Origin of the sequence: Enterobacter sp. PI-10 (genome assembly GCF_027947695.1) — a bacterium.
In the GTDB taxonomy this organism is placed as follows: Bacteria; Pseudomonadota; Gammaproteobacteria; order Enterobacterales; family Enterobacteriaceae; genus Enterobacter; species Enterobacter vonholyi.
This window is the reverse complement of the sequence record NZ_JAJNOG010000006.1, coordinates 56,952-112,032: the sequence shown is the minus strand read 5'-3', so window position 1 is coordinate 112,032 and position 55,081 is coordinate 56,952. Positions and strand designations below refer to the sequence as shown.

General features: G+C 57.2%; 54 protein-coding genes and 5 tRNA genes (2 of these 59 only partly in view). 30 read left to right on the top strand and 29 right to left on the bottom strand.

The window, feature by feature from the left end; translation table 11 throughout:
• Positions 1-1,123: the 5' portion of a 6-phospho-beta-glucosidase gene (locus tag LRM19_RS14475; protein ID WP_023618131.1), read on the bottom strand. 302 nt of this gene lie to the left of the window's left edge; 1,123 of the gene's 1,425 nt are visible here — the first part of the coding sequence; the start codon lies at positions 1,121-1,123; the stop codon falls past the left edge of the window.
• A gap of 18 nt (positions 1,124-1,141) precedes the next feature.
• Positions 1,142-2,593, bottom strand: a complete 1,452-nt coding sequence (gene ascF / locus LRM19_RS14470; protein WP_271369210.1) for a PTS cellobiose/arbutin/salicin transporter subunit IIBC — start codon at positions 2,591-2,593, stop codon at positions 1,142-1,144.
• Between the two features lie 214 nt (positions 2,594-2,807).
• On the opposite strand from ascF, the gene LRM19_RS14465 reads away from it, so the two are divergent.
• From LRM19_RS14465 to LRM19_RS14450, 4 genes are all read left to right on the top strand, one after another.
• Positions 2,808-3,821 carry a LacI family DNA-binding transcriptional regulator gene (locus LRM19_RS14465; RefSeq protein ID WP_133295037.1) on the top strand — a complete coding sequence of 338 codons (1,014 nt, stop codon included), beginning with the start codon at positions 2,808-2,810 and terminating at the stop codon, positions 3,819-3,821.
• A gap of 134 nt (positions 3,822-3,955) precedes the next feature.
• Complete coding sequence (gene hydN, locus LRM19_RS14460; protein ID WP_023308960.1) at positions 3,956-4,501, top strand: electron transport protein HydN; 546 nt, start codon at positions 3,956-3,958, stop codon at positions 4,499-4,501.
• A 5-nt stretch (positions 4,502-4,506) separates the two neighbouring features.
• Positions 4,507-6,747 (top strand): carbamoyltransferase HypF, encoded by a 2,241-nt coding sequence (gene hypF, locus LRM19_RS14455; protein ID WP_271369209.1) that lies wholly within the window; start codon positions 4,507-4,509, stop codon positions 6,745-6,747.
• Entirely contained in the window at positions 6,725-7,747 is a 1,023-nt protein-coding gene (locus LRM19_RS14450) for a HoxN/HupN/NixA family nickel/cobalt transporter (RefSeq protein WP_271369208.1), read from the top strand. Before hypF ends, LRM19_RS14450 begins: the two co-directional genes overlap by 23 nt.
• Positions 7,748-8,196: 449 nt before the next feature.
• Here LRM19_RS14450 and norW read toward each other — a convergent pair whose 3' ends face one another.
• Together norW and norV are read right to left on the bottom strand one after the other, a co-directional pair.
• Positions 8,197-9,330 (bottom strand): NADH:flavorubredoxin reductase NorW, encoded by a 1,134-nt coding sequence (norW, locus tag LRM19_RS14445; RefSeq protein ID WP_271369206.1) that lies wholly within the window; start codon positions 9,328-9,330, stop codon positions 8,197-8,199.
• Positions 9,327-10,772 (bottom strand): anaerobic nitric oxide reductase flavorubredoxin, encoded by a 1,446-nt coding sequence (gene norV / locus LRM19_RS14440; RefSeq protein ID WP_271369205.1) that lies wholly within the window; start codon positions 10,770-10,772, stop codon positions 9,327-9,329. Before norV ends, norW begins: the two co-directional genes overlap by 4 nt.
• A gap of 186 nt (positions 10,773-10,958) precedes the next feature.
• On the opposite strand from norV, the gene norR reads away from it, so the two are divergent.
• The gene (gene norR / locus LRM19_RS14435) at positions 10,959-12,473 is read left to right on the top strand and encodes a nitric oxide reductase transcriptional regulator NorR (RefSeq protein WP_271369204.1); all 1,515 of its coding nucleotides are present in this window, start codon (positions 10,959-10,961) and stop codon (positions 12,471-12,473) included.
• Here the strand turns inward: norR and gutQ are convergent.
• From gutQ to srlA, 7 genes are all read right to left on the bottom strand, one after another.
• Positions 12,470-13,435, bottom strand: a complete 966-nt coding sequence (gene gutQ, locus LRM19_RS14430) for an arabinose-5-phosphate isomerase GutQ (RefSeq protein ID WP_271369203.1) — start codon at positions 13,433-13,435, stop codon at positions 12,470-12,472. The genes norR and gutQ overlap by 4 nt on opposite strands.
• The gene (gene srlR / locus LRM19_RS14425; RefSeq protein WP_115876141.1) at positions 13,428-14,201 is read right to left on the bottom strand and encodes a glucitol operon DNA-binding transcriptional repressor SrlR; all 774 of its coding nucleotides are present in this window, start codon (positions 14,199-14,201) and stop codon (positions 13,428-13,430) included. Before srlR ends, gutQ begins: the two co-directional genes overlap by 8 nt.
• Positions 14,202-14,264: 63 nt before the next feature.
• Positions 14,265-14,624, bottom strand: a complete 360-nt coding sequence (gene gutM / locus LRM19_RS14420) for a transcriptional regulator GutM (RefSeq protein WP_045908515.1) — start codon at positions 14,622-14,624, stop codon at positions 14,265-14,267.
• A gap of 66 nt (positions 14,625-14,690) precedes the next feature.
• Positions 14,691-15,470 (bottom strand): sorbitol-6-phosphate dehydrogenase, encoded by a 780-nt coding sequence (gene srlD, locus LRM19_RS14415; RefSeq protein WP_023294411.1) that lies wholly within the window; start codon positions 15,468-15,470, stop codon positions 14,691-14,693.
• 14 nt (positions 15,471-15,484) lie between these two features.
• Complete coding sequence (srlB, locus tag LRM19_RS14410; RefSeq protein ID WP_008499554.1) at positions 15,485-15,847, bottom strand: PTS glucitol/sorbitol transporter subunit IIA; 363 nt, start codon at positions 15,845-15,847, stop codon at positions 15,485-15,487.
• A 12-nt stretch (positions 15,848-15,859) separates the two neighbouring features.
• Positions 15,860-16,819: a PTS glucitol/sorbitol transporter subunit IIB gene (gene srlE / locus LRM19_RS14405; protein WP_271369202.1), complete on the bottom strand. Its 960-nt coding sequence runs from the start codon at positions 16,817-16,819 to the stop codon at positions 15,860-15,862.
• Positions 16,816-17,379 (bottom strand): PTS glucitol/sorbitol transporter subunit IIC, encoded by a 564-nt coding sequence (gene srlA, locus LRM19_RS14400; RefSeq protein WP_003862164.1) that lies wholly within the window; start codon positions 17,377-17,379, stop codon positions 16,816-16,818. Before srlA ends, srlE begins: the two co-directional genes overlap by 4 nt.
• Positions 17,380-17,631: 252 nt before the next feature.
• On the opposite strand from srlA, the gene mltB reads away from it, so the two are divergent.
• The 19 genes from mltB (at position 17,632) to LRM19_RS14305 (ending at position 32,160) form a co-directional block, all read left to right on the top strand.
• Complete coding sequence (mltB, locus tag LRM19_RS14395; protein ID WP_271369201.1) at positions 17,632-18,732, top strand: lytic murein transglycosylase B; 1,101 nt, start codon at positions 17,632-17,634, stop codon at positions 18,730-18,732.
• A 269-nt stretch (positions 18,733-19,001) separates the two neighbouring features.
• Positions 19,002-19,655 (top strand): metal ABC transporter ATP-binding protein, encoded by a 654-nt coding sequence (locus tag LRM19_RS14390; RefSeq protein WP_115876137.1) that lies wholly within the window; start codon positions 19,002-19,004, stop codon positions 19,653-19,655.
• Positions 19,652-20,512, top strand: a complete 861-nt coding sequence (locus tag LRM19_RS14385) for a metal ABC transporter permease (protein WP_271369200.1) — start codon at positions 19,652-19,654, stop codon at positions 20,510-20,512. The genes LRM19_RS14390 and LRM19_RS14385 overlap by 4 nt, the downstream gene beginning before the upstream one ends.
• A 14-nt stretch (positions 20,513-20,526) precedes the next feature.
• Positions 20,527-21,405 (top strand): metal ABC transporter substrate-binding protein, encoded by an 879-nt coding sequence (locus LRM19_RS14380; RefSeq protein ID WP_271369199.1) that lies wholly within the window; start codon positions 20,527-20,529, stop codon positions 21,403-21,405.
• A gap of 129 nt (positions 21,406-21,534) precedes the next feature.
• Complete coding sequence (pncC, locus tag LRM19_RS14375; RefSeq protein WP_032643004.1) at positions 21,535-22,032, top strand: nicotinamide-nucleotide amidase; 498 nt, start codon at positions 21,535-21,537, stop codon at positions 22,030-22,032.
• An 89-nt stretch (positions 22,033-22,121) separates the two neighbouring features.
• Positions 22,122-23,180, top strand: a complete 1,059-nt coding sequence (recA, locus tag LRM19_RS14370) for a recombinase RecA (protein WP_024907698.1) — start codon at positions 22,122-22,124, stop codon at positions 23,178-23,180.
• A 69-nt stretch (positions 23,181-23,249) separates the two neighbouring features.
• On the top strand, positions 23,250-23,750 hold the full coding sequence (gene recX / locus LRM19_RS14365; RefSeq protein WP_111965498.1) for a recombination regulator RecX: 501 nt from the start codon (positions 23,250-23,252) through the stop codon (positions 23,748-23,750).
• A 131-nt stretch (positions 23,751-23,881) separates the two neighbouring features.
• Positions 23,882-26,509, top strand: coding sequence for an alanine--tRNA ligase (gene alaS, locus LRM19_RS14360; RefSeq protein WP_271369198.1), 2,628 nt, complete (start codon positions 23,882-23,884; stop codon positions 26,507-26,509).
• A gap of 241 nt (positions 26,510-26,750) precedes the next feature.
• Positions 26,751-26,936 carry a carbon storage regulator CsrA gene (gene csrA / locus LRM19_RS14355; RefSeq protein ID WP_000906486.1) on the top strand — a complete coding sequence of 62 codons (186 nt, stop codon included), beginning with the start codon at positions 26,751-26,753 and terminating at the stop codon, positions 26,934-26,936.
• Positions 26,937-27,278: 342 nt separating this feature from the next.
• Positions 27,279-27,371, top strand: a tRNA-Ser gene (locus tag LRM19_RS14350).
• Between the two features lie 4 nt (positions 27,372-27,375).
• Positions 27,376-27,452: transfer RNA gene (locus LRM19_RS14345), tRNA-Arg, on the top strand.
• Between the two features lie 64 nt (positions 27,453-27,516).
• Positions 27,517-27,593: transfer RNA gene (locus tag LRM19_RS14340), tRNA-Arg, on the top strand.
• Positions 27,594-27,622: 29 nt separating this feature from the next.
• Positions 27,623-27,699, top strand: a tRNA-Arg gene (locus tag LRM19_RS14335).
• Positions 27,700-27,859: 160 nt separating this feature from the next.
• A tRNA-Arg gene (locus LRM19_RS14330) sits at positions 27,860-27,936 on the top strand.
• A 117-nt stretch (positions 27,937-28,053) separates the two neighbouring features.
• Positions 28,054-28,620 (top strand): fructose-1-phosphate/6-phosphogluconate phosphatase, encoded by a 567-nt coding sequence (gene yqaB / locus LRM19_RS14325; RefSeq protein ID WP_032648006.1) that lies wholly within the window; start codon positions 28,054-28,056, stop codon positions 28,618-28,620.
• A complete protein-coding gene (locus LRM19_RS14320) occupies positions 28,617-29,045 on the top strand; it encodes a YqaA family protein (RefSeq protein WP_008499541.1) in 429 nt (142 codons plus the stop codon). The genes yqaB and LRM19_RS14320 overlap by 4 nt, the downstream gene beginning before the upstream one ends.
• Positions 29,046-29,128: 83 nt before the next feature.
• Positions 29,129-30,673, top strand: a complete 1,545-nt coding sequence (gene gshA, locus LRM19_RS14315; protein WP_115876132.1) for a glutamate--cysteine ligase — start codon at positions 29,129-29,131, stop codon at positions 30,671-30,673.
• A gap of 153 nt (positions 30,674-30,826) precedes the next feature.
• Positions 30,827-31,342, top strand: coding sequence for an S-ribosylhomocysteine lyase (gene luxS / locus LRM19_RS14310; protein ID WP_008499539.1), 516 nt, complete (start codon positions 30,827-30,829; stop codon positions 31,340-31,342).
• A gap of 53 nt (positions 31,343-31,395) precedes the next feature.
• Positions 31,396-32,160, top strand: a complete 765-nt coding sequence (locus LRM19_RS14305) for an AraC family transcriptional regulator (RefSeq protein ID WP_271369197.1) — start codon at positions 31,396-31,398, stop codon at positions 32,158-32,160.
• On the opposite strand, the gene leuA is transcribed toward LRM19_RS14305, so the two are convergent.
• From leuA to LRM19_RS14240, 13 genes are all read right to left on the bottom strand, one after another.
• Positions 32,147-33,802, bottom strand: a complete 1,656-nt coding sequence (leuA, locus tag LRM19_RS14300) for a 2-isopropylmalate synthase (RefSeq protein ID WP_143345434.1) — start codon at positions 33,800-33,802, stop codon at positions 32,147-32,149. The two genes, LRM19_RS14305 and leuA, sit on opposite strands and share 14 nt — an antisense overlap.
• Before the next feature lie 129 nt (positions 33,803-33,931).
• Positions 33,932-35,479: a multidrug efflux MFS transporter permease subunit EmrB gene (emrB, locus tag LRM19_RS14295; RefSeq protein WP_115876129.1), complete on the bottom strand. Its 1,548-nt coding sequence runs from the start codon at positions 35,477-35,479 to the stop codon at positions 33,932-33,934.
• A gap of 16 nt (positions 35,480-35,495) precedes the next feature.
• Positions 35,496-36,668, bottom strand: coding sequence for a multidrug efflux MFS transporter periplasmic adaptor subunit EmrA (gene emrA / locus LRM19_RS14290; protein ID WP_045909303.1), 1,173 nt, complete (start codon positions 36,666-36,668; stop codon positions 35,496-35,498).
• Between the two features lie 126 nt (positions 36,669-36,794).
• On the bottom strand, positions 36,795-37,325 hold the full coding sequence (mprA, locus tag LRM19_RS14285; protein WP_023333174.1) for a transcriptional repressor MprA: 531 nt from the start codon (positions 37,323-37,325) through the stop codon (positions 36,795-36,797).
• A gap of 313 nt (positions 37,326-37,638) precedes the next feature.
• Complete coding sequence (locus LRM19_RS14280; protein WP_127732096.1) at positions 37,639-38,823, bottom strand: MFS transporter; 1,185 nt, start codon at positions 38,821-38,823, stop codon at positions 37,639-37,641.
• 184 nt (positions 38,824-39,007) lie between these two features.
• Entirely contained in the window at positions 39,008-40,003 is a 996-nt protein-coding gene (gene proX, locus LRM19_RS14275) for a glycine betaine/L-proline ABC transporter substrate-binding protein ProX (protein ID WP_133295019.1), read from the bottom strand.
• A gap of 9 nt (positions 40,004-40,012) precedes the next feature.
• A complete protein-coding gene (gene proW / locus LRM19_RS14270) occupies positions 40,013-41,077 on the bottom strand; it encodes a glycine betaine/L-proline ABC transporter permease ProW (RefSeq protein WP_271369196.1) in 1,065 nt (354 codons plus the stop codon).
• Positions 41,070-42,272, bottom strand: coding sequence for a glycine betaine/L-proline ABC transporter ATP-binding protein ProV (gene proV / locus LRM19_RS14265; protein ID WP_271369195.1), 1,203 nt, complete (start codon positions 42,270-42,272; stop codon positions 41,070-41,072). Before proV ends, proW begins: the two co-directional genes overlap by 8 nt.
• A gap of 331 nt (positions 42,273-42,603) precedes the next feature.
• Positions 42,604-43,563: a class 1b ribonucleoside-diphosphate reductase subunit beta gene (nrdF, locus tag LRM19_RS14260; RefSeq protein ID WP_133295018.1), complete on the bottom strand. Its 960-nt coding sequence runs from the start codon at positions 43,561-43,563 to the stop codon at positions 42,604-42,606.
• Positions 43,564-43,572: 9 nt separating this feature from the next.
• Positions 43,573-45,717 (bottom strand): class 1b ribonucleoside-diphosphate reductase subunit alpha, encoded by a 2,145-nt coding sequence (gene nrdE / locus LRM19_RS14255; RefSeq protein ID WP_271369194.1) that lies wholly within the window; start codon positions 45,715-45,717, stop codon positions 43,573-43,575.
• Entirely contained in the window at positions 45,690-46,100 is a 411-nt protein-coding gene (nrdI, locus tag LRM19_RS14250; protein ID WP_133295016.1) for a class Ib ribonucleoside-diphosphate reductase assembly flavoprotein NrdI, read from the bottom strand. Before nrdI ends, nrdE begins: the two co-directional genes overlap by 28 nt.
• The gene (nrdH, locus tag LRM19_RS14245; RefSeq protein WP_249576864.1) at positions 46,097-46,336 is read right to left on the bottom strand and encodes a glutaredoxin-like protein NrdH; all 240 of its coding nucleotides are present in this window, start codon (positions 46,334-46,336) and stop codon (positions 46,097-46,099) included. Before nrdH ends, nrdI begins: the two co-directional genes overlap by 4 nt.
• A gap of 252 nt (positions 46,337-46,588) precedes the next feature.
• Positions 46,589-46,915: a DUF883 domain-containing protein gene (locus LRM19_RS14240; RefSeq protein WP_008502569.1), complete on the bottom strand. Its 327-nt coding sequence runs from the start codon at positions 46,913-46,915 to the stop codon at positions 46,589-46,591.
• Positions 46,916-47,075: 160 nt separating this feature from the next.
• Here LRM19_RS14240 and LRM19_RS14235 point away from each other — a divergent pair, with 160 nt between their 5' ends.
• Positions 47,076-47,420, top strand: a complete 345-nt coding sequence (locus tag LRM19_RS14235) for a DUF2002 family protein (RefSeq protein WP_023308923.1) — start codon at positions 47,076-47,078, stop codon at positions 47,418-47,420.
• Between the two features lie 32 nt (positions 47,421-47,452).
• Here the strand turns inward: LRM19_RS14235 and alaE are convergent, their stop codons facing one another.
• On the bottom strand, positions 47,453-47,902 hold the full coding sequence (alaE, locus tag LRM19_RS14230; RefSeq protein ID WP_115876121.1) for an L-alanine exporter AlaE: 450 nt from the start codon (positions 47,900-47,902) through the stop codon (positions 47,453-47,455).
• A 495-nt stretch (positions 47,903-48,397) separates the two neighbouring features.
• On the opposite strand from alaE, the gene stpA reads away from it, so the two are divergent.
• Positions 48,398-48,802: a DNA-binding protein StpA gene (stpA, locus tag LRM19_RS14225; RefSeq protein ID WP_111965892.1), complete on the top strand. Its 405-nt coding sequence runs from the start codon at positions 48,398-48,400 to the stop codon at positions 48,800-48,802.
• 38 nt (positions 48,803-48,840) lie between these two features.
• Here the strand turns inward: stpA and LRM19_RS14220 are convergent, their stop codons facing one another.
• The 3 genes from LRM19_RS14220 to LRM19_RS14210 all read right to left on the bottom strand — a co-directional run bounded on the left by LRM19_RS14220 (position 48,841) and on the right by LRM19_RS14210 (position 49,930).
• Complete coding sequence (locus LRM19_RS14220) at positions 48,841-49,020, bottom strand: hypothetical protein (protein ID WP_133295013.1); 180 nt, start codon at positions 49,018-49,020, stop codon at positions 48,841-48,843.
• 79 nt (positions 49,021-49,099) lie between these two features.
• Positions 49,100-49,621 (bottom strand): rhodanese family protein, encoded by a 522-nt coding sequence (locus LRM19_RS14215; protein ID WP_271369193.1) that lies wholly within the window; start codon positions 49,619-49,621, stop codon positions 49,100-49,102.
• A 9-nt stretch (positions 49,622-49,630) separates the two neighbouring features.
• The gene (locus tag LRM19_RS14210; protein WP_111965890.1) at positions 49,631-49,930 is read right to left on the bottom strand and encodes an ArsR/SmtB family transcription factor; all 300 of its coding nucleotides are present in this window, start codon (positions 49,928-49,930) and stop codon (positions 49,631-49,633) included.
• Positions 49,931-50,111: 181 nt separating this feature from the next.
• Between LRM19_RS14210 and LRM19_RS14205 the strand changes: the two genes are divergently transcribed.
• Positions 50,112-50,270, top strand: coding sequence for a YqaE/Pmp3 family membrane protein (locus tag LRM19_RS14205; protein ID WP_115876117.1), 159 nt, complete (start codon positions 50,112-50,114; stop codon positions 50,268-50,270).
• On the opposite strand, the gene LRM19_RS14200 is transcribed toward LRM19_RS14205, so the two are convergent.
• The gene (locus tag LRM19_RS14200) at positions 50,267-51,196 is read right to left on the bottom strand and encodes a LysR substrate-binding domain-containing protein (RefSeq protein ID WP_115876116.1); all 930 of its coding nucleotides are present in this window, start codon (positions 51,194-51,196) and stop codon (positions 50,267-50,269) included. The genes LRM19_RS14205 and LRM19_RS14200 overlap by 4 nt on opposite strands.
• Positions 51,197-51,516: 320 nt before the next feature.
• Between LRM19_RS14200 and LRM19_RS14195 the strand changes: the two genes are divergently transcribed.
• From LRM19_RS14195 to LRM19_RS14185, 3 genes are all read left to right on the top strand, one after another.
• The gene (locus LRM19_RS14195) at positions 51,517-52,122 is read left to right on the top strand and encodes an ankyrin repeat domain-containing protein (RefSeq protein WP_127732084.1); all 606 of its coding nucleotides are present in this window, start codon (positions 51,517-51,519) and stop codon (positions 52,120-52,122) included.
• 108 nt (positions 52,123-52,230) lie between these two features.
• Positions 52,231-53,772, top strand: coding sequence for an acyl-CoA synthetase FdrA (fdrA, locus tag LRM19_RS14190; protein WP_271369192.1), 1,542 nt, complete (start codon positions 52,231-52,233; stop codon positions 53,770-53,772).
• Positions 53,772-55,081 carry the 5' portion of a DUF1116 domain-containing protein gene (locus LRM19_RS14185; RefSeq protein WP_172621921.1) on the top strand. The gene runs 106 nt beyond the window's last position, so the window shows 1,310 of its 1,416 coding nt (coding positions 1-1,310); its start codon is at positions 53,772-53,774; its stop codon lies beyond the right edge, outside the window. The genes fdrA and LRM19_RS14185 overlap by 1 nt, the downstream gene beginning before the upstream one ends.

Sequence of the window (55,081 nt, the reverse complement as noted above, 5' to 3'; positions counted from 1 at the left end):
GGCCGTTTTCTACCAGGAACAGCGGCTTCTGGTAGCGGTCGTACATCATGTTCATGGTGATGCGCAGGCCGAGCGGGTCGATGCCCCAGCCCCATTCGCTCACCTGAATGTGTGGGTTGCGCAGGGATTTGACGATGTTCGCCGCATTGGTATTGTTCGCATTCATATCCGCCGAGGCGCAGCGCGAGGCGTAATAGCTGAACGAGACAAAGTCGACGGTATTTTTCAGCAGTTCGTCGTCGCCGGGATCTTTCACTATCACCACGCCTTTCTCGCGGAACACGCGGGCGGAGTAAGCCGGATAGCTGCCGCGCGCCTGCACGTCGATAAAGAACAGATTCTCGCGGTCTTTCTCCAGCGCCATCCACACGTCTTCCGGCTTGCAGGAGTACGGATAGAAATTCCCGCCCGCCAGCATGCAGCCGACCTGGTTTTCCGGGTTCACCTCGTGGGCAATTTTGGTCGCCAGCGCGCTCGCCACCAGCTCGTGGTGCGCGGCCTGGTATTTCACCTGGTCTTCGTTTTCGCCTTCCTCAAACACCAGTCCCGCCCCGGAGAACGGGCTGTGCAGCATGATGTTGATTTCGTTGAAGGTCAGCCAGTATTTCACCAGCCCGTTAAATTCCTCAAAGCAGGTGCGGGCGTAGCGGGCGAAGAAATCCACCATCTTGCGGTTGCGCCAGGAGCCGTACTCCGTCACCAGGTGCATCGGCACGTCGAAGTGGCAGAGCGTCACCAGCGGCTCGATGTTGTATTTTTTGCACTCTTCGAATACCGCGCGGTAAAAGGCAATACCCTCTTTATTCGGCAGCGGTTCGTCGCCGTTCGGATAGAGGCGGCTCCAGGCGATCGAGGTGCGGAACACCGTAAAGCCCATCTCCGCCATCAGGGCGATGTCCTCTTTATAGCGATGGTAAAAATCAATCGCCTCGTGGCTCGGGTAGAATTCGTCGTCACGCAGCGAAAAACGCTTTTCCTTACCGAGCTTCACCGCCAGGCGGTTCGCGCCGTGGGGGATCATATCGACCGTCGTCAGCCCTTTGCCGCCCTCACGGTAAGCGCCTTCACTCTGGTTGGCGGCAAGCGCGCCGCCCCATAAAAATCCTTGTGGAAAAACAGACATTCTTACCTCGCTTTCAATTTATGCTTTTGCTGCGTTGTTCTGTACCGGTGCGGTCTGCAGGGCGCGCGCTTTTTCGGCGTCGTCTTCGACAGGAATATCCTCAAAGCCCAGTATCAGGGTCAGAACAAACGACAGCACCACTGCCAGACCCATCACGCCAAACACCCAGACGATGGTCATCGGGTTGGCCGGATCGAAGAACTGCACGCTGGTAAACAGCCCCGGTGCCGCCATCGAGTGGCTGGCAAGACCCGCGATACCGGCCACCGCGCCGCAGATAAAGCCGCTGATCAAGCTTGCAATCAGCGGGCGTTTCAGACGTATTGCGACGCCGTACAGGGCCGGTTCAGAGATCCCCGCCATGATGGCGGAGGCCGCCGCTGCCAGCGCCGTCTGGCGCAGCTCCGGGTTTTTGGTTTTCCACGCCACCGCCAGCGACGAACCGCCGAGCGACAGGTTGGCGCCAATTTCCGACGGCATCACCATCCCTTCCTTGCCCGTTTCGGCAATGGTCTGAATGATGGTTGGCGTAAACACGCGGTGCATGCCGGTCATGACCAGCAGCGGCCACAGCGCGCCCATGATGGCGACGGAGAGCCAGCCCAGGTAGCCGTGAATGGTGTAGACCAGCGCGGAGATGGCGCTACCGATCCAGATCCCCAGCGGGCCAATCAGCACGATGGCGAGCGGGGCGGCAATCAGCACGATCAGCATCGGCTTGAGGAAGTTTTTCGTCACCGCCGGGGTAATACGATCCACCCAGCGTTCGATGTATGACAGGCACCAGGTCATCACCAGCGCCGGGATGACGGTGTAGGTGTATTTCACCGCCGTCACCGGGATAAAGGCGAACTCAACGTGCTCGCCCTGCGCGGCTTTTGCCATCAGCTCGATAAAGCTCGGGTGCACCAGCACGCCCGCGATGGCTATCGCCAGCGACATGTTGGTTTTGAATTTCACCGCCGCCGAGGCCGCCACCATCAGCGGCAGGAAGAAGAACGCGCCGTCGCCGATGACGGTCAAAATGGTGAGCGTCGGCGCGCCTTTGGGCAGCACGCCGGTCATCTCAAGGATCATCGCCAGCAGCTTGACCATCGAGCCGCCAATGATCGCCGGGATCAGCGGGGACATGGTGCCGATCAGCGCGTCGAGGATCCCGGCGCCAATGCGGCGCAGCGTCAGCTTCTGTGGTCCTTCCGGCACCGCGGGCTGCAGTTCCGTGGGCAGCAGGCTTACCACTTCGCGGTACGCCTGTGACACCGTGTTGCCAATAATCACCTGGCACTGGTTGTCGTTGCGCACTACGCCAAGGACGCCGCTGATGCTTTTCAGGCGTGCGGCATCGGTGAGGGTTTCATCTTTCAGAACGAAACGTAGTCGCGTCATGCAGTGGGTGACGGCGATGATGTTCTCTTTGCCGCCCAGCGCGCTGATGACGTGGTTCGCCAGCGCAGCGTAATTTTTGGCCATCGGATGTGATCCTGTTATTGTTGTGAGACATGTAGGAAACCGGTTCCACATAATCATCATTAGTTTCTATGAATGAAACAAGATCGCTTTCTGACCATTTTTTCTTTTCGTGATGCAGATCGCAATGGGGTATCGAAAGCGTGATTTCATCGCTGCGACAATTTTTTTGCAGTGCAGTACACTGCGCTCCATCAGATTCAGACGGAATAACAACATGACCACGATGCTGGAAGTGGCGAAGCGGGCAGGCGTTTCGAAAGCCACGGTATCCCGGGTGCTGTCGGGAAATGGCTACGTTAGCCAGGAAACCAAAGATCGGGTGTTTCAGGCCATTGAAGAGAGTGGCTATCGCCCGAATTTGCTGGCGCGAAACCTGGCTACCAAACGTACCCAGACGCTGGGCCTGGTGGTGACGAACACCCTTTATCACGGCGTCTACTTTAGCGAACTGCTGTTTCACGCCGCGCGCATGACGGAAGAAAAGGGGCGGCAGCTGATCCTCGCGGACGGCAAGCATAGCGCGGATGAAGAGCGCGAGGCGATCCAGTACCTGCTCGATATGCGCTGCGACGCGGTGATCATCTATCCGCGTTTTCTGAGCGTGGATGAAATGGATGAGATCGTCGAGAAGTGCGAGCAGCCCATAATGGTGCTCAACCGTCGCCTGCGGAAAAACAGCAGCCACAGCGTCTGGTCAGATCATAAAGCCTCCAGCCAGGACGCGGTGTCGCAGCTGATTGCGAAAGGGCACCGGGAGATCGCGTTTATCACCGGCTCGCTGGATTCTCCCACCGGGGTTGAGCGTCTCTCCGGCTACAAGGACGCGCTGGCGCAGCACGGTATTCCGCTGCGTGAGGGTCTGATTGCGCAGGGAAAGTGGAACCCCGCCAGCGGCGCGGCGGCGGTTGCCGAACTGCTTGCTCGCGGTGAACGCTTTACGGCGCTGGTGGCGAGTAATGACGACATGGCGATCGGCGCCATGAAGCAGCTGCACGACAGCGGCGTGACCGCACCGGACGCGGTGTCGGTGATCGGTTTCGACGACGTGGCCATCGCGCCCTACATCGTGCCGTCGCTTTCCAGCGTGCGTATTCCGGTGACGGAGATGATTAAAGAAACCATCAGCCGCCTGATCTTCATGCTCGACGGCGGCGAGTTTAAGTATCAACAAACCTTCTCCGGCGAGCTTGTCCTGCGCGACTCCGTTATTGACGGCCCGCACCGCTGATGTCGACAGCTGTCATCGTCATAAGTGACGATGACAGCGCCGCTGCGATTTTTAAAGTTCTATAAAATCAACGTGTTAATTATTGGCACGGTTTATGAATATCTCCGCGCATAACTGTAATGCTGGAGAAGCAGATGAACCGTTTTATTATGGCCGATGCCAGTAAATGTATTGGTTGCCGTACCTGTGAAGTGGCGTGCGTGGTTTCCCATCAGGCGGAGCAGGACTGCGCGTCGCTTACCCCTGACACCTTCCTGCCGCGCATCCACGTCATCAAAGGCGTGAATATTTCCACCGCCGCCATCTGTCGCCAGTGCGAAGACGCACCGTGCGCGAACGTCTGCCCGAACGGGGCGATTAAACGCGAGAAAGGCTTTGTGCACGTGATGCAGGAGCGCTGCATTGGCTGCAAAACCTGCGTGGTCGCCTGTCCGTATGGCGCGATGGAGGTGGTGGTCCGTCCGGTGGTGCGCAACAGCGGTATGGGGCTGAGCGTGCGGGCGGAGAAAGCCGAAGCCAACAAGTGCGACCTGTGCTACCACCGCGACGCCGGTCCGGCCTGCATGGAAGCCTGCCCGACGCACGCGCTGGTCTGCGTGGATCGCGACAAGCTTGAGCAGATGAGCGCCGAAAAGCGCCGTCGCGCGGCGTTCGACACCTCGTCATCACTGCTGTTCTGAACCGTATGAGCAGCAACGGCGTTCAGCTGCGCGTGCGCGGCAAAGTGCAGGGCGTAGGGTTTCGTCCCTTCGTCTGGCAGCTGGCGCAGGCGCTTCAGTTGACCGGTGACGTCTGCAATGACGGAGAGGGCGTGCTGGTGCGCCTCGCGGGTAATGGGGGGGCCTTTACCGCGAGGCTGCATCAGGACTGCCCGCCGCTGGCACGCATTGACCACGTGGAAACGCAGCCGTTTACCTGGGCGCACGTGCCGGAGGACTTTACCATCCGCCACAGCGCGGGCGGGGCGATGGACACCCAGATAGTGCCGGATGCCGCGACCTGTCCGGCATGTCTGGCTGAAATGCGCGACCCCGGCGAGCGCCGCTATCGCTATCCGTTCATCAACTGCACGCACTGCGGGCCGCGGTTTACCATTATCCGCGCGATGCCCTACGACCGCCCGGCCACGGCAATGGCACCGTTCCCGCTCTGTGTGCCGTGTGAAGCAGAGTACCGCAATCCTGCCGACCGCCGTTTTCACGCTCAGCCGGTAGCCTGCCCGGACTGCGGGCCCGCGCTTATGTGGCGTGCGGGCGACATAACTGCTGACCGTGAAGCTGCGCTGCGCGCGGCGGTGGCGATGCTGAAAAGCGGCGGTATTGTCGCCGTCAAAGGGCTGGGCGGCTTTCACCTCGTCTGCGATGCGCAAAACCCACAGGCGATAGTGAAATTGCGATCACGCAAACAGCGCCCGTCGAAGCCGCTGGCGGTGATGATCCCGCATGCGGATGACCTGCCGGAGACGGTTCAGGCGCTGCTGCGCTCACCCGCCGCACCCATTGTGCTCACGCCAAAAGCCTGGCTGCCCGCGTTCCCGGAAGGTATCGCGCCCGGTCTGGACACCGTGGGCATCATGCTTCCTGCGAACCCGCTGCAGCACCTTTTGATGATGGACTGCCAGCGCCCGCTGGTGATGACTTCAGGTAACCTCAGCGGCAGACCGCCAGCCATCACCAGCCGGCAGGCGCTGGAGGAGCTCAGCGGCATCGCGGACGGCTTCCTGCTGCATAACCGCGATATCCTGCAGCGGATGGACGACTCGGTGATGGATCGGGACGGGGCGATGCTGCGCCGCGCGCGCGGTTTTGTGCCCGATGCCATCACGCTGCCTGCGGGTTTCGAGAATATTCCCGCTATGTTATGCACCGGTGCAGAGATGAAAAATACCTTCTGCCTGGCGCGTGGGAACCAGGCGGTGCTGAGCCAGCATTTTGGCGATCTCGGTGACGAGGGTGTCGAAGCGCAGTGGCGCAGCGCGCTCTCGACGATGCAGGAAATTTACGGCTTTCAGCCGGAACGCATTGTATGCGATGCCCATCCGGGGTACCGCGCGCGTCAGTGGGCGCAGGTGCAGGGGCTGCCCGTTGAAACTGTCCTGCATCATCACGCCCACGCGGCTGCGTGCCTGGCGGAGAACGGCTGGCCACTCGACGGCGAAGACGCAATTGCCCTGACGCTGGACGGGATCGGCATGGGCGAGAACGGCGCGCTGTGGGGCGGGGAGTGCCTGCGGGTGAACTATCTCGCGTGCGAGCGTCTGGGCGGGCTGCCTGCCGTTGCGCTTCCGGGGGGCGATCTGGCGGCGCGGCAGCCGTGGCGCAATCTGCTCGCCCACTGCCTGGCGTTTGTGCCTGACTGGCAGCAGTACCCTGAAACGCGTGCGGTACAGCGCCAGAACTGGCCGCTGCTGGCGACGGCGATCCGGCGTGGCATCAACGCGCCGCGAGCTTCTTCCTGTGGTCGCCTGTTTGACGCGGTTGCCTGTGCGCTCGGCATCGACACGCAGCGTTACGAAGGGGAAGCGGCCTGCCGGCTGGAAGCCCTGGCATCGCAGTGCACGGGTGTTGACCATCCGGTGACGCTGGAAGTGGATAACCTCGCGCAATTCTGGCTGCAGTGGCTGAGCTGGCAGGCGGAGCCCTGCGAGCGCGCGTGGGCATTTCACGACGCGCTGGCAAAAGGGCTGGCGCATCTTGCCGCGTTCCATGCCCGACGCCTGTCGCTGTCGACAATCTGTCTCAGCGGCGGCGTGCTGCACAACCGTCTGCTGCGCGCGCGCCTGCGTCATTATCTTTCTGACTTTACGCTTCTTTTTCCTTCGCACCTGCCCGCAGGTGACGGAGCGATCTCCTTCGGGCAGGCGGTGGTCGCCGCTGCCCGGTCATGTTTACAAAGGACTAAAAATGTTACGACTGTTACGCAATGAACCTCGTGCCGCGCTTCTGCTGCTGGCTCTGGTAATGGCAAACCTGCTGGCCTGGGGATGGGCATGGCAGACCTTTAGCGGCAGCACGGCGCTGATGGCCGCCAGCCTGCTGGCGTGGTGCTACGGGCTGCGTCACGCGGTGGACGCCGACCACATTGCCGCCATTGATACCGTGACGCGTAAGATGATGCAGCAGGGCAAACGCCCGTCCGGCGTAGGGGCGTGGTTCTCGCTGGGACACTCCACCATCGTGGTGCTGGCCTCCATTGCTATTGCCGCCACCGCCACGGCGTTTCAGAAAAACATGGAATGGTTCCACGAAACCGGCAGCCTGATTGGCACCGCCGTTTCCGCCACCTTCCTGCTGGCGATGGCGCTGGTGAACACGGTGATCCTGCGCGGAGTCTGGCGCAGTTTTCAGGCGCTGAAAAAAGGCCAGCCGGTGCAGGGCGACATCACGCTGCCTGCCCAGGGCGGCGTCATGAACTGGCTGTTTGGCAAAACCTTCCGCCTCGTCAATAAAAGCTGGCAGATGTATCTGGTGGGTTTCCTGTTCGGTCTCGGTTTTGACACGGCCACCGAGATTGGCGTGCTGGGGATCTCTGCCGCCAGCGCCTCCAGCGGGATGTCGGTGTGGTCAATCATGATCTTCCCGGCACTCTTCGCCAGCGGCATGGCGCTGGTGGATACCCTCGATAACCTGCTGATGGTCGGCGCCTACGGCTGGGCGTTTAACAAGCCGCAGCGCAAGCTCTACTACAACATGACCATCACCGGCACCTCCGTGGTGGTGGCGCTGTTTATCGGCGGGCTGGAAGCGCTGGGTCTGCTGATGGATAAATTTGCCCTCAGCGGCGGCGTGTGGGAACTGATTGGCACGGTAAACGACAACCTGGGCAACGCCGGGTTTGTGGTGGTCGGGCTGTTCGTTGCCTGCTGGCTGATCTCCATGGTCAACTACCGCTGGCGCGGCTACGACGCGCTGGTGGTGCGTTCCTGATCCGGCTCCTGCACAGCGTAACCTCCGCGACTTCCTCAATGGCTGGCGCATAGCGGCATACCGATAAAAAATGCTGAAAATATAGGACTTTTGCGGAATAAAATATATTCCGCATTCTTCGCTTGTGTGAAATAGCGAGAAAGATAATTGAGTTATTTATAAAAATTCGCCATGATTTGCCTCCGGCCGATCATGTCTTTTTAGACTGAGTTGGCTGCGAATAATAAAACAGAATGATGTTTTTAATTTGTTTCAGATTAAAGTATTTACGAAAATAATAAATAAGGGATTGATAGCGATGATATATCTGCTTTGCATTTATTTTATGAATAGGATTCGTAAAAAAAAGCTCCGGGATATCGGGGCGGTGAATAATAATATCCAAAGGTTAAGTAAGCATGACCCTTTTGCAGGCCGGGTAGGCGAAGTGCCACCCGGCAAAAAGAGGGTTAAGCAGGTAGCAATTTCAGCAGAGCGAAAGCCTCCTTCATCCGATCTTCACTGACCACAAAAGCGCGTAGTTGATCCTCGTTGTCTACGCCATGCGCGACCATCCCCTGCTGTTCGAGGGTTATTTTCCAGCTCAGATCCTGACGCTGCGTTTCACCTGCGAGATGCAGCGGTAATTCCGGCGTTTTTACTTTAATTAGCATGGCGGGTAATTTCAGCGGCGCGCTTCCGCCGAGCAGGTTTTTAGCAAGATACATCGAGCTTAATTGGATTGGCTGTAAAAAGGGAAGTACCTGACCATTAATTTCAGCGCAGTCTCCTAACGCGTAAATATCAGGTTGCGTGGTTTGCAGATAGCTATTTACCTTCACGCCACGCTGTATTTCGGCGCCTGCGCGATGCGCCAGCGCGGTTTCCGGGCGCAGGCCCGTCGCCGCGATAACCGCATCCACCTCAACGCTGCGGTTGCGGTCGAGCATGGCACGAATGCCGCCTTCGGTTTTACTCAGGCTTTGCAGCTGCGATTTCAACAGCAGATGTACCCCCATGTCGGTCAGGCGATGCTGTAAGCGACTGCTTACTTCTGCGGGCATCAGCGACGACAGAATGCTCGCCGCATGGTCGACCAGAGTCACGGATTTTCCCGCCCGGCAGAAATCCATCGCCAGCTCGGTGCCTATCAGCCCGCCGCCGACAATCATCACGCGCTGCGCGTCGCGAAGCCCCGTTTCGCTGGCCTGATACTCCTGCTGGCTGTTGAGGGTGATTATCAGCTCGCGGCCCTCAATCGGCGGCACAAACGCAGAGGCACCCGTGGCAAGCACCAGCCTGTCGTACTGCCAGGTTTTCTCTGTCGCTTTCACAACGTGAGCGGCGGCGTCGATGTCGGTGACCCAGGTGTACGGGAACAGGCGCAGGTTAAACAGCTCGGCGAACTCCCCCGCCGTCTGGCGGGTGAGATCTTCGGCGCGCTGATTCTGACTAATCACGTGGCTTAAGTCAGGCTTGTTGTACTCGTCCATGCTGTCGGCGGCAATCAACGTCAGCGGCACGCTGGCGTCCTGTTTGCGGATGTTTTTCACCAGCTGACGGGCGGCAAAGCCCGAGCCGATGATGACGATGCCGTGGCTCATTTTGCCTCCGTTGCCAGTTCATCAAAAACGTCTTTCCCGAGGGAGCATTCCGGGCAGAGGAAGTTGTCCGGCACGTCACTCCACGGCGTACCCGGCGCAACGTCCTGCAGCGGCTCGCCCAGCTCAGGGTCGTAGATCCACTGGCAGACGCTGTACTGCATGCGCGGGCCGAGGTCGGCGGCAGCCGCAGCGGCGCAGGCACAGGTGCCCTGCTGTTCGACCGGTTTCGCTGCTTGCGGAAGCGGTGCAAGCGCCCACTGCCGCGCAATGTCGCGGCCGTGCTGGCGGCAGATCTCCAGGGCGTCGATATCCGGTCGCCATTTGGCTTTAAGGCTGAGGGACATCTCAAAACCGGCATCCTGTAAACGGGTGGAAAGGCGGTCTACCGCGCCGCCGCTCCAGCCATGGGAGCCAAAGGCGCTGGCGCGCTTGTTACGGAAGCGCAGGCCGGTCATCTCTTCCACCAGACCGGCAATTTTCGGCATCATTACGTTGTTCATGGTGGAGGTGCCCACCAGCACGCCCTTAGAGCGGAACACGTTGGTCAATACCTCGTTCTTATCGCTGCGCGCCACGTTGAAGATTTTCACCGCCACGTTCGGGTCCACTTCGTTGATGCCCTGGGCAATGGCGTCCGCCATCATGCGGGTGTTGTTGGACATGGTGTCGTAGAAAATCGTAATGCGGTCTTCCTGATAGTCCGCCGCCCATTTCAGGTACAGCTCCACAATCTGGGTGGGATTTTCACGCCACACCACGCCGTGAGAGGTAGCAATCATCTCCACCGGCAGATTAAAGCCGAGGATCTCGGTGATTTTTGGCGTCACCAGGCGGCTGAACGGGGTAAGGATGTTGGCGTAGTACCGCTGGCACTGTTCGAACAGTTCGGTCTGATCCACTTCGTCATTAAACAGGCGTTCGTCGCAGTAGTGCTGGCCGAAGGCATCGTTGCTGAACAGCACCGCGTCGCCGGTCATGTAGGTCATCATGCTGTCCGGCCAGTGCAGCATCGGCGTTTCCACGAAGATCAGCTTCTTGCCGTTGCCGATATCCAGCGCGTCGCCTGTTTTCACGGTGTGGAAGTTCCACTCCGGATGGTGGTGGTGGCCGTTGATCGAGTCGATGGCGTTGGTGGTGCAGTAGATCGGCGTGTTCGGGATGTAAGACATCAGCTCGGTCAGCGCGCCGGCGTGATCTTCTTCCGCGTGGTTGATGATGATGTAGTCGATGGCGTCCAGGTCGATTTCACTGCGCAGGTTCTGCACGAACTCGCGGCTGAACTTGTGATCGACAGTATCGATCAGCACGTTTTTTTCTTCGCGGATGAGATAGCTATTGTAGCTGCTGCCGCGCAGCGTTTTGTATTCCGTCCCGTGGAAATCGCGCACTTCCCAGTCACGTTGACCCACCCAATGAATGTTATTTTTAACCAGAATAGACATAGCAACCTCTACGTAATACAGCATTTTCAAATAAGATGATTTGCTTATATCAAGTTGCGTGCCAGTTTTTAATTATTTGATTTTAATGAATTAATGTTGTCGTGCCTCGTAGTGGGTAGTCATTATGACTATCAAATATATTGTCAATATGACACTATTCATTGTCAAAATGACAACGAGGTCACTATGAGCTTTTCCGTAGACGTGCTGGCGAAGATCGCCATTGAGCTGCAGACCGGTATCGGCCATCAGGACCGCTTTCAGCGGCTGATCTCCACGCTGCGCTACGTGCTGGCGTGTGACGCCTCGGCGCTGCTGCGCTACGAAGGAGGGCAGTTTATCCCGCTGGCTATCGACGGGCTGGCGAAGGACGTGCTCGGACGGCGTTTTACCCTTGAAGGCCATCCGCGTCTGGAGACTATCGCCCGCGCGGGTGACGTGGTGCGCTTCCCGGCGGACAGCGACTTGCCCGACCCGTACGACGGGCTGATTCCCGGCCAGGAGAGCCTGAAGGTGCACGCCTGTATCGGCCTGCCGCTGTTTGCCGGGCAAAACCTGATTGGGGCGCTGACCCTCGACGGCCTTTCGCCGGACCAGTTCGATGCCTTTAGCGACGAAGAGCTGCGCCTGATTGCCGCCCTGGCCGCCGGGGCGCTTAACAACGCGCTGCTGATTGAACAGCTGGAGAGCCAGAATATCCTTCCCGGCAGCCCGGCGGCGTTTGAGCAAGTCACGTATACGGAGATGATTGGCCTCTCTCCGGGCATGGCGCAGCTCAAAAAAGAGATTGAGATCGTTGCCGCTTCCGATTTGAACGTGCTGATCTCCGGGGAGACCGGCACCGGGAAGGAGCTGGTGGCGAAGTCCATTCACGAAGCGTCGCCGCGCGCGGTGAACCCGCTGGTGTACCTCAACTGCGCCGCGCTGCCGGAAAGCGTGGCGGAAAGCGAGCTTTTTGGTCACGTTAAAGGGGCGTTTACCGGGGCCATCAGCAACCGCAGCGGCAAGTTCGAAATGGCCGATAACGGCACGCTGTTTCTGGATGAAATCGGCGAGCTCTCCCTGTCGCTACAGGCCAAACTCCTGCGCGTGCTGCAGTACGGCGATATCCAGCGCGTGGGGGATGACCGCAGTCACAGAGTGGACGTTCGCGTGCTGGCGGCGACCAACCGCGACCTGCGTGAAGCGGTGCTGGCCGGGCAGTTCCGCGCCGACCTGTTCCATCGCCTGAGCGTGTTCCCGCTTACCGTGCCGCCGCTGCGCGAGCGCGGGGATGACGTATTGCTGCTGGCGGGCTTTTTCTGCGAGCAGTGCCGTCTCAGGATGGGGCTTTCCCGCGTGGTGCTGAGCCCGGGTGCGAGAACGCATCTACTGAGCTACGGCTGGCCGGGCAACGTGCGCGAGCTGGAACACGCAATTCACCGCGCGGTCGTGCTGGCGCGGGCGACGCGTTCGGGAGATGAGGTGGTAATTCATGCGCGGCATTTTGCACTGCATGAGGAAACTGCCCCGACCGTGAAGGCTGCTGCGCCCGAGAGCGCAAACGAGAATCTACGCGAGGCGACGGAAGAATTCCAGCGTCGGATGATTACCCGCGCGCTGGAGCAGAATAACCGCAGCTGGGCGGCGTGCGCGCGGGCGCTGGAGATGGACGTCGCCAACCTGCACCGGCTGGCGAAGCGTCTCGGGCTGAAGGGTTAGATAATCCCGGCCTGATAGAAATCCTGCAGGTTGATGGCGCCGCACAGCCTGCCGGTGTCATCCACCACCGGTGCGGCGGTGATTTTGCGCTTCATCAGCACCTCTTTGGCTTCAATGGCGCGGCTCTCGGCGTTCAGCGTCAGCCCCCCTTTGGTCATGGCGTCCGACACTTGGGTTTCCAGCCTGCCGCCGCCCACCAGCCAGCGGCGCAGGTCGCCGTCGGTGAATACGCCTTTGACGTACCCGTCGTCATCGCACACCGCCACCAGCCCCAGACCGGTGCGGCTGAGCTCCAGCATCGCGTCCATGACGCTGGTATTGAGTTTGACCTGCGGAATAGCATCGTCGGTGCGCATCAGGTGGTGAACCTTGTTGAGCAGGCGTGCCCCGAGCGCCCCCGCCGGATGCGAGCGGGCGAAATCTTCTTCGTTAAAGCCGCGCGCCTGCATCACCGCCATCGCCAGCGCGTCGCCCATCATCAGGGTATTCACGGTGCTGGAGGTCGGGGCGAGGTGCATCGGACAGGCTTCACGCTCAACGGAAATATCCAGCGTCGCTTTGGCGGCCAGCGCTAGCGGCGAGCGGGATTTCCCGGTCATCGCCAGCAGGGCGACGGATTTTTCCTGCAGGCGCGGAATAATGAGATCCAGCTCTTTGGCCGAACCGGAGTAAGAGATAAACAGCATCACGTCGCGGCTTTCTATCATCCCCAGATCGCCGTGCAGCGCCTCTGCCGGATGCACGAAGAAGGCCGGGGTGCCGGTGCTGGCGAGCGTCGCAGCAATCTTTTTGCCGATATGGCCGGATTTACCGATGCCCGCCACGATCACTTTGCCTTCGCAGTGGATAATGGTGTTGGCGGCGCGGACAAAATCCTCGCCCAGACGTTCCGGCAGGCGGCTGGCTTCCTGCAGTTCCAGCGTCAGCGTCTGGCGACCCGTTTCTAACAGAAAATCACTCATCTCTCTCTCCGGTTACGATCACGTCGATGCCTTTCTCTTCCAGCGCTTTTTTGAACGCCGGGTCGATACCCGCGTCGGTAATCAGCTTGTCGACGCTTTCAAGGCTACAGACAATGTTGGGGCTTTTACGGCCAAACTTCGACGAGTCCGCCATCAGAATCACCTCCCGCGCGGCGTTACACATGGCTTTACTGACGCTGAACACCTCGTTGAAGGTGGTGACGCCCGCGTTCAGGTCGATGCCGTCGGTGCCCATGAACAGTTTATCAAAGCTGAAGTGGTCGAAGGCGTTCTCCGCCAGCTGTCCGTGGAATGAGGCGGATTTTTTGCGAAAGGTGCCGCCGGGCATCAGGATGGTCTGCTCGCTGTCGAACTCCGACAGCGCGTTGACGATGTGCAGGCTGTTGGTCATCACCGTGATGTTGTTAAAGCGGCTGAGCAGCGGGATCATCTGCAGAACGGTACTGCCTGCATCCAGAATGATGGAGTCGCCATCGTGGATAAATTTTACGGCGGCTTCGGCAATCATCGCTTTCTGGTGGGTATTGATCAGCGTTTTGTGGTCGATAGGCGGGTCGGCTTCGTCCTTATTAAGCACCACGCCGCCGTAGGTTCGAATGACGGCGCCAGAGTTTTCGAGCAATACGAGGTCCTTGCGTATCGTCGTGCCGGTGGTGTCAAAGTAGTGGGCCAGATCCTCTACCGAACATTTTCCCTGCTTTTGCAGATGCTCGAGAATGGCCGCCTGCCGCTGACGAGGTTTCATAGGCGCTTCGTTCCTTAGGTTGCGAAATGATAATTTCGCAAGTCTATATCTTTCACAACGAAATTATCCATGTTTCAGATTAAGCGCTAATGATAGTGCATTCTGACAGAGTGGATCATGGGGAAAGATCACATCAGGCTGCAATTCCTGCAGCGAAATGCCGTTGATTGCCTGGATTTTCACCGGACGGGCAAAGACGGTCATGCCGCGCATGATGAGGGAATCGCAGACGTTATTGTTTTCGTCCAGCGCAATAGCCACGACGACTCGCGGTTTAAAGCGTCCGCCGGAACGCCCGACGCCCACGCGGCCTTTCTGGCACAGGGCATCAAACGCGCGGTTAAACTGGTGAATTTGCCAGCCGCCGAACGCCATCTGGCAGAGCCAGGCGAGGGCGGCGACGGTGATGAGTGCGGTGACCATATCGGCTCCTTATTGTGTTCCCTCTCCCGGTGGAGAGGGGTAGGGTGAAGGCATCAGGCCGCTCGATCAGAACATTACCTGCCCGCCGGTGACGTTAATCGACTGCCCGGTGCAGTACGAGGCTTTCGGGCTGGCGTAAAACAGCAGCATGTTCAGCACGTCCTGATAATCGCACCCGCGCTTCAGCGGCACTTTATCGATGTAGTACTGCTCCACTTCCTCAGCCTTGATGCCGAGCTTGGTGGCATACTGAGGCAGCAGGGACTGGAACATCGGCGATTTCAGCAGGTTACCCAACATCAGCGAGTGCACGGTAATGCCGTACTCGGCCAGATCCAGCGCCAGAGACTGCGTCAGCCCCACGCCGCCAAACTTCGCCGCGCTGTAGCCGGAGTTGTGCTTGCTGCCCACTTTTCCTGATTTGGAGTTGATCTGAATGATGCGTCCCTGAATGCCGTCGCGGATCATCAGACGGGAAAACTCGCGGGCACAGAGGAAATAGCCCACCAGATTGACCTGCAGCGAGCGGTCAAAATCCCCCAGTTCGAAATCGCTGATAAAGGCCGCTTTCGCAATTCCCGCGCTGTAGACCAGCAGATCGGTACGCCCAAAAATCTCGTCCACGCCGCGGGCCAGCGCCATCACGCTCTGCTCGCTGGTGGCGTCGGCGCCAAACCCGTACGCCATTCCTTCGCCAAACTCGGTGTTAATGGTGTCCGCCACGCGGGCGGCTTTTTCACTCTGAATATCCACTACCGCCACGCGGTAGCCCTCTGCGGCAAGCCCACGGCAGAGGAACTCGCCTAAGGTTTGTCCTCCACCAATGACAACGGCAACCTGACTCATGTCTATCTCCTTAATTACGCAACAAATTTTAACGTGCAGCCTGGGGTGACAGCCTGCGGAACCGGGCCCGCCACGTGAACCGTACCGGGATACTCGGCCTGCGGCTGGCCGTCGAAACGCAGGGTGATGTGGCCCAGCTCGCGCAGGTTTTGCTCGGCCACGTCGCCGACGGCGGTCACGGCATAGCGCGCCTCGCCCAGCTCAAGCTGGCTACCGGCCTTCAGCTCACCGTTCAGCTCGCCGTGGCAGTGGATAAAGCAAAACTCTTCGATATCCGCAGGCGCCCCTTCGCGGAAGGTGATCAGCATCTGGTCGCTCAGCGCGTCGGCGGCGCTCTGGCCGATGCGGGTAATGGTGGTCTGGTAAATCACGGTCATTGCAGGAACCTCTTATTGATAAATAAAGCCGGAGACAAACCAGGCAATCAGCACCGTGGGCGCGCCCGTCAGGAAGCGGCTGACCAGCACGGACGGCACGCCCACGCGCACGGTGTCCTGGCGCGCTTCGGCCAGCGACAGCCCAACGGGGATGAAATCGCACGCCGCCTGGGCGTTAATGGCAAACAGGGCGGGCAGGGCGAGGTGCGGGGGAATGTTCCCCAGACCAATCTGCACGCCAATCAGCACGCCGATGACCTGAGCGATCACCGCGCCCGGGCCGAGGAACGGCGACAGCAGCGGGAAGGAACAGATCAGCGCCAGCGTCACCAGCCCGAGCGGGTGGCTGGCGAGCGGGGCGAGGCCGTGGGCAATCCAGTCGCCCAGGCCGGAGGCCATGATGATGCCGATCAGCGCCGAGACGAACGCCATAAACGGCAGAATGGTTTTCAGCACCGTGTCGATGGTGTCGCGCCCAGACTGGAAAAGCACCGCCACGGCGGAACCCATGCCCATCCCGACCTTCGCCAGCAGGCCGTCGCTCTGCTCGGTGATTTTCTTGCTGGTGTCGTACTCGCGCGGAGCCGCTTTTTGCGGTGCAGACGTCCCCTTCACCAGGGTGATGTTGTCTTCCTTAACGCCCGAGACATAAATGTCTTCGAGGATGTACTGCGCCAGCGGCCCGGATTTTCCGGTGGAGTGAATATTTACCGTCGGAATACGGCGCTTCGGATAGATACCGCAGCGCAGCGTGCCGCCGCAGTCGATCACCGCCACGCCAATTTCTGCTTCCGGCGGCTCGCCTTCTTTGAAGCCGTCGACCGCTTCCCAGCCGGTCAGCTCGCGCAGCCTGTCGACGATCGCCGGGCGGGTACCCGCGGTGATGTAAACAATCTTTTTGCCTTCGGTGGCGTCGAACTCCAGCGGGCCACCCCAGCCGCCCGTGCCTTTGTCAATGCGGATCCGGTTCATGCTGTGGCTCCTGAAAGATGGACCTTCTGTTCAAGCTGGATGCCCATTTTTTTCTCGAAAATAGCGGTGGTGAGGTCGGTCACCCAGCCGCGGAAGAAATTGGTCACCAGACCGACCAGCAGGTAGCTCACCGCCAGCGGGCCGAGCGGCAGGCCAAGCGTAGTAAGGCCGCTGGCGATCCCGAGATAAACGAACAGCTCGCCGGGGTTGATGTGCGGGAACAGGCCGTTCATCGAATGGCAGCTGTAGGAGGCGGCGGCGTAGTAGCTCGGCTTGTACTTTTCCGGCATAAAGCGGCCGAGGCTTAAGGTCATCGGGTTGCAGAACACGAAGGTGCCGATAAAGGGCAGTATCAGGTAGCGGGACAGCGGGTTTCCGGCGCAGCGCTGGGCGAAGCGTTCAATGCGCTGCTGGCCGATAAAGTTGATCAGCGCGTTCATGATGACCAGCAGGCTGATCAGCAGGGGCAGGATCCCGGTCACCATGCCGGTGAACACTTCTCCGCCTTTTTGAAATAGCCCGATGAACCACTCGGCGCCGTGGGTGATGGTTTCTATCATTCTTCTCTCCTGTGAGGCTTTTTTGTTTTTGTCTGGCTGGGCTAATAATAATCACTTTGAAAGGTTTTAAAGTGTTAATTAGATCTCACAATGAAAGAAAAATGGATTATTTTGAAAGTTTATTGGTGGGGCTAATGATTTTCGATGGAAAAAAGCGCGGATTTGCGTAGGGAAGGTGCGTACCGCTTCCTTGAGGTGTTGCGGATGCTTTACCATACTGGGTTCTTATCGAACCCGTTAAATGGATGTCTCATGTTCAAGCGTCGTTATGCAGCGCTGTTGCCTGCGCTTATTCTGCTGTCTGCCTGTAGTAGCAAACCTAAGACCGAAGCCGTTCAGCAAACGGCGGGCGCGCCTTCCGGAGGATTCCTGCTGGAGCCGCAGCACAATATGATGCAGATGGGGGGCGACTTCGCGGATAACCCGGCGGCCGAGCAGTTCATCGATAAAATGGTGAGCAAACACGGCTTTGACAGACAGCAGCTGCACGAAATTTTGTCTCAGGCGAAGCGTCTGGACTACGTGCTGCGTCTGATGGACAGACAGGCGCCGACGGCCCAGGTGCCGAGCGGGCCGAACGGCGCGTGGCTGCGCTATCGCAAGCAGTTTATTACTCCGGACAACGTGCAAAACGGCGTGGCGTTCTGGAATCAGTATGAAGAGGCGCTCAACCGCGCGTGGCAGGTGTACGGCGTACCGCCTGAAATCATCGTCGGGATTATCGGCGTGGAAACCCGCTGGGGCCGCGTGATGGGGAAAACCCGCATCCTGGATGCGCTGGCGACGCTCTCCTTTAACTATCCGCGCCGCGCGGAGTATTTCTCCTCCGAGCTGGAGACCTTCCTGCTGATGGCGCGCAACGAGCAGGACGATCCGCTCGATCTGAAAGGGTCGTTTGCCGGCGCGATGGGCTACGGGCAGTTTATGCCGTCGTCCTATAAACAGTATGCCGTCGACTTTAACGGAGATGGCCATATCAACCTGTGGGATCCGGTGGATGCCATCGGCAGCGTGGCGAACTACTTTAAAGCGCACGGCTGGGTGCCGGGCGGGCAAGTTGCGGTGCAGGCGAACGGCGAGGCGTTTGGGCTGGAAAACGGCTTTAAAACCAAATACAGCGTTGCACAGCTGACGGCGGCAGGCTTAACGCCAACCCAGCCGCTGGGCAATGTCGATCAGGTGAGTCTGCTGCGTCTGGATGTCGGGACGGGCTATCAGTACTGGTACGGTCTGCCGAATTTCTACACCATTACCCGCTATAACCACAGCACCCACTATGCGATGGCTGTATGGCAGCTGGGGCTGGCGGTATCGCAGGCCCGCGTGCCGGCGGCGTCACCGTTTAGTCAGTAAGTCACCTTATTCCCCCTCTCCCTGTGGGAGAGGGCTGGGGTGAGGGCACCCGCGCGCACCTATTTCCCTCAGAAACATTTCGCCACACTCCCTCTGCAAACCCGCCATTTACATCTTAACTCCCTTTTATTATTGTTATGTTATAACATTTAATTTGGTGTCGAGATGTCAACGTCCCTTTTCTCTCTGTCTGCTCCGGTTCGGCTTTTGCTGGCGCTGGTGTTGGTTGTCTTTATTGGGCTGGCCGTGCGCTGGGCGGTGGCATTGCCATGATTGTGATGAATGAACTGGTCGCGGGTTATGAACGCCAGCCCATTACGCGGCCCCTTTCGGGCACGATTGAGCGCGGAAGCATGACCGCCATTATCGGCGCTAACGGCTGCGGGAAATCCACGCTGCTGAAAACGCTGGCGGGGTTTATTCCTCCCGTCAGCGGCGGCTTTCGCTGGCAGGGGAAGCGCCCGGTAATCGGATGGCTGGCACAGCGCCACGCGCTTGAGGCGCAGTTTCCGCTGACCGTACAGGACGTGGTAAGCATGGGATGCTGGCCGGGCATTTCGCTGTTTTCCGGGTTTCGTCGCGAAGCGCGGCTGCGCCTTGCCAGCGCTCTTGAGCGCGTCGGACTGGAAACCATGGCGTTATCCACCATCGATGAGCTCTCCGGCGGGCAGTTCCAGCGCATGCTGTTTGCCCGCGTTCTGGTACAGCAGGCGCCGCTGGTGATGCTGGATGAGCCCTTTACCGGCGTCGATGAAGCCACCTGCAACGTGCTGATGGACGTGATGCTGGAGATGTATATGCAGGGGCAAACGCTGCTCGCGGTTCTGCACGACAGCGAGCGCGTGTCGCGCCATTTCCCGCAAACGCTGCGGCTGGATGCTGACGTGCCCCAGTGGAAAACCGAGCGGGTGAGGGTGGCATGATCTGGCATCTCTTTTTTCAGCCGTTTATTGAGTACGGCTTTATGCGTCGTGCCCTGGTGGTTTGCCTGGCGCTCTCGGTCAGCACCACCGCGCTCGGCGTGTTTCTTCAGCTGCGTCGGATGAGCCTGATGGGCGACGCCCTTTCTCACGCGATTTTGCCGGGTGTCGCCGTGGGGTATTTGCTCAGCGGTATGTCGCTGCTGGCGATGAGTATTGGCGGTTTTATCGCGGGAATTACCGTGGCGCTGCTGGCCGGTCTGGTCAGTCGACGCACGCCGCTTAAGGAAGATGCCAGCTTTGCCGGGTTTTATCTTGGCTCGCTGGCGCTGGGGGTCACGCTGGTGTCGCTGCGTGGGTCGAATGTCGATCTGCTGCATCTGCTGTTTGGCTCCATCCTCGCCGTGGACAACGACGCCGCGCTGTTTGTTACGGGCGTGTGCATGTTCACCCTTATCGTGCTGGCGATGTTCTATCGCGGACTGGTTACCGAAGCGTTTGACACCGCCTGGCTAGAGGTGAACGCCCGCTGGCTGCCCGGCCTGCTGCACGGACTGTTTCTGGCGCTGCTGGTCCTTAACCTGGTGGCCGGTTTTCAGGTGCTCGGCACGCTGATGGCCGTTGGTCTGATGATGCTGCCGGCTGTGGCAGCTCGCTGCTGGGTACGCACGCTACCGGCGTTACTCCTGATGGCGGGCATCAGCGGTATTTTTTGCGCATGGCTGGGGCTGAGCCTCTCCTGGGCGATGAGTCTTCCGGCCGGGCCATCCATCGTGCTCACCGCCAGCGCGCTGTTCTTTATTTCCATTTTATTGGGTACGCGAAGCAGGCTCGCTGGCAGCCTGCGGGCGTATTTTTAACGCAAGGGGAAACGATGAAGCGTACAGGATTAGCAGTGGCGCTCGCGCTGGGGATGATGTCGCACGGCGTGATGGCGAAAACGCTGAATGTGGTGACCAGCTTTTCGATACTGGGAGATATCACGCAGGAGGTGGGCGGTGACCATGTGAACGTGACGACGCTGGTCGGGCCGGACGGCGATCCGCATACCTTTGAACCGTCGCCGAAAGACAGCGCGGCGCTGAGCAAGGCCGATGTGGTGGTGGTAAACGGCCTGGGGCTGGAGGGCTGGCTCGATCGGCTGGTGAAGGCCTCCGGGTTCAAAGGACAGCTGGTCGTCGCCTCAGCCGGGGTGAAAACCCACACGCTTGAGGAAGATGGAAAGACCGTGACCGATCCGCACGCGTGGAACAGCGCGGCGAACGGGGCGCTGTATGCACAAAATATTCTGAACGGGCTGGTGAAAGCCGATCCGCAGGACAAAGCCGCGCTGGAAGCCTCCGGTAAACCGTATATCGCGCAGCTTAACCAGCTGGATAGCTGGGCCAAAACGCGCTTTAGCCAGATCCCGCAGGCGAAGCGTAACGTGTTGACCAGCCATGACGCGTTTGGCTATTTCAGCCGCGCCTACGGCGTGACGTTTATGGCGCCGCAGGGACTGTCGTCCGAGAGCGAGGCCAGCGCGTCGCAGGTTGCTGAGATTATCAATCAGATCAAAGCCGACGGCGTCAAAACCTGGTTTATGGAAAATCAGCTCGATCCGCGTCTGGTGAAGCAGATAGCGTCGGCGACGGGCGCACAGCCGGGGGGCGAACTGTATCCGGAAGCGCTGTCGGCAAAAGGCGGGGTGGCAGACACCTACGTTAAGGCATTTCGCCACAATGTGAACACCCTCGCCGACAGCATGAAATAACATTTCCACGGCCGGTGCGCCCGCATCGGCTTTTTTCTGAAGCTCCCTCGTAAAACCTGAAGTGCATCCCCACATCTGACGAGAAAGTGCTATCTTGTGCAGCACGTTTTTCTGATGCCTGGAGCGAGAATGACTGACCATGAATTGATGCAGCTTAGCGAGATTGTTGGTCTTGCGCTGAAGCAGCGTGGCGCGACAATCACCACCGCGGAATCCTGCACCGGCGGCTGGGTGGCGAAAGCGATTACCGATATTGCCGGCAGTTCCGCCTGGTTTGAACGCGGATTTGTGACCTACAGTAACGAAGCTAAAGCACAGATGATTGGCGTGCGCGAATCCACGCTTGAACAGCATGGCGCGGTCAGCGAACCGGTGGTGATCGAGATGGCCATTGGTGCGCTCAAAGAGGCGCGCGCAGATTACGCAATTTCCATTAGCGGCATTGCGGGCCCGGACGGCGGTAGCGACGTGAAGCCTGTCGGCACAGTCTGGTTTGGGTTTGCTACTTCTAAAGGCGAAGGCATCACCCGCCGGGAGTGCTTCAGCGGCGATCGCGAAAGCGTGCGTCGTCAGGCAACGGAATATGCGTTAAAAACGCTCTGGCAACAATTTCTACAAAACACTTGATACTGTATGACCATACAGTATAATTGCACCAACAGAACAGAAATCCACGGTGAAGCACAGTCGCTTCTCCCGGCATGACAGGAGTAATAATGGCTATCGACGAAAACAAACAGAAAGCGTTGGCGGCAGCACTGGGCCAGATCGAAAAGCAATTCGGTAAAGGCTCCATCATGCGCCTGGGTGAAGACCGTTCCATGGATGTGGAAACCATCTCCACCGGTTCGCTTTCTCTGGATATCGCGCTGGGCGCTGGCGGCCTGCCTATGGGCCGTATCGTAGAAATCTACGGGCCAGAGTCCTCCGGTAAAACCACCCTGACGCTGCAGGTCATTGCCGCGGCACAGCGCGAAGGTAAAACCTGTGCGTTTATCGATGCCGAGCACGCGCTGGACCCTGTGTATGCCCGTAAGCTGGGCGTCGATATCGACAACCTGCTGTGTTCTCAGCCGGACACCGGTGAGCAGGCACTGGAAATTTGTGACGCGCTGGCGCGTTCTGGTGCTGTTGACGTTATCGTGGTCGACTCCGTTGCCGCACTGACGCCAAAAGCCGAAATCGAAGGCGAAATCGGCGACTCTCATATGGGCCTTGCGGCTCGTATGATGAGCCAGGCGATGCGTAAGCTGGCGGGTAACCTGAAGCAGTCCAACACGCTGCTGATCTTCATCAACCAGATCCGTATGAAAATCGGCGTGATGTTCGGTAACCCGGAAACCACGACCGGGGGGAACGCCCTGAAATTCTACGCCTCTGTCCGTCTGGATATCCGCCGTATCGGCGCGGTGAAAGAGGGTGAGAACGTCGTCGGTAGCGAAACCCGCGTCAAGGTTGTGAAGAACAAAATCGCTGCGCCGTTCAAGCAGGCTGAGTTCCAGATCCTCTACGGCGAAGGTATTAACTTCTTCGGTGAGCTGGTTGACCTGGGCGTGAAAGAGAAGCTGATTGAAAAAGCGGGCGCCTGGTACAGCTACAACGGTGACAAGATTGGTCAGGGTAAAGCGAATGCCATCTCCTGGCTGAAAGAGAACCCGGCTGCGGCGAAAGAGATCGAGAAGAAAGTGCGTGAGCTTCTGCTGAACAACCAGGACTCCACGCCTGATTTCGCGGTTGATAGCGCGGATGCTGAAGAAACTAACGAAGACTTTTAATTCTCTCGTTTAACAATGAAGGGCTGCTGATGCGGCCCTTTTTGCATTTGTGAATCAGCAGGTTTTTTTATGAGTGAACCGACAACACGTCGACCCGCGTATGCACGCTTACTTGATCGCGCGGTGCGCATCCTGGCCGTCCGTGACCACAGCGAACAGGAGCTGCGGCGAAAACTGTCGGCGCCGGTGATGAGTAAAAACGGCCCGGAAGAGATTGATGCCGCCGCGGAAGATTATGACCGCGTCATCGCCTGGTGCTATGAGCATCGCTATCTTGATGACGAGCGTTTTGCCTCGCGGTTTCTCGCCAGCCGTGGCCGTAAAGGATACGGGCCCGCGCGCATCCGGCAGGAGCTAAACCAGAAAGGGGTAGCCCGGGAGTCCATCGAAAAAGCGATGCGCGAATGCGATATTGACTGGTGCGAACTGGCAAGAGAACAGGCGATTCGCAAGTACGGCGAGCCGCTGCCGCGTGAATTTTCAGAAAAAGTTAAAATCCAGCGCTTTTTGCTCTACCGCGGCTTTCTGATGGAAGATATTCAGGATATCTGGCGTAATTTTGCCGATTGAACGCATGCGGGATTTTACTTCCCACTAAAGAAAACTTATCTTATTCCCACTTTTTCCAGTAGCTGGTCTGTCCAACGGTTTACCGATACAGGCTGGCTACGACATTTCGTTAGCTTGATTTCAGGATAATTATGAGCAAGAGCACCGCTGAGATCCGTCAGGCGTTTCTCGATTTTTTCCATAGTAAGGGACACCAGGTTGTTGCCAGCAGCTCCCTGGTACCGAACAACGATCCGACTCTGCTGTTTACCAACGCCGGGATGAACCAGTTCAAGGATGTGTTCCTTGGTCTCGACAAGCGTAATTATTCCCGCGCCACAACCTCACAGCGTTGCGTGCGTGCGGGCGGTAAACACAACGACCTGGAAAACGTCGGTTACACCGCGCGTCACCACACCTTCTTCGAAATGCTGGGTAACTTCAGCTTCGGCGACTACTTCAAACACGATGCCATTCAATATGCGTGGGAACTGCTGACCGGTGAAAACTGGTTCAACCTGCCGAAAGAGCGTCTGTGGGTTACCGTCTATGAAACCGATGACGAAGCCTACGAAATCTGGGAAAAAGAAGTCGGGATCCCGCGCGAGCGTATTATTCGCATCGGCGATAACAAAGGCGCGCCTTACGCGTCCGACAACTTCTGGCAGATGGGTGATACCGGTCCTTGCGGTCCGTGCACCGAGATCTTCTACGATCACGGCGACCACATCTGGGGTGGCCCTCCAGGAAGCCCGGAAGAAGACGGCGATCGCTACATTGAGATCTGGAACATCGTCTTCATGCAGTTCAACCGTCAGGCCGACGGTACGATGGAGCCGCTGCCGAAGCCTTCCGTTGATACCGGTATGGGCCTGGAGCGTATTGCCGCGGTTCTGCAGCACGTTAACTCCAACTATGAGATTGACCTGTTCAGCACCCTGATCAAAGCCGTTGCCGAAGTCACCGGCGCGACCGATCTGAACAACAAATCGCTGCGCGTTATCGCGGACCACATTCGTTCCTGCGCGTTCCTGATTGCAGACGGCGTTATCCCGTCGAATGAAAACCGTGGCTACGTGCTGCGTCGTATCATTCGTCGTGCTATTCGTCACGGCAACATGCTGGGCGCGAAGGACACCTTCTTCTACAAACTCGTTGGGCCACTGATCGGCGTGATGGGTTCAGCCGGTGACGAGCTGAAACGCCAGCAGGCGCAGGTTGAGCAGGTTCTGAAAACCGAAGAAGAGCAGTTTGCCCGTACTCTGGAGCGCGGTCTGGCGCTGCTGGACGAAGAGCTGGCGAAGCTCAAGGGCGACACGCTGGATGGCGAAACAGCTTTCCGCCTGTACGATACCTATGGCTTCCCGGTTGACCTGACGGCGGACGTTTGCCGCGAGCGCAACATCAAAGTTGACGAAGCGGGCTTCGAAGCCGCGATGGAAGAGCAGCGCCGTCGTGCGCGTGAGTCCAGCGGTTTCGGTGCAGACTACAACGCGATGATCCGCGTTGATAGCGCGTCTGAATTCAAAGGTTATGACGCGCTGGAACTGACCGGCAAAGTGACCGCCCTGTTTGTTGACGGCAAAGCCGTGGACAGCATCAGCGCGGGTCAGGATGCGGTTGTCATTCTGGACAAAACGCCGTTCTACGCCGAATCCGGCGGTCAGGTTGGTGATAAAGGCGAACTGAAGGGCAATGGCTTTAGCTTCAGCGTCAGCGACACCCAGAAATACGGTCAGGCGATTGGTCACCAGGGCAAACTGGTTTCCGGTTCTCTGAAAGTGGGCGAGGGCGTCCAGGCTAACGTTGATGAAGCTCGCCGCGCGCGCATTCGTCTGAACCACTCGGCAACCCACCTGATGCACGCTGCCCTGCGCGATGTGCTCGGTACCCACGTTGCACAGAAAGGTTCTCTGGTTAACGACAAAGTGCTGCGCTTCGACTTCTCTCATTTTGAAGCGATGAAGCCGTCTGAAATCCGTGCGGTGGAAGATCTGGTGAACGCGCAGATCCGTCGTAACCTGCCAATCGAGACCCACATCATGGATCTCGAGGACGCGAAGAAAAAAGGTGCGATGGCGCTGTTTGGCGAGAAATACGACGAACGTGTTCGCGTGCTGAGCATGGGCGACTTCTCTACCGAGCTGTGCGGCGGTACACACGCCTCGCGCACCGGTGACATCGGCCTGTTCCGTATTGTTTCCGAGTCGGGTACGGCGGCAGGCGTGCGTCGTATTGAAGCGGTGACCGGTGAAGGTGCGATTGCCAGCCTGCATGCGCAGAGCGATCAACTGCACGATATCGCGCAGCTGCTGAAAGGCGATAGCCAGAACCTGGGCGAGAAAGTGCGCGTTGCGCTGGATCGCACGCGTCAGCTGGAAAAAGAGCTGCAGCAGCTGAAAGAGCAGGCTGCGGCGCAGGAGAGTGCAAACCTCTCCAGCAAGGCTGTAGACATTAAGGGCGTCAAACTGCTGGTCAGCGATCTGGCGGGCGTTGAGCCTAAGATGCTGCGTACTATGGTCGACGATCTCAAGAACCAGCTTGGTTCTACCGTTATCGTGCTGGCGACAGTGGCAGAAGGTAAGGTTTCTCTGATTGCGGGCGTATCTAAGGATGTGACCGACCGCGTAAAAGCAGGGGAACTGATTGGTATGGTCGCTCAGCAGGTGGGCGGCAAGGGTGGCGGTCGTCCGGACATGGCGCAAGCCGGTGGTACGGATGCGGCGGCACTCCCTGCAGCATTGGCCAGCGTTGAAAGCTGGGTAAGCGCGAAACTGTAATAACTACAAAGCACAAGCAGACGCCATAGCGGTAACGTTATGGCGTCTTGTTCACTGTGCTATCGATAACGATAAAGTCAGGTTGAGTTTGTGTATATCGGCTAAACTTACGTTTAACAGAATGTGATGCCGTGACTGCTTACACTTTACGTGTTTGTCATCGCTTACTTTTTGGCGTTATATGATGGATAATGCCGGGATACAAGAGACCCGACTCTTTTAATCTTTCAAGGAGCAAAGAATGCTGATTCTGACTCGTCGAGTTGGTGAGACCCTCATGATTGGGGATGAGGTCACCGTGACAGTTTTAGGGGTAAAGGGTAACCAGGTACGTATTGGTGTTAACGCTCCTAAAGAAGTATCTGTCCACCGTGAAGAGATCTACCAGCGTATCCAGGCTGAAAAATCCCAGCAGTCCAGTTACTGATATTGTCGCGTCTCGCTGTCGGGCGAGACGCAACCCTCCTGTCATTTTTCCTGCTCAAAGTTACCGTTTAATTTCAATCGCTCTCTTTTTAACCGCTCCATAACCCTTAACTCGTCCTATCGCCGCCTTTTATGCATAGGTTTTCTGTGAAGAAGCCTGCAAAATCCGCTTATAAAACACCCTCTTTGCGGCTTTTACATGCGAATTGCGTGTGATTTGTGCAAACGATAAAAGCTTTTGGAAAATTGTTTGACTTATAAGTCCCAGAAAGTAATATATGCGCCACGCAGCGACGAGAAGCTCTTAACGAGTTGCTCGAAGCACTCGAAAGAGGCGTTGTGTGGTGAGGTGGCCGAGAGGCTGAAGGCGCTCCCCTGCTAAGGGAGTATGCGGTCAAAAGCTGCATCCGGGGTTCGAATCCCCGCCTCACCGCCATTTTGCATCCGTAGCTCAGCTGGATAGAGTACTCGGCTACGAACCGAGCGGTCGGAGGTTCGAATCCTCCCGGATGCACCATCTATTACTTCATATTGCTTTAGAAGTGATATGAATATCGAGCAGTACAGTAGTAAATCCCGATGCATCCGTAGCTCAGCTGGATAGAGTACTCGGCTACGAACCGAGCGGTCGGAGGTTCGAATCCTCCCGGATGCACCATTTACTATTTCTGAAAGCAGCACCCTGATGCATCCGTAGCTCAGCTGGATAGAGTACTCGGCTACGAACCGAGCGGTCGGAGGTTCGAATCCTCCCGGATGCACCATATTCTCCGAGACAACAGTTATGCTGTTGTTTCAAGGTCTGCGAGTTAATCGCAAGCACCAGGGAGGATAACGTTGCTTTAGCAACGGCCCGAAGGGCGAGGCGCAGCCGAGTAATCCTCCCGGATGCACCATTTACTGTTTCTGAAAGCATTTCCCGATGCATCCGTAGCTCAGCTGGATAGAGTACTCGGCTACGAACCGAGCGGTCGGAGGTTCGAATCCTCCCGGATGCACCATCTTCTCCTTCTTTGTTTATTCCTTCGACGTTCCGTCAGCAATCACACTCTCAGTCAGCGACAAAAACCACCATTTACGATAAAGTAATGCTTTGTTAATCGTTTAGCGAGAGCACGATGTACGCACAGTATGACGGTTTGATCTTCGATATGGATGGCACTCTCCTGGATACCGAACCCACGCATCGTCAAGCCTGGACAGACGTCCTGGGCCGCTACGGTATGCGTTTCGATCTTCAGGCGATGATTGCCCTCAACGGATCTCCCACCTGGCGTATTGCACAGGCCGTGATTGAACTGAATCAGGCCGATCTCGACCCGCACCTGCTCGCGCGCGAAAAAACCGATGCAGTAAAAGCCATGCTTTTAGATACCGTACGCCCTCTGCCGCTGATTGATGTGGTAAAAGAGTGGCACGGGCGTCGCCCGATGTCGGTAGGAACAGGCAGCGAAAGTGCGATTGCAGAAGCTTTGCTCAATCATCTTGGCCTGCGCCACTATTTTTCTGCCGTGGTCGCCGCCGATCATGTTAAACATCACAAGCCCGCACCGGACACCTTCCTGCTTTGCGCAGAATTAATGGGCGTCCCGGCCGCAAAATGCGTCGTGTTTGAAGATGCCGATTTCGGCATCCAGGCCGCGCGTGATGCCGGAATGGATGCGGTGGATGTACGCTTACTGTGAGTGACGCGCTGTCACTTGCCTCATTATTCGCCAGCAGTTTTTTAAGCGCCACGCTGTTACCGGGAAATTCGGAAGTGGTGCTGGTGGCGATGCTGTTGTCCGGCGTGAGTCAGCCCTGGCTGCTTGTATTAATAGCAACAATGGGTAATAGCCTTGGAGGGCTGACTAACGTTATTCTTGGGCGTTTCTTTCCGCTGCGTGAAAAATCGCGCTGGCAGGAAAAGGCAGTCGGCTGGCTAAAACGCTATGGCGCTGCCACGCTGTTATTAAGCTGGATGCCTGTAATAGGCGATTTACTGTGTCTGCTGGCGGGATGGATGCGCATCTCCTGGGGACCGGTGCTCTTTTTTTTGTGCCTTGGCAAGGCGTTGCGCTATGTTCTCGTGGCGTGGGCAACACTACAGGGTATGACGTGGTGGCACTAATTGGTGGAATGAATACGCGACCTTCAATCGTCAACCATTACAATTATGCTGAGTAACATTACTTTGACAGGCGGGAGGTCAATTTGATCCCGGACGTATCTCAGGCGCTGGCCTGGCTGGAAAACCACCCTCAGGCATTGAAGGGTATTCAGCGTGGTCTTGAGCGTGAAACGCTGCGCGTTAACGCGGACGGCAGTTTAGCGACGACGGGTCACCCGAAGGCGTTAGGCTCGGCGCTGACACATAAATGGATCACAACCGATTTCGCTGAAGCGCTGCTGGAGTTCATCACCCCAGTAGAGGGTGATATTGATCATATGCTGACGATCATGCGCGATATCCATCGTTATACCGCGCGCAACCTAGGCGACGAACGTATGTGGCCCCTCAGCATGCCGTGCTATATCGAGCAGGGCCAGGAGATTGAGCTGGCGCAGTACGGCACGTCAAATATCGGCCGGCTGAAAACGCTCTATCGTGAAGGGCTGAAAAACCGCTACGGCGCGTTGATGCAGACGATCTCGGGTGTGCATTACAACTTCTCGCTGCCAATGGCATTCTGGCAGGCGAAATGCGGTGAAACGGATAAAGACGCGATCTCGGAGGGCTATTTCCGCCTCATCCGCAACTATTACCGTTTCGGCTGGGTGATCCCGTATCTGTTTGGTGCCTCCCCGGCGATCTGTTCTTCGTTCCTGCAGGGGAAACCGACCACGCTGCCGTTCGAGAAGACCGAGTGCGGAATGTACTATCTTCCGTACGCCACCTCTCTGCGGCTGAGCGATCTCGGTTATACCAATAAATCGCAAAGCAATCTCGGTATTACGTTTAACGAATTGCACGAATATGTGGCAGGATTGAAGCGGGCGATCAAAACCCCGTCGGAAGAGTACGAGAAAATCGGCCTCGAAAAAGACGGTAAGCGCCTGCAAATTAACAGCAATGTGCTGCAGATTGAAAACGAGCTGTATGCGCCTATTCGTCCTAAGCGCGTGACGCGCAGCGGCGAAACCCCGTCGGATGCGCTGCAGCGCGGTGGGATCGAATACATTGAAGTGCGCTCGCTGGATATCAACCCGTTCTCACCGATTGGCGTTGATGAGCAGCAGGTTCGCTTCCTGGATCTGTTTATGGTCTGGTGCGTGCTGGCGGATGCGCCGGAAATGAGTTCAGACGAACTGCTCTGTACCCGAACAAACTGGAACCGCGTTATTCTGGAAGGACGTAAACCGGGTCTGACGCTGGGTATCGGCTGCGAAACGGCACAGTTCCCGCTGACGAAAGTCGGTAAAGATCTGTTCCGCGATCTGAAGCGAGTTGCCCGGACGATGGACAGCATCGACGGTGGCGACGCATATCAACAGATTTGCGACCAGCTGGTAGCGTGCTTTGATAACCCGGAACTGACATTCTCAGCGCGTATTCTGCGTTCTATGATCGATCAGGGCATTGGTGGTACGGGTCGCTCACTTTCGGCGGAGTACCGTGAAATGCTGATACAGGAGCCGTTAGAAATCCTGAGCGAATCAGATTTTGTCGCGGAACGCGAAGCGTCCGTGGTGCGTCAGAAAGAGGTTGAAGCGGCGGATACCGAGTCGTTTGAGGCGTTTCTGGCGAAGCAGGCTTAAGCAGAAAAGAAAAAGGCCACATCGCTGTGGCCAAAATATACATCTCTGAATTCAGGGATGATGATAACAAATGCGCGTCTTTCATATACTCAGACGCGCATTCTGTAGAAGAGTTCAGTTTATTTTAAAAAAAATCACTGTCGGAGGTGACGTATGCCGTTATTAGATAGCTTTACTGTCGACCATACCCGTATGGAAGCACCTGCAGTCCGCGTGGCGAAGACCATGCACACCCCGCACGGCGACACGATCACCGTTTTCGATCTGCGTTTCTGCGTGCCAAATAAAGAAGTGATGCCGGAGAAAGGTATTCACACTCTGGAGCACTTATTCGCCGGTTTTATGCGTGACCACCTGAACGGCAACGGCGTTGAGATCATCGATATCTCTCCGATGGGCTGCCGTACCGGTTTCTACATGAGCCTGATTGGTCAGCCTGAAGAGAAACGTGTGGCAGATGCCTGGAAAGCGGCGATGGAAGACGTGCTGAAGGTGAAAGAGCAAAACCAGATCCCTGAGCTGAACGTTTACCAGTGCGGTACTTACCAGATGCACTCTCTGGAAGAAGCGCAGGAAATCGCGCGCCACATCATCGAGCGTGATGTTCGCGTGAACAGTAACGAAGAGCTGGCCCTGCCAAAAGAAAAGCTGCAGGAACTGCACATCTAGTGCACCTTTTCCCTCTCCCTCAGGGAGAGGGTAGGGTGAGGGTTGTTTAACCCATGACCACAACTTCGACTTTTTCCTTTATCCATCGTCCCCTCGTTCCGTTTGCACATGATTACATTCATGGTGACAGCGAGCCGTGGCACAAGCACGACTGCGCGCAGCTGCTGCACACCCTGAGCGGCGTGGTACGGGTGGATACCGCATCTGGCTGTTGGGTTGTGCCTCCCGGTCGCGGCGTCTGGCTGCCTGCGGGGACTCGCCACTCGCTTCGCATCACCGGCAACGTGGCGGCGCGAACGCTGTTTATCGATCCGCTGGCGCGGGCCGATCTCCCGGCCACCTGCCAGATCGTGCAGATAACGCCGCTGCTGCGCGAGCTGATCCTCGTCTGCCTTGCTTTACCTGAATCGTACTCACCCGGAAGCCGGGATGAGCGCGTCTATGAGCTCATTCTCGATGAAATCCGCACTATGCCGGTGCTGCCGTTTCACCTGCCGGAGCCGGAAAGTGAGGCGCTACGTCGCCTGTGTCTGCAAATCCGGCAACACCCGGGTGAAAGCTGGTGCAGCGCGCAGGCCGCGAGCATGATGAACGTGAGTGAGCGCACCCTGAACCGCCATTTTCAGCAGCAGACGGGATTAAGCTACGGCGAGTGGCTGAGAAGGGCGCGCCTGCTGGAAGCCTTAGTGCGGCTGGCGCAGGGCCAGCCGGTATTACGCGTGGCGCTGGATCTGGGATACGGCAGCCACAGCGCCTTTACGGCGATGTTTCGCCGGGTGATGGGCATCTCCCCCAGCGATTACTTTAAGAACGACTGACGGCGTTAAACAGCGCCTGAAGCGACGCGCGCGCCACGTCGCTGTCAATGCCTACGCCCCAGCGGCTGCTGCCGTCCTGGAACAGGCAGCGGATGTAGGCCACCGACCGGCTGTCGCTGCGTTCGCCTAACGTATGCTCGTGGTAATCCTTTATCACGAACGGGGCGTTGACCCAGCGGCTTAAGCCGTGAGCGGCGGCGGAGAGCAGACCGTTACCCTGACCCTCCAGCTGGCGCGTTCCTCCCTGTGTGGCGACGCTGGCCGTCAGACGCAGCTGGCCGTCCTGCTGGCTGTCGCTGCGGTAGGATTGCAGCGCAAAGTGCGGCGTTGCCACCAGGCCGTAGCGGGCGCGGAAGAGCTGCCACAGCGCATTATGCGTCATCTCTTTTCCGTGGCGATCGGTTTCCTGCTGCACGTGCAGGCTGAAATCCTGCTGAAGGGCGCGAGGTAATTTCAGGCCATGATTCTGTTCGATGAGCCATGCGCTGCCGCTTTTTCCTGACTGGCTGTTTACGCGGATCACCGCTTCGTAGGTGCAGCCGATGTCCTGGGGATCGACGGGAAGGTAAGGCATCTCCCAGCGATCGCCTGGCCTGCGGGCATCAAAGCCTTTTTTGATCGCGTCCTGATGCGAGCCGGAGAAGGCGGTATAGGCCAGCCGTCCTGCCCACGGATGGCGCGGGTGCACCGGCAGCTGGTTGCAGGTTTCCACCACTTCCACCACCCGATTCATATCGCTAAAGTCCAGATTCGGGCTAACCCCCTGGCTGTAGAGGTTCATCGCCAGCGTTACCAGGCAGACGTTGCCCGTACGTTCCCCGTTACCAAACAGACAGCCCTCCACGCGGTCAGCCCCCGCCATTACGGCCAGCTCCGCGCAGGCGACGCCGGTACCGCGGTCGTTATGCGGATGCACGCTGATGCAGACGTCGCGGCGGCGGCTAAAGTGGCGACAGAAGTACTCGATCTGGTCGGCATAGACGTTCGGCGTGCTCACTTCGACGGTGGCGGGTAAGTTGATCACCATAGGCCGTTCGTCGCACGGCTGCCAGATCTCCGCCACCGCTTCACAAATCTCCAGCGCAAACTCCGGCTCGGTAAAGCAGAAGGTTTCCGGAGAGTATTCATACTGCCAGCGGGTGTCGGGATTTTCCTCACACAGCTGGCGAATAAGCCGCGTCGCGCGCGTCGCCAGCTCAACGATTTGCGCTTTCTCCATGCCGAAGACCAGGCGGCGGAACAGCGGGGCGGTGGCGTTATACAGATGCACGGTGGCCTGCTTTGCGCCGCGCAGGGATTCAAAAGTGCGATGGATGAGATCTTCCCGCGCCTGGGTTAATACCTGAATCGTCACGTCATCCGGGATGCGGTTCTCTTCAATCAGCTGGCGAACGAAGTTGAAATCCGTCTGCGAGGCTGAAGGAAAAGCCACCTCAATTTCTTTGAATCCGCAGCCCAGCAGCAAATCCCAGAACTGCAGCTTGCGGGTGCTGTCCATCGGCTCGGCAAGGGCCTGGTTGCCGTCGCGCAGGTCGGTTGAGAGCCAGCGCGGCGCGCGGGTGATGCGTTGCTCCGGCCAGCGGCGGTCGGGCAGGGAAAGGGTCGGATAGGGTTGGTACTTGTCGGCGGGTGTGTTCAGCATGATGCGCTCCTGTTGTCTTTTCACTATCGTGAATTGATTACAGGAGCGCTGCTTTATCGAAACTGACAATCGCTGTCGCGTTCTGGACAACCGGGGCGGTTGCCCTGTGGCGGCTACCAGCGCAGAGGATTAATGCGCACCACCGCCGCCGCCGCCGGCACCAAACGGCGGTCTGGCAAACCACACCAGCCCCAGCAGGATGATAAAGATCCCTGCCGATATCCAGAAAATCTCGTTGGCCGAGATAATTAGCCCCTGGTTGGTGATCTGCTGGGCAATCCAGCCGGACGCCTGCTGCTCCGTCATTCCCATCCCCTGAAGCTGGCTATACATCTGCTGAGCATTCGGGTTGTACGGGTTCACCGCTTCGGTCAGCTGGGCGTGGTGCATCGATTCACGGTTCGTCCACAGGGTGGTGGTGATCGACGTACCGATGGAGCCCGCCAGCGTACGGGTGAAGTTCGACAGGCTAGACGCGGCCGCCAGACGCTCGGGCGGTAAGCCAGAGAGCGTGATGGTAGTCAGCGGCATAAAGAAGCACGCGACCGCGAAGCCCTGAATGAACTGCGGCCACGCAGAGGCGCCAAAGTCCATTCCTGGCTCAAAGGTATACGCACGCCAGTAGAAGCACACCGCATACATGATGAAGCTGAACGTCACAAGACGGCGCATGTCGAGCTTATGGGCGAAGCGGCCAATTATCGGCGACAGCAGGACCGGGATCACCCCGACCGGCGCTGAGGCCAGACCCGCCCAGGTTGCGGTATAGCCATACACCTCCTGCAATAGCTGCGGCAGCAGAACAATCGCGCCGAAGTAGAGCATATAGGCGAGGCTGATACACAGACATCCAATGGTAAAGTTTCGCGACTTAAACAGCGAGAGATCGACTATCGGGTTGTCGTCCGTCAGCTCCCAGACGATCAGGAAGCTTATCGACACCACCGCGACAATGGTCAGGATGATAATTTCCTGCGAGTTGAACCAGTCGAGCTCTTTACCGCGGTCGAGCATGATCTGCAGACTGCCGATACCCAGGATCAGCAGCGCCAGCCCGATGCTGTCGATTCGCCGCTGTTCGGTGCGGGTCTCACGTCCCCGCAGCGACTGCAGCGTCATTAATACCACGACGGCGCCAATCGGTACGTTGATGAAGAAGATCCAGCCCCAGTGGTAGTTATCGCTGATGTACCCGCCCAGAATCGGTCCGCAGATAGGCGCGACGATAACGGTCATCGACCAGAGCGCCAGCGCGACGGAACGTTTTGCGGGAGGGTAGTTGCTCAGCAGCAAACTCTGGGAAAGCGGGATCAGCGGCCCGGCGACAATCCCCTGAATGACGCGGAAGAAAATCAGCATCGTCAGGCTGCTGGACATGCCGCACGCCCACGAGGCCAGTACAAACGCCACCGTGGACCAGAGGAACAGCTTCACCTCACCGACGCGCTTTGCCAGCCAGCCGGTAATCGGAATGGAGATGGCGTTTGCCACCCCAAACGAGGTAATGACCCAGGTCCCCTGGCTCAGCGACGAGCCAAGGTTACCGGCAATGGTCGGGATCGCCACGTTTGCGATGGTGGAGTCCAGCACCTGCATGAATGTCGCCAGCGACAGCGCTATGGTCATAATGACCAGCTGCGCCCCTTCCAGCGGTTTTTGCGGCTTTTGCTGTTGCATAACGCTCACCTTCGGATTAACCGGCGTTTGCCTTCACGATGTCATCGATCAGCTTGTTGACCGGATCGAGGCTAATTTCACGGGCGTTACTTTCATAAGCCGGGCTGCTGCGCACCTGGCTTGCCAGGATCTGACCGTCGCGGTTGGCGGTGTCAACGGTCACCAGCGTAGAGAGGCCGATACGCAGCGGGTGATCCGCCAGCTGTTTGGCATCCAGTTCGATACGCACGGGCAGACGCTGAACCACTTTGATCCAGTTACCGGTGGCGTTCTGCGCAGGCAGCAGGGAGAAGGCGCTGCCGGTCCCCATATCCAGGCCGACCACTTTACCGGTGTACTTCACGTCATCGCCGTAAATGTCGCTGACAACCGTCGCGGTCTGGCCGATACGCATATGGGCAAGCTGCGTCTCTTTAAAGTTGGCGTCGACCCAAAGATTGTCTGCCGGCACGACCGCCATCAGCGGCGTGGTTGGGCTAATCTGCGCTCCTGGCTGGACGGAACGACGGGAGACATAGCCGGTCATCGGGCTGACGATTTTGGTACGCTGCAGGGCAAGCCACGCGTTGCGCACTTCGGTCGCCGCCTGCTGTACGGCGGGCTGGTTTTCCAGGCTGGTGCCCAGCACCATCGCCTGGTTGGCGTTGTACTGTTGAATGGCCACATCCAGCTGTGCCTGAGCGCTGGCAACGGCATCGCGGGCGTGCTGCAGCTCTTCACGGCCAATCAGGTTGGCGGTGCCGAGCGGCACGCGGCGGTTCAGGTCGCTCTGCGCCTGCGCCAGCGCTGTTTTCTGCACGTCGATGTTGGCCTGCAGCTGTTTGCTGTTGATCATCAGCTGGCGGGTCTGACGGACGCTGGAGGCCAGCGCGGTCTGTGCTTTTTCAAAAGCCTGCTGGGCGTCGGTTGGATCGAGGGTCACCAACACATCGCCTTTTTGCACAAAGTCGGTATTGTCAGCCCAGACTTTCGTCACGCTGCCCGACACCTGCGCCATAATTTGTACCTGGTTCCCTGCCACGTACGCGTCGTCAGTCTCTTCAGCATGACGCAGTACTAAAAACCAATAGATCCCATATGCCACGGCAATAATGATAAAGAGCAAGGTCAACAGAAGAAGGGCGCTCTTACGTTTGCCTTTCTTATTGGCCGGTTGCTGCGGGGTAGTGCTCTCCGCATTTGCGCTCATTGTTGTTCTCCACGATCTTCTTATTTTCACATCGGCTGAGCCGACCTGTTGTCAGAAAGGCCAGCAGTGTGACGTGCTGGCCTGTCGGTTTTCTTATGAATCAGGAATGGTGAGCGTGTCGTCGCGTTAGCGCAGCGCCTCAAGAACGGCGCCGTCTTCATCCATCTGGTCCAGACGGGTGAGCAGCTTGCGAGTGATGTGCTCAAGCTGGTCGCGCTCGGCGGTGCTGAGGACAGACCAGAGTTTGTGCAGGCAATTGTGCTGCGGTGGCAGCACCTCGCGCAGGAACTGGTGACCTTTATCGGTCAGTTGCAGATGCAGGCAGCGGCGATCGTTGTCGCTTTCGCGGCGCTCAATCCAGCCACGCTTTTCGAGTTCATCGGCAATACGGGTCGCATTGGTACGGGAGGAGCCCAGCGCGCAGCTCAGTTCGGAAGGCTGAATGCTGTGATTTTCCTGAGACTCCAGCGTGATCAACGCCATAAACAATGTCTCGTTAATCCCTTGAGCTTTCAGCATTTTATTACGGTTTTCCAGCAGCTTACCCTGCATGTGCATGCACAGGCGAGTCAGCAGGATTTCCTGGTACGGAAAGTCCTCATGGCGACTGGCGCGGAATTTAAGCATTTGTTCAATGGGCGTAAACGAACTATCCATTTGGGCATAACCTCATTAATTACAGCCGATATAGTAACGACGGTGACAAATAATGTAAATGAATTATTTGTGCGGTTATATCCGCCAAACTTATGTCACCATCAGAAAGCGCCGGGTAAGTCCGTGACCCGGTGAGCACAGAAAGCGTAGGGTATGAACCCGCTGAGGAGAGGATGTGAGGACGGGGGTCTGAACTATTCATGCCAATTGTAAATATGTCACCCACATTAAAATTTCTGGGATAAATGATTACGTTTACATTAACAGAGTGAAGGGCCTCTTAACACCCTAAGAGGCCAACTCAATGTAAATGTTAGTTAATTGCATCCTGACGGTGGTAACCGCGCCACCATACTAGCAGGTTGAGGGTAGCGACGATGGCCCCAATCGCACACACCCCCGACCAGCCCGCATGCTGCCACGCCGACGCTGAAATTAGCGAACCCGCAGCGCCGCCGATAAAGTAGCTGGTCATGTAGCCGGCCGTCAGGCGGTTACGCGCCTCTGGCTTCACGCGATAGATAACGGTCTGATTGGTAATGTGAACGCCCTGTACGGTGAGATCGAGTACCAGGATACCGACGATCAGCGCCAGCACCGAGATGTGTCCGTACCAGATCGCCGCCCAGGAGAGCAGAAGTAAAATCAGTCCTGCGGAGGTGGTCAGGTGGGATTTACCCTTGTCGGCCAGCCCGCCTGCGGGACGCGCGCCCAGTGCGCCTGCGGCGCCGGCCAGGCCGAACAGGCCAATCACCCCTTCGGAATAATTGAACGGCGGTGCGGCCAGCAGAAACGCCATCGACGTCCACAGAATGCTGAAGTTAGCGAAGGTGAAGCAGCCCAGCAGGGCGCGAGTGCGCAGAAGCTTATCCTGGGTGAACAGGCTGAAAACGGAGGCCAGCAGCTGCGGGTAGTTCAGGTGGTTTTCCTGCTTCACTTTTGGCAGCCCGCGCCACAGCGCCAGCGCCATAACGACCATCAGCACGCTCGCCACCCAGTATACGGTGCGCCAGCCGCCGAGGCTTGCCAGCAGCCCAGCAACGGTACGCGCCAGCAAAATCCCCAGCAGCAGGCCGCTCATGATGGTACCCACTACCTTGCCGCGTTTTTCCGGAGAGGCGAGAGTCGCGGCGAGCGGGACCAGAATTTGCGCCACCACGGAGAACAGTCCCGTTAGCGCGGTTCCGACGATCATCATCGTCAGCGACTGGCTGCTGGCGGTGATCAGCATCCCACCGGCGGCCAGCAGGGTCATGGAGACGATCAGCATTCGGCGTTCAAACATATCGCCCAGCGGCACCAGAAACAGCAGCCCGGCGGCATAGCCTAGCTGTGCTGCGGTGACGATAAAGCCTGCGGAGCTGGCGGAGAGATTGAACGCGCGGGCGATGGTGTCGAGAAGAGGCTGCGCGTAATAGTTGCTGGCGACGGCCAGACCCGTTGCCACGGACATTAAAAGGATGAGTGCGGGGCTAAGCCCTTGAGTTGTTTTTGTCATTAGTTTCAGGAATCGTTAGTTGAGTGATTATTTTTCCGGAAACCATAATAGCTAATGATTGTGAAAGTTGGGGGATTGTTGGGTGATGGATTGTGCGGTTTAGGGGGATAGTGCGGTTTGATCCCCTCACCCCGGCCCTCTCCCCAAAGGGGAGAGGGTTAGGGTGAGGGGTAGGGTTTTGTTTTTACTTCTGCGCCTCAAGCGCCTCTTTCACCCAGCCGTCAAACTGCTGCTGGTGGGCTTTGATCCAGCCGTCGACGTGGCCTTTGACATCTGCCTCAGACGATTTACCCGCGTGCATCATCGCGTTCTGGGCGTTGATGTCAGCCAGCGGCAGCTTCATTACCGAAAACAGCTTCGCCGCCGCCGGGTTTTTCTCCGCCCAGGCTTTGTTCGCCACGATATGCATGGTGTTCACCGGAAAGCCGTAGTTCATGCCGTTCGGCAGCCTGGTGTCGATATCTTTCTGCTCGCCCGGCAGGGAAGAGAACGGCACCTGCAGCCACACCACGTCTTTACCCGGCTTCAGCACGTCGCTCACCCAGTACGGCGTCCAGGTGTAGTAGATCACCGGTTTACCCTCTTTGAAGCGGGCAATGGTGTCGGCCATCATCGCTGAATAGTTGCCGTGGCTCACGTCGACCGTTTTCGCCAGATCGAAAGCTTTGTTCTGGTGGTTAATCACCGCTTCACAGCCCCAGCCAGGCGAGCAGCCCATCATGTCGGCCTTGCCGTCACCGTTGGTGTCAAACAGTTTGGCGATCTTCGGATCTTTCAGCTGTTCAATATTGGTGATGTGGTACTTATCGGCGGTTTTCTTGTCGATCAGATAACCCTGCGCCGCGCCCGTCACGAAGGTACCCTCGCGATAGAATTTCTTGTCGCCACCGGCGGCGGCATACATGTCGTCGTGCAGCGGCTGCCAGTTGACGGCGGTAAAGGTGGCGTCACCGGAGGCAATCGAGGTGTAGCCCACGTTGTAATCCACTTCGCTCGGCGTGTTAACCGTATAGCCCAGTTTTTCCAGCGCGCGGCTGACGATCAGGGTCTGGAAGCTCTCTTCCGAAATGGTGCTCTGCACCGGCTGCACGGTAATGCCTTTGCCCGGCAGGTCTGCCGCAAACGTGCTGGTGGAGACAAGGGTGGCAAACGCTGTGGCAAAAAGTACGTTATGTCGCATCGTTGTTCCTTATTTTATAAATGGGCGGGTGAGTAACCCGACAGGGCCGGTGGAATACCAGCGACGGTTGCCGCGACTGCGTGAATCGCGACCGACGGCCTGGGTCAGGCGGTCAAGAATAATGGCGAGGATCACAATCCCGACGCCGCCAACGGTAGCCAGCCCCATGTCGAGACGGCCAATGCCGCGCAGCACCATCTGACCCAGACCGCCAACGGCGATCATCGAGGCAATCACCACCATCGAAAGGGCCAGCATCAGCGTCTGGTTAACGCCCGCCATAATGGTTGGCATGGCCAGCGGGAGCTGAACCTTAAACAGCATCTGGCGCGGGCTGGCGCCGAACGAGCGTGACGCTTCGATCAGGTCCGCAGGCACCTGGTTGATCCCGAGAATGGTCAGACGAATAATCGGCGGCAGCGCGAAGATAATGGTGACCACCACGCCCGGCACGTTGCCGATGCCGAACAGCATCACAATCGGCACCAGATAGACGAATGCCGGGGTAGTCTGCATTGCATCCAGCAGCGGACGGATAATCTTCGCCGCCCGCGGGCTGCGCGCCAGCCAGATCCCCATCGGCAGGCCGATGACGATGCAGAAGAGCAGGGCAGTCAGCACCAGCGCCAGGGTGATCATCGCCTGCGACCAGGCCCCAATCGCGCCGATGGCAATCAGCGAAATCAGCGTGGCGATCCCCATCCCGGCGCTGCCAAACTGCCAGGCGATCAGGGAGAACAGAATAATCGCCACCGGCGCCGGCATGCCCAGCATCAGCTGCTGGAAGCCGTTCAGGATGTAATCCACCGGAATGCGGATCCCCTGGAAAACCGGGCGGAAGTGCGTCACCACCCAGTCGATCCCCTCCGTGACCCAGCTGTCCAGCGGGATCAGCGTTTTATGGAACGGATCCATGATGTTGAAATGCTCTGGCGCAGGCGCGGGTGCGCTATTGAGCCAGTCCGCCGCACCGCCACCGTCGGCGGGTGCTGGCGTGGAACCCCACGCGTCGGCGGATTGTGCAGCGTTGTCCGCCGCTTCAGCGGTGCCCCACGGGTTAGTTTGATCAGCCATTATTTGCCCCCTCGCGATCTAAAGCCTGCAGCAGCATCCGTTTGGAGATGATACCGACGTACTGTTGTTCCTCACCCACGACCGGTACGGCGCAAGGTGCCTGCCCCACGTGAGAGAGCAGCTCGCTGAGCGGCGTTTCGGCGTCCACGGCAAGCGGAGCGTCAATTAACGCCGCATCGATGCCCTGGTTTTCGCTGAGCGCGGTTTTCAGAGAATCGATGGAAACAACGCCGACAAATTTATTACCGCGTTCAACCAGATAACCGTATTCACGGTCTTCGTCCTGCAGCAGCTTAAGCGCCGAGCGTGGGCCGAAACCTGGGGTTTTACGAATAATGCCGTTTGGCGTTCGACGGGCAATATCTTTGGCGCTAAAGACCTGGCTAATATCCACGCCGCGGAAGAAGGTGCGTACATAATCATTCGCCGGATTATTGAGAATTTCATCCGGCGTGCCGACCTGCACCACTTCACCGTTTTGCATAATGGCAATACGGTCACCTATACGCATGGCTTCATCCAGATCGTGGGAAATAAACACAATGGTTCGCTGATGTTTAGCCTGTAATTTTACCAGTTCGTCCTGCATCTCGGTACGAATTAACGGATCGAGGGCGGAGAAGGCTTCATCCATTAATAATATGTCTGGATTAATGGCTAATGCACGGGCTAATCCCACGCGCTGGCGCATACCGCCGGAAAGTTCATCCGGGTACGCATGCGCATAATTTTCCAGCCCAACCTGACGCAGTGCATCCAGAGCTTTTTCCTGACGTTCCTGAGCCGGCGTGCCGGCTAATTCCATGCCGAAGGCGGTATTATCCAGTACCGTCATGTGCGGCATTAGCGCGAATGACTGAAACACCATTGCGATCTTCTTTCTGCGCACCTCGCGAAGCTCGGCATCTGATATTCTGGCGATATCCACGCCGTCAATCAGCACCTGTCCGCGGGTGGGTTCAATCAGGCGATTGAGAAGGCGAACCATAGTGGATTTACCCGAACCGGATAATCCCATGATGACAAAAATCTCGCCTTCTTCAATGGCCAGACTGGCGTCTTTAACGCCAAGCGATAGCTCGGTTTTTTCCAGAATTTGCTCTTTCGTAAGGCCTTTCTCAATATATTTGAATGCGCGCTGCGGATGCTCGCCAAATACTTTATAAAGATTTTTCACTTCTAATTTAATTGCCATGCAATAGAGAGTGTCCTGTTATTTGTTTATGCCGATATGATTACCATGGTAAATTGTTAACGGGCATAACCCTAACATACTGAGAATCTGAGACAACCCTGGGTTTGCTTATGGCATGAATTTTCAGGGAAGCGAAACGGCTGAATTTCCCATGAGTAAAGGGCTGAGCGTGATCTGAATTTTTCTCATTTTTTTGCTGCTGCATCGGGAAATTTCGCCTGAATTGGAATGATTCAGGCGAATATGACGTGGAAATTACAGTGTAGTTGTTTTGTAAATATTAGAGAGGGAATTGTTGGGTTTATATTAAATTAACGAACGTTAGCGTTCATTAAAAATCCCAGTCTTCATCCTCGGTTTCCACCGCTTTGCCCATCACGTACGATGAGCCCGATCCCGAGAAGAAATCGTGGTTTTCGTCGGCATTGGGCGACAGCGCGGCCAGAATCGCCGGGTTCACCTCCGCCATCTCCGGCGGGAAAAGCGCCTCATAACCCAGGTTCATCAGCGCCTTGTTGGCGTTGTAGCAGAGGAAGGCCTTCACGTCTTCCTCCCAGCCGGTGCCGGCGTAGAGTTCCTCGGTATAGCTCAGCTCGTTGTCGTACAGATCCATCAGCAAATCGAGCGCAAAGCCTTTAAGCTCCTCGCGCTTTGCCTCGCTGACTTTCTCCAGCCCTTTCTGGTACTTATAGCCGATGTAATAGCCGTGTACCGCTTCATCCCGAATGATAAGCCGAATCAAATCGGCGGTGTTGGTGAGCTTGCCCCGGCTCGACCAGTACATGGGCAGCCAGAAGCCGGAATAGAAGAGGAACGATTCCAGGAATACGCTGGCGATTTTCTTTTTCAGCGGCTCGTCGGCCCGATAATACGTCAGTACCAGCTCCGCCTTTCTCTGTAATGACTCACTCTCTTCACTCCAGGTATAGGCTGCGTCCACGTCTTTGGTCTGGCACAGCGTGGAGAAAATCGAGCTGTAAGAGCGGGCGTGCACCGCCTCCATAAAGCTGATGTTCGACATCACCGCCTCTTCGTGCGGCGTCAGCGCGTCGCTCATCAGAGCCGGTGCGCCGACGGTATTCTGAATGGTGTCCAGCAGCGTCAGGCCGGTAAAGACGCGGATCGTCAGCTGCTGTTCGGCGTAGCTCAGGGTTTGCCAGGCCGGAATATCGTTGGAGAGCGGGACCTTTTCCGGCAGCCAGAAGTTGCTGGTCAGACGGTTCCAGACCTCCAGATCTTTATCGTCCTGGATTTTGTTCCAGTTAACGGCACTCACGCGTGACAGTTTCATCCTTTCTCCTTACAGCGCGCAGGACACGCAGCCTTCAATTTCGGTGCCTTCCAGCGCAAGCTGGCGCAGGCGAATGTAGTAAAGCGTCTTGATACCTTTCTTCCAGGCGTAGATCTGCGCCCTGTTGATATCCCGCGTGGTGGCGGTATCCGGGAAGAACAGCGTCAGCGAGAGCCCCTGATCCACGTGTTTTGTCGCCTCCGCGTAGGTATCGATGATTTTTTCCGGGCCGATCTCATACGCGTCCTGATAGAGCGCCAGGTTCTCATTGGTCATAAACGGGGCAGGGTAGTAAACGCGCCCGGTTTTGCCTTCTTTGCGAATCTCGATTTTCGACACGATCGGGTGAATGCTCGACGTGGCGTGATTGATATAGGAGATCGAACCGGTTGGCGGCACCGCCTGCAGGTTCTGGTTGTAGATGCCGTAGCGCATCACGTCATTCCGCAATTGCTGCCACATTTCGCGCGTCGGCAACTCGATTCCGGAGAGAGCAAACAGTTCGCGCACTTTTTCGGTTTTCGGCTGCCAGTCGCCTTCCAGATACTGGCTGAAATATTCCCCGCTGGCGTAGCGGGACTGCTCAAAGCCCGCGAACCGCTGGTTGCGCTCGCGCGCCAGCATCATCGAGGTGTGCAGCGCGTGCCAGGTGATGGTGTAAAAATAGAGGTTGGTGAAGTCCAGCCCATCCGGACTGCCATAGGCGATGCCCTCCCGCGCCAGGTAGCCGTGCAGGTTCATCTGCCCCAGCCCGATGGCGTGCGATGCGGCGTTGCCCGCCTCGATGGACGGCACGCTGCGGATGTGGCTCATGTCCGACACCGCCGTCAGCCCGCGAATGGCGGTCTCCACCGTGCGGCCAAAGTCGGGAGAATCCATGGTGTGGGCGATATTCAGCGAGCCGAGGTTGCAGGAGATATCTTTGCCGATGTCAGCATAGTCGAGGTTTTCGTCGTAGGCCGATGCGCTGTTGACCTGCAAGATCTCCGAGCACAGGTTGCTCATGTTGATGCGCCCGGCAATCGGGTTCGCGCGGTTCACCGTATCTTCATACATAATGTACGGATAGCCGGACTCAAACTGGATCTCCGCAAGCGTCTGGAAGAAATCGCGGGCGTTGATATATTTTTTGCGAATGCGCTCGTCGGCTACCAGCTCGTCATACAGCTCGCTTATCGCCACGTCACCAAACGCTTTGCCGTAAATACGCTCAACGTCATACGGCGAGAAGAGCGCCATCCCGGCATTCTCTTTGGCCAGTTTAAAGGTGATATCCGGGATCACCACGCCCAGCGACAGGGTTTTGATGCGGATTTTTTCGTCGGCGTTTTCGCGTTTGGTATCGAGAAAACGCAGAATGTCCGGATGATGCGCGTGCAGGTAAACCGCTCCCGCACCCTGGCGCGCGCCAAGCTGGTTAGCATAAGAGAACGCATCCTCCAGCATCTTCATCACCGGGATCACGCCGGAAGACTGGTTTTCGATGCGCTTGATCGGCGCGCCCGCTTCACGCAGGTTAGAAAGCAGAAACGCCACGCCACCGCCGCGTTTGGAAAGCTGCAGCGCCGAGTTCACCGCGCGGCCAATCGACTCCATGTTATCTTCGATACGCAGCAGGAAGCAGGAAACCAACTCGCCGCGCTGGGCTTTACCGCAGTTGAGGAAGGTCGGCGTGGCTGGCTGGAAGCGGCCGGAGAGGATCTCGTCGGTGAGCTGTTGCGCCAGCGCTTCATCGCCCTGCGCCAGGGTCAGTGCGACCATCACCACGCGATCTTCAAAGCTCTCTAAGTAGCGTTTGCCGTCGAAAGTCTTCAGCGTATAGCTGGTGTAGTACTTCCACGCGCCGAGGAAAGTCTGGAAACGAAAACCGCTGGCGTGGGCGCGTTCAAACAGCTTCACCACAAAGGCACGGTCGTAGCGGGTGAGTACGCGCGCGTCGTAGTAACCCTCGTTAACCAGATGGTCAAGACGTTCATCCTGGCTGGCAAAGGTCACGCTGTTGGGCCGCACGTGGGCGGCAAAAAAGGCGTCCACCGCCTCACGGTCTTTATCAAACTGAATGCGTCCCTCCCGGTCATAGAGGTTAAGCATCGCGTTTAATGCGTGGTAATCCGGCGTCGCCTGCATTACCCGTTCTGCGGTTGTCGTTGCCAAAATTCGTTCACTCCTTTACGCACGTTTTCGACGTCCTGCTGCGTCCCCATCAGCTCAAAGCGATAGAGATACGGCACGCCGCATTTTTGAGAGATGACATCCCCGGCGCGGCAAAAGGCATCGCCGAAATTGCGATTCCCCGCCGCGATCACGCCGCGGATTAGCCCGCGATTATGAGGATCGTTCAGAAAGCGGATCACCTGACGAGGTACCGCGCCCGCCGTACCGCCTCCGCCATAGCTGGGCACCACCAGAATGTACGGTTCCTCTACCCGGATCCGCTCCCGCTCGTTGAGAGGAATGCGCACCGCAGGCAGCCCGACGCGCTCAATAAAACGGAGCGTGTTTTCCGAGCTGCTGGAGAAGAAAACCAGTCTGCTCATGCCCGTGCGGCCTGCGAGGCGAGGCGGTTGATCATGTCCGGGCGAAAGCCTGACCAGCTGGTCTCCCCGGCTACCACCACCGGAAGCTGACGGAAACCCTGCGCGCGAAGGGTATCTGCGGCCTCGGGCTGCTGGTCAATATTCACCATCTCAAACGCCACGCCGCGGCTTTCCATCGCCCGTTTGGTCGCGTGGCACTGAACACAATTGTTACGAGTGTAAATAATAATGCTCATGATTCGTATTTCCATTTAAAATGAGAGAACGGCGCGAATCATCGCGTCAGGTTGTGTGTGTCTTGCTAAAGGGAATACTAGATGTAGTTGTCTTAAGTTTCAACCATACAAGATATGGGAAATTTAGATTGATGATGTGCCGATGATGAGCCCAGCGGGGCAGGGCAGGCTATACGGGTTTTACAGGCGAGAAGATAAAGAAAAGCCCCGGCAGCTACTGACCACCGGGGCAGATAACGGTGCGCGATCGGCTTATTTACGCAGGCTAAGCAGAGCGCCCACGAAGATACCGACTGCCGCTACCGTGCCGAGCGTACAGAGCGGTTTCTCGCGTACGAAGGTCGTTGCGCAGCTGACCGCATCGCAGGCAGCCTGTGTCGTACGCGTGCGGCCGTTTAAACGTGCGCGGGTTTCACGGAGCAGAGACTGAGCCTTACGCTTTGCGGCATCCGCTTCGTCCTTCGCGTCACTTCCCCAGGACTTCAGCACCTCTTCCAGCGTGTCCGCTAATTGGCTGACATCATTACGAATATCCTGAGCGTCGTCGTTAATATCGTTTCGGTTCGGTCTGTTAAACATGCGATCCTCCGTAATTTTGTGTTCCCGTTCAGTTTAGTTCAGAAATTTAATATCTGAAGCCCATCACGCGTTATCCGGCAGTTTATGGACTATTCTGAAAGCCCTGCTATTGCTGAATACTGTAAGGTTGCCGGGCAGGAAAAGATAACGAGGAAAAGATATGTATTTACGACCTGACGAGGTGGCACGCGTTCTTGAAAAAGAGGGATTCACCATGGATGAGGTGACGCCAAAAGCGTATGGATATCGCCGCGGCGAGAATTATGTTTATGTTAACCGCGAAGCAAGAATGGGACGTACCGCTCTCATTATTCACCCGACGCTGAAAGACAGAAGCCTGTCATTTGCTGAGCCTGCCTCGGATATTAAAACCTGCGATCATTATCAGCAATTTCCGCTCTATTTAGGCGGTGAACGGCATGAGCATTATGGTATTCCGCACGGTTTCAGTTCACGTATGGCGCTGGAGCGATTTTTGAAGGGACTGTTTGGCGACGTACAGTAAATCCGCGACTGGCGTGCGCCAGTCGCTTCACATCACGCTTTTGCCTGGCTGTACTGGCTGACCTTAAACAGGCGGCGGCAGTAGTCGAGGAAATAGCCGTAAACGGCTCCCATCAGCATCGAAATGACAATATTCGAACTCACTGCCGCAGCGATCTGGTGCCAGTCTGCACCGACTGTCAGGAGAATGGCCACGTAAACCGGCGACTGGAACGTTACATACGCCAGGACGTCTGCCAGGTTTTTCACCCAGCCTGCAGGACTAATTCGACGCGCGAAACGCATTACCGCATCGCGGTATAATCCGTAAGGCCATGCAATAATAATATTGACCGGGATCGCCACCAGACGAGAAGAAAATGACTGCTCGAAGGACATTCCGGAGAGGAATATTTCGATCAGCATGTTCACGACGGAACAGTAAACAACCATCGCGAAGGTATCCGCCATCGCGTGGCGCAGGCGAGATTGCGGCGAGAACATGTCTGAACTCCTTGAGAAGAACACAAAAGAAACGATTTCCCTTCGGCGAATAGTGCTTTAGGTTGGTTTGTTTGACGTGTATAGCGTATATCTCTGAGTTTGAACTAACAACTAGTGATTAATTTTTATTTAATCGCCTTTTGTCCACAAAATTCTCTAAAGCTGTTCGTTTTTTGCTCCGATCGTTATAATCTCTCTCGCTTGGCTTTTTTTATATCAAAATCAAGATGTTGGTTTTATTGATGGCGCAGGCGACGAATCCGCCTCATGACAGCGGCGCAGTATGCTGTGATTTGGAGTAAAGTTGACCATTTATATTAATGCGGTGATTAGATTCCACTGTTTCCTGGCAGCCCCGTGCGCTATTATTCGCAATGAGATTTTAATATATTTACACTGATGTCCATACGGACCCTTGGGTAGATATTTCAACTCAAATGAATTATTCTGTCGGCGATTTATCTATTTACCCCAAAGAAAAGGTTTTCAAATAATATGTCTTTGACGTTACAGAATCTTAATAATATCCGAACCCTGCGCGCCATGGCGCGTGAATTATCCCTGGACGTTCTTGAGGAAATGCTGGAAAAGGTCAGGGTCGTTACTGAAGAGAAACGGAGTGAACTGACGGAATTAGAGCAGCAGCGCGCCGAGCAGCAGGAAAAAATTAATGCCCTGCTGGAACTGATGAAAGCCGATGGTATTTCACCGACCGATCTGCTGGGCTCTGAACTGGCGCTGGCGGGTAAGCAAACGAAAAAGCGTAAGCCGCGTGAAGCAAAATATCGCTTTATTGACCAGAACGGTGAAGAGAAAACGTGGACCGGTCAGGGCCGCACGCCGAAGCCTATCGCCAGCGCGCTGGAAAACGGTAAATCACTGGATGATTTTCTAATCTAATGCGTTGACCGGGCGGAACATGCCGCCCGGTTATCTGTTCAGCAGACGCCGAAATCACCTTCTTCGCTATACGGCGCCACATCGGCGGCTTTCAGCGTATATTTCTCACCTTGCTCATTGCTGGCCTGGACCGCCACAATGCTGTCACCGTTCACTTCGAGCACTTTCAGTTTCGGGCCGCCTTTACGCGGTTGCACATAATCACCGACAGAAAACATATTACCTCCTCATCGTTTTAGCGATCTTCACATTAGCCCACGCATGACGCCGGGTACAGCGTATTTCACCGATTACTGCTTATGAGGTACGACGGTTCCAGGGCATCACCTTAAGCAGCCGCGCCATGCCGCAAAAGCCCGTCACACCGGCAAACAGCAGCCCGGCACCTACAAAGCCGCTGAGCAGGAAAAAGCCGCTGGAGACGCTATAGCCCAGAACCACGCCACAGAGTATTAGCAGCCCGGCGGCAATTTGCACCTGACGCATCAGCGGCAGCGGCTGGGATTTGTCTTCGACAGTCGGCAGCCCGGCCTGCTTCCAGCCCTGAATGCCACCCTCGACCACAAATGCCTGAGCGGCAACGGCAGCCTGCGTCAGGCGATCGGCATTGCCTGAGGTACGGGCGCCGGACTGGCAGTGAAAAATCACCGTTTCGCCCGCCTGCGTTTTAAGTCCACCGGGTAAGGTAACCAGCGGCACGGACCGCGCGGCGGGAATATGCTCGCGGGCGTACTCATCGGCATCACGAATATCAATCAGTTTTGCGCCTTCAGCGATGCGGGCACTGGCCTCGCGCGGCGAAATAAGGGGAAGTGACATAGCGGCTCCTTACGGGCAATAAAGCTTTTTCAGGGTGCTGATGAGCTGATGCACCGCATCCTTTTTAATGAAATAGAGAATGCGCTGCGCGTCGCGGGTGCTGTCGATCAGACCTTCCTCACGCATGCGCGCCAGATGCTGCGACGTGGCGGAAGGACTAAGCCCCGTGGCTCGCGCCAGTTCTCCCGCGCTGGTGCCGGGCGCTCCGCACAGGGTGCAGAGGATCAGCAGCCTACGCGGGTTGCTCATCGCTTTTAAAAGTGTGGCGGCCTGCTCGGCGCTGGCCTGAAGCTGTTCGAGTTCAGTCATATTAGTTTAGTGTTTTCTTAATTAAGGTAATGCTAAACTAATCCGGTATATTAAACCAGCGTCACAAGCGTAAAAGAGGGTAAACGCGGGGCAGAAAACTGGCGCAGACAGGTAAGCTGGCTATGCTTACAAAGAGTTCTCTTTATTATTTTCAATGGATTAGCTTGCACGGAGTTTTGATATGGGTTTTTGGCGTATTGTTTTTACCATCCTGTTGCCGCCGCTGGGCGTGCTGTTAGGCAAAGGGTTTGGCTGGGCGTTTATTATCAACATTATTCTGACGCTGCTGGGCTACATCCCGGGTCTTATCCATGCCTTCTGGATTCAGAGTAAGAACTAAGCACGCCAGAGTAAGTCGCTGTAGATCCCGGTCAGCACGCCCTGGGGGCCAAACTGCTGTTTGATCCAGCGCGTGACCTGACCGGTTGCGGCATGCTGCGTGGCAAGCAGCATGCGCGAATCCTGACGCGGGTTATTGATACGCCGCGTCACCAGCAGGCCATCTTCAACCGCTTCCCGCGCCATATATTCCGGCAAAAAGCCTATCCCTTCGCCCAGGATCTGACACTGACACTTGGTGTTAAAGTCCGGCACCAGAATCGCCTCCTGCCCGTGCAGCAGCCAGCCGACCTTTTTGTTAATGGTGTGCGCGGTATCTTCCACCATGATGTTGGGATACAGGCGCAGCTGGCTTTCCGCGATCGGTTCCGGAACGAACGCCAGCGGGTGCTCCGGCGCGATGGCAAACACCCAACGAATGGCGCCGATTTCGGTGTAGTCAATTCCGCCGCCGTCGAGCAGCGTGTCCGGCGCGCCAATGGCGATATTGGCCTGGTTGTTGATGATAGAGTCCCACACGCCGTTATAGACCTCGGTGGTGACGGTGATCTGACAGGTGGGGAACTGCTTTTTCAGCACCTGCAGCAGCCGCGCGGTATGGCGCGGCGTATATAACAGCTGGTTGATACAGATGCGTACACGCGCCTCGATGCCCTGTGAAATGGTATCAATCCCGCGCTTGATGGCGTGAAAGTCGTTAAGCAGGTCGGTGGCTTTGCGGTAAAAGTAAAAGCCGGATTCGGTCAGCTCAATGCTGCGCGTGCTGCGGACGAACAGCACCACGTCCAGCCCGGTCTCCATGCGCTTAATGGTGTAACTGATGGCGGAGGTCGTTACACCCAGTTCGGCGGCGGCTTTGCTGAAGCTGCCGAAGCGTGCGGCGGTGGTAAAGGCCAGCAGGTTCTCCTCGGTAAAGATGGAATTCATATCTCACTCCCTTCAGCCATCAGTTTTGAACATATTTTAACAGCGTCGTTACAACGCATTTGAAGCCGATCACAGTTCTGGCTATTTCATCAATGCCGCGCCATACAAGGCTTTTCCAGACATAAGCATAATGCGTTTTGACGCGCTAAAAAGCGGTTAAACATAAGAAAAAGGTTGCACAGACGCACGTTTTGACCGGTTTATTGAATTTATCTCAACAATGAATTGTCTGTCGATGAATCATTTTTAAGCGGATTCTTTTATGACCAGGCTGTTGCTATTCTCAGGTCAACAGAAATAAAAACATCGGGAGTCTGAATATGTCTGCAACTGAACTGGTTACGGAATTTTTGCTGGCGGCAGAAGAGGGCAATAGCGATGCGCTAAAAGCCTGTCTGGAGAAGGGCGTGGATATTAACGCCACGAACCGCCAGAAAAGAACCGCCGTTATTATTGCCAGCCTGAAAAAACATTATGCCTGCGTGGAGTTCTTAATTGCCGCCGGGGCGGATATTGATAAACAGGATCAGACCTGCTTTAACCCTTTCCTGATTAGCTGCCTGACGAACGATTTAACTCTCCTGCGGCTGGTATTACCCGCGAACCCGGATCTCGACCGTCTGACGCGTTTTGGCGGTGTAGGCATTACGCCAGCCAGTGAAAAAGGGCACGTGGAGATCGTCCGCGAGCTGCTGGAAAAAACCGATATCAACGTTAACCACACCAATTTTGTCGGCTGGACGCCGCTGCTGGAAGCCATCGTACTCAACGACGGCGGCGCAAAGCAGCAGGAGATCGTGAAGCTGCTGCTCGAGCACGGCGCGAACCCGCATATGACCGACAAATACGGCAAAACCCCGCTCGAACTGGCGCGGGAGAAAGGCTTCACTGAGATTGCAGACCTGCTGCTAGCGGCGGGCGCGTAAGACGGTCGGTCAGCCCGTTCCGGCTGGCCGCTAATTAAATAAAGCATTTTTACCGACGTGCATTTTGCACGACGGCGGCCCCCTTTTATCCGCGAACAGGTGCAAATAATGCCAACGAAAATCGTGATTAAAAAGAACACCTATTTTGACTCCGTATCATTAATGTCCGTTTCCACTAAAGCCAATAAATTGCCGGGCGTCGAACAGGCCTTTGTCGCCATGGCAACGGAAATGAATAAGGGCGTTTTAAAAAACCTCGGGCTTTTAACGCCGGAATTAAATGAGGCGAAAAACGGTGACCTGATGATCGTCATTAAAGGCGACGCGGCGAATGAAGAAACGCTGGCCGCTATTGAAGCGCTGTTCACGCGTAAAGAGAGCGCGGGCTCCCATGAAGCGCGCTACGCGACGATTGCCAGCGCCAAAACCCATCGCCCGGACAGTAACCTCGCGGTCATTTCCGTCAACGGTACCTTCGCCGCCCGCGAAGCGCGTCAGGCGCTGGAAAACGATCTCAACGTGATGCTGTTTTCCGATAACGTGTCGCTTGACGACGAGCTGGCGCTGAAGAAGCTCGCGCACCGGAAAGGGCTGCTGATGATGGGGCCGGACTGCGGCACCGCCATCATCAACGGCGCGGGACTGTGCTTCGCCAACGCGGTGCGTCGCGGACCGATTGGTATCGTCGGCGCATCCGGCACCGGCAGCCAGGAGCTGAGCGTGCGTATTCACGAATTCGGCGGCGGCGTGTCGCAGCTGATCGGCACCGGCGGACGCGATCTCAGCGAGAAGATCGGCGGCCTGATGATGCTTGACGCCATTGAAATGCTGGAAGCCGACGAGGGCACAGAGGTGATTGCGCTGATCTCCAAGCCGCCCGCGCCAGCGGTGGCGGAGAAAGTGCTGGCCCGCGCGCGCGCCTGTCGTAAGCCCGTGATCGCGTGCTTCCTCGGTCGCAATGAACCGCCCGCCGATGAGGACGGACTGCAGTTCGCGCGCGGCACCAAAGAGGCGGCGCTGAAGGCCGTCCTGCTCACCGGCATCAAAAAAGAGTCCCTCGATCTGCACCCGCTCAACTGGCCATTAATTGAAGAGGTGCGCGCTCGCCTGACCCCGCAGCAGAAGTACATTCGCGGCCTGTTCTGCGGCGGCACCCTGTGCGACGAGGCGATGTTTGCCGCGCTTGCGAAATTCGACGACGTTTACAGCAACATCCAGCCGGATCCGGCTAAGCGCCTGAGCGACATCAGCGTCAGTAAAGCCCACACTTTCCTCGATTTTGGCGATGACGATTTCACCAACGGCAAGCCGCACCCGATGATTGACCCGACCAACCGCATCAGCCGCCTGCTGCAGGAGGCTCGCGACCCGGAAGTCGGGGTGATTGTGATGGACTTTGTGCTCGGCTTCGGCGCCCACGAGGATCCGGTCGGCGTGATGATCGACGCCATTAAAGAAGCACAGGCGATCGCGAAGGCCGATAACCGTCCGCTGGAGATCCTCGGCTACGTGCTCGGCACCGACCAGGATCCGCAGTCGCTGGCGCAGCAGTGTCAGCTGCTGACCGACGCCGGCGTCATCTGGGCCAGCAGCAGCACCAATACCGGATTACTGGCACGCGAATTTGTCTGCAAAGGGGAGAACGCATAATGACCACCTTATTTAACCAGCCGCTGAGCGTCATTAACGTGGGTCTCGCGATGTTCAGCGACGATCTTAAAAAGCAGCACGTTCCCGTGACCCAGCTCGACTGGACGCCGCCGGGGCAGGGCAATATGCAGGTCGTTGAAGCGCTCGACCAGCTGGCGGAAAAACCGCTGGCGGAGAAAATCGCCGCCGCCAACCAAATCGCCCTTGAGCGCATTATTCAGTCTCATCCGGTACTGGTGGGCTATGACCAGGCGATTAACGTTGTGCCGGGGATGACCCGCACCACCATTCTGCACGCCGGTCCGCCTGTCTCCTGGGAAAACATGTGCGGCGCGATGAAGGGCGCGGTCACCGGGGCGCTGGTGTTTGAAGGGCTGGCGAAAGATCTGGACGACGCGGCGCGACTTGCCGCCTCCGGGAAGATCGCCTTCTCGCCGTGCCACGAGCACGACTGCGTGGGCTCCATGGCGGGCGTCACCTCCGCGTCGATGTTTATGCACATCGTTGAAAACAAAACCTACGGCAACCGCGCGTTCACCAACCTTAGCGAGCAGATGGCGAAGATCCTGCGCATGGGGGCCAACGACCAGAGCGTCATTGACCGACTGAACTGGATGCGCGACGTGCTCGGCCCGATGCTGCGCGACGCGATGAAGATTATCGGCGAAATCGACCTGCGCCTGATGCTGGCCCAGGCGCTGCACATGGGCGACGAGTGCCACAACCGCAATAACGCGGGCACCACGCTGCTGATCCAGGCGCTGACGCCGGGGCTAATTCAGGCGGGCTATCCGGTGGAGCAGCAGCGCGAGGTGTTCGAGTTTGTTGCCAGCAGCGACTACTTCTCCGGCCCGACGTGGATGGCGATGTGTAAAGCCGCGCTGGACGCCGCCCACGGCATTGAATACAGCACCGTGGTTACCACCATGGCGCGCAACGGCTACGAATTCGGCCTGCGCGTTTCGGGGCTTCCGGGGCAGTGGTTCACCGGCCCGGCGCAGCAGGTGATCGGCCCGATGTTCGCGGGCTATAAGCCGGAAGATTCCGGGCTGGATATCGGCGACAGCGCGATCACCGAAACCTACGGCATCGGCGGCTTTGCGATGGCGACGGCCCCGGCGATTGTCGCCCTGGTGGGCGGGACGGTGGAGGAAGCCATCGACTTCTCCCGCCAGATGCGCGAAATCACCCTCGGCGAAAATCCGAACGTCACCATTCCACTGCTCTCGTTTATGGGCATTCCGACCGCCATAGACATCACGAAGGTCGCTGGCAGCGGCATTCTGCCGGTCATCAATACCGCCATTGC

Excerpts from the sequence above, each read along its gene's own strand:
- srlA (WP_003862164.1), bottom strand. The coding sequence starts at position 17,379 with ATGATAGAAACCATCACCCACGGCGCCGAGTGGTTCATCGGGCTATTT.
- LRM19_RS14220 (WP_133295013.1), bottom strand. The coding sequence starts at position 49,020 with ATGTTTTCTGTCGGTGATTATGTGCAACCGCGTAAAGGCGGCCCGAAA.
- gutQ (WP_271369203.1), bottom strand. The coding sequence starts at position 13,435 with ATGAGTGATTTTCTGTTAGAAACGGGTCGCCAGACGCTGACGCTGGAA.
- norV (WP_271369205.1), bottom strand. The coding sequence starts at position 10,772 with ATGTCTATTCTGGTTAAAAATAACATTCATTGGGTGGGTCAACGTGAC.
- LRM19_RS14200 (WP_115876116.1), bottom strand. The coding sequence starts at position 51,196 with ATGAATTCCATCTTTACCGAGGAGAACCTGCTGGCCTTTACCACCGCC.
- fdrA (WP_271369192.1), top strand. The coding sequence starts at position 52,231 with ATGCCAACGAAAATCGTGATTAAAAAGAACACCTATTTTGACTCCGTA.
- recA (WP_024907698.1), top strand. The coding sequence starts at position 22,122 with ATGGCTATCGACGAAAACAAACAGAAAGCGTTGGCGGCAGCACTGGGC.
- LRM19_RS14390 (WP_115876137.1), top strand. The coding sequence starts at position 19,002 with ATGATTGTGATGAATGAACTGGTCGCGGGTTATGAACGCCAGCCCATT.
- srlE (WP_271369202.1), bottom strand. The coding sequence starts at position 16,819 with ATGAACCGGATCCGCATTGACAAAGGCACGGGCGGCTGGGGTGGCCCG.
- csrA (WP_000906486.1), top strand. The coding sequence starts at position 26,751 with ATGCTGATTCTGACTCGTCGAGTTGGTGAGACCCTCATGATTGGGGAT.
- norW (WP_271369206.1), bottom strand. The coding sequence starts at position 9,330 with ATGAGCCACGGCATCGTCATCATCGGCTCGGGCTTTGCCGCCCGTCAG.
- LRM19_RS14235 (WP_023308923.1), top strand. The coding sequence starts at position 47,076 with ATGTATTTACGACCTGACGAGGTGGCACGCGTTCTTGAAAAAGAGGGA.
- LRM19_RS14450 (WP_271369208.1), top strand. The coding sequence starts at position 6,725 with ATGTTACGACTGTTACGCAATGAACCTCGTGCCGCGCTTCTGCTGCTG.
- emrA (WP_045909303.1), bottom strand. The coding sequence starts at position 36,668 with ATGAGCGCAAATGCGGAGAGCACTACCCCGCAGCAACCGGCCAATAAG.
- pncC (WP_032643004.1), top strand. The coding sequence starts at position 21,535 with ATGACTGACCATGAATTGATGCAGCTTAGCGAGATTGTTGGTCTTGCG.
- norR (WP_271369204.1), top strand. The coding sequence starts at position 10,959 with ATGAGCTTTTCCGTAGACGTGCTGGCGAAGATCGCCATTGAGCTGCAG.
- LRM19_RS14380 (WP_271369199.1), top strand. The coding sequence starts at position 20,527 with ATGAAGCGTACAGGATTAGCAGTGGCGCTCGCGCTGGGGATGATGTCG.
- LRM19_RS14465 (WP_133295037.1), top strand. The coding sequence starts at position 2,808 with ATGACCACGATGCTGGAAGTGGCGAAGCGGGCAGGCGTTTCGAAAGCC.
- alaE (WP_115876121.1), bottom strand. The coding sequence starts at position 47,902 with ATGTTCTCGCCGCAATCTCGCCTGCGCCACGCGATGGCGGATACCTTC.
- srlR (WP_115876141.1), bottom strand. The coding sequence starts at position 14,201 with ATGAAACCTCGTCAGCGGCAGGCGGCCATTCTCGAGCATCTGCAAAAG.
- ascF (WP_271369210.1), bottom strand. The coding sequence starts at position 2,593 with ATGGCCAAAAATTACGCTGCGCTGGCGAACCACGTCATCAGCGCGCTG.
- mprA (WP_023333174.1), bottom strand. The coding sequence starts at position 37,325 with ATGGATAGTTCGTTTACGCCCATTGAACAAATGCTTAAATTCCGCGCC.
- srlD (WP_023294411.1), bottom strand. The coding sequence starts at position 15,470 with ATGAGTCAGGTTGCCGTTGTCATTGGTGGAGGACAAACCTTAGGCGAG.
- proX (WP_133295019.1), bottom strand. The coding sequence starts at position 40,003 with ATGCGACATAACGTACTTTTTGCCACAGCGTTTGCCACCCTTGTCTCC.
- mltB (WP_271369201.1), top strand. The coding sequence starts at position 17,632 with ATGTTCAAGCGTCGTTATGCAGCGCTGTTGCCTGCGCTTATTCTGCTG.
- leuA (WP_143345434.1), bottom strand. The coding sequence starts at position 33,802 with ATGCTGAACACACCCGCCGACAAGTACCAACCCTATCCGACCCTTTCC.
- gutM (WP_045908515.1), bottom strand. The coding sequence starts at position 14,624 with ATGGTCACCGCACTCATCACCGTCGCCGCCCTCGCCTGGCTCTGCCAG.
- LRM19_RS14385 (WP_271369200.1), top strand. The coding sequence starts at position 19,652 with ATGATCTGGCATCTCTTTTTTCAGCCGTTTATTGAGTACGGCTTTATG.
- LRM19_RS14305 (WP_271369197.1), top strand. The coding sequence starts at position 31,396 with ATGACCACAACTTCGACTTTTTCCTTTATCCATCGTCCCCTCGTTCCG.
- hydN (WP_023308960.1), top strand. The coding sequence starts at position 3,956 with ATGAACCGTTTTATTATGGCCGATGCCAGTAAATGTATTGGTTGCCGT.
- LRM19_RS14205 (WP_115876117.1), top strand. The coding sequence starts at position 50,112 with ATGGGTTTTTGGCGTATTGTTTTTACCATCCTGTTGCCGCCGCTGGGC.
- proV (WP_271369195.1), bottom strand. The coding sequence starts at position 42,272 with ATGGCAATTAAATTAGAAGTGAAAAATCTTTATAAAGTATTTGGCGAG.
- LRM19_RS14210 (WP_111965890.1), bottom strand. The coding sequence starts at position 49,930 with ATGACTGAACTCGAACAGCTTCAGGCCAGCGCCGAGCAGGCCGCCACA.
- nrdI (WP_133295016.1), bottom strand. The coding sequence starts at position 46,100 with ATGAGCAGACTGGTTTTCTTCTCCAGCAGCTCGGAAAACACGCTCCGT.
- nrdH (WP_249576864.1), bottom strand. The coding sequence starts at position 46,336 with ATGAGCATTATTATTTACACTCGTAACAATTGTGTTCAGTGCCACGCG.
- alaS (WP_271369198.1), top strand. The coding sequence starts at position 23,882 with ATGAGCAAGAGCACCGCTGAGATCCGTCAGGCGTTTCTCGATTTTTTC.
- LRM19_RS14280 (WP_127732096.1), bottom strand. The coding sequence starts at position 38,823 with ATGACAAAAACAACTCAAGGGCTTAGCCCCGCACTCATCCTTTTAATG.
- yqaB (WP_032648006.1), top strand. The coding sequence starts at position 28,054 with ATGTACGCACAGTATGACGGTTTGATCTTCGATATGGATGGCACTCTC.
- proW (WP_271369196.1), bottom strand. The coding sequence starts at position 41,077 with ATGGCTGATCAAACTAACCCGTGGGGCACCGCTGAAGCGGCGGACAAC.
- emrB (WP_115876129.1), bottom strand. The coding sequence starts at position 35,479 with ATGCAACAGCAAAAGCCGCAAAAACCGCTGGAAGGGGCGCAGCTGGTC.
- srlB (WP_008499554.1), bottom strand. The coding sequence starts at position 15,847 with ATGACCGTGATTTACCAGACCACCATTACCCGCATCGGCCAGAGCGCC.
- hypF (WP_271369209.1), top strand. The coding sequence starts at position 4,507 with ATGAGCAGCAACGGCGTTCAGCTGCGCGTGCGCGGCAAAGTGCAGGGC.
- nrdF (WP_133295018.1), bottom strand. The coding sequence starts at position 43,563 with ATGAAACTGTCACGCGTGAGTGCCGTTAACTGGAACAAAATCCAGGAC.
- recX (WP_111965498.1), top strand. The coding sequence starts at position 23,250 with ATGAGTGAACCGACAACACGTCGACCCGCGTATGCACGCTTACTTGAT.
- LRM19_RS14195 (WP_127732084.1), top strand. The coding sequence starts at position 51,517 with ATGTCTGCAACTGAACTGGTTACGGAATTTTTGCTGGCGGCAGAAGAG.
- stpA (WP_111965892.1), top strand. The coding sequence starts at position 48,398 with ATGTCTTTGACGTTACAGAATCTTAATAATATCCGAACCCTGCGCGCC.
- luxS (WP_008499539.1), top strand. The coding sequence starts at position 30,827 with ATGCCGTTATTAGATAGCTTTACTGTCGACCATACCCGTATGGAAGCA.
- LRM19_RS14240 (WP_008502569.1), bottom strand. The coding sequence starts at position 46,915 with ATGTTTAACAGACCGAACCGAAACGATATTAACGACGACGCTCAGGAT.
- LRM19_RS14215 (WP_271369193.1), bottom strand. The coding sequence starts at position 49,621 with ATGTCACTTCCCCTTATTTCGCCGCGCGAGGCCAGTGCCCGCATCGCT.